The sequence below is a fragment of the Cellvibrio sp. BR genome (assembly GCF_000263355.1).
Classification (GTDB): domain Bacteria; phylum Pseudomonadota; class Gammaproteobacteria; order Pseudomonadales; family Cellvibrionaceae; genus Cellvibrio.
Genome location: NZ_JH668207.1, coordinates 1 through 57,671 on the forward strand (window position 1 = coordinate 1; position 57,671 = coordinate 57,671).

Annotated in this window: 49 protein-coding genes and 1 other RNA gene (1 of these 50 running past the window's edge); 32 read left to right on the forward strand and 18 right to left on the reverse strand. The window is 48.7% G+C overall.

Features of this window, described 5'->3' with window-relative positions:
* A partial coding sequence (locus tag O59_RS19070; RefSeq protein ID WP_157152654.1) for a transposase occupies positions 1–269 on the reverse strand: 269 nt, incomplete at its 3' end.
* 139 nt (positions 270–408) lie between these two features.
* On the opposite strand from O59_RS19070, the gene O59_RS21740 reads away from it, so the two are divergent.
* The 5 genes from O59_RS21740 (at position 409) to O59_RS19095 (ending at position 3,316) form a co-directional block, all read left to right on the forward strand.
* Entirely contained in the window at positions 409–1,101 is a 693-nt protein-coding gene (locus tag O59_RS21740) for a hypothetical protein (protein ID WP_007645669.1), read from the forward strand.
* A 109-nt stretch (positions 1,102–1,210) separates the two neighbouring features.
* Complete coding sequence (locus tag O59_RS19080; protein ID WP_040393586.1) at positions 1,211–1,615, forward strand: hypothetical protein; 405 nt, start codon at positions 1,211–1,213, stop codon at positions 1,613–1,615.
* A gap of 24 nt (positions 1,616–1,639) precedes the next feature.
* Entirely contained in the window at positions 1,640–2,086 is a 447-nt protein-coding gene (locus O59_RS19085) for a hypothetical protein (RefSeq protein ID WP_007645672.1), read from the forward strand.
* A gap of 63 nt (positions 2,087–2,149) precedes the next feature.
* Positions 2,150–2,680, forward strand: a complete 531-nt coding sequence (locus O59_RS19090; protein WP_007645674.1) for a nucleotidyltransferase family protein — start codon at positions 2,150–2,152, stop codon at positions 2,678–2,680.
* A 57-nt stretch (positions 2,681–2,737) separates the two neighbouring features.
* Positions 2,738–3,316, forward strand: coding sequence for an NAD(P)H-dependent oxidoreductase (locus tag O59_RS19095; protein WP_007645676.1), 579 nt, complete (start codon positions 2,738–2,740; stop codon positions 3,314–3,316).
* A 67-nt stretch (positions 3,317–3,383) separates the two neighbouring features.
* On the opposite strand, the gene O59_RS19100 is transcribed toward O59_RS19095, so the two are convergent.
* The 3 genes from O59_RS19100 to O59_RS19110 form a co-directional block, all read right to left on the reverse strand.
* Positions 3,384–4,490: an outer membrane beta-barrel protein gene (locus tag O59_RS19100; RefSeq protein ID WP_007645678.1), complete on the reverse strand. Its 1,107-nt coding sequence runs from the start codon at positions 4,488–4,490 to the stop codon at positions 3,384–3,386.
* 76 nt (positions 4,491–4,566) lie between these two features.
* Positions 4,567–6,858, reverse strand: a complete 2,292-nt coding sequence (locus O59_RS19105) for an Ig-like domain-containing protein (RefSeq protein ID WP_040393587.1) — start codon at positions 6,856–6,858, stop codon at positions 4,567–4,569.
* A 315-nt stretch (positions 6,859–7,173) separates the two neighbouring features.
* Positions 7,174–7,653, reverse strand: coding sequence for a heme-degrading domain-containing protein (locus O59_RS19110; RefSeq protein WP_040393644.1), 480 nt, complete (start codon positions 7,651–7,653; stop codon positions 7,174–7,176).
* 217 nt (positions 7,654–7,870) lie between these two features.
* Here O59_RS19110 and O59_RS19115 point away from each other — a divergent pair, with 217 nt between their 5' ends.
* Positions 7,871–9,022: an AraC family transcriptional regulator gene (locus tag O59_RS19115; RefSeq protein ID WP_007645688.1), complete on the forward strand. Its 1,152-nt coding sequence runs from the start codon at positions 7,871–7,873 to the stop codon at positions 9,020–9,022.
* Positions 9,023–9,142: 120 nt separating this feature from the next.
* On the opposite strand, the gene O59_RS19120 is transcribed toward O59_RS19115, so the two are convergent.
* On the reverse strand, positions 9,143–9,442 hold the full coding sequence (locus O59_RS19120) for a hypothetical protein (RefSeq protein ID WP_040393588.1): 300 nt from the start codon (positions 9,440–9,442) through the stop codon (positions 9,143–9,145).
* A gap of 210 nt (positions 9,443–9,652) precedes the next feature.
* Between O59_RS19120 and O59_RS19125 the strand changes: the two genes are divergently transcribed.
* Positions 9,653–11,635: an LTA synthase family protein gene (locus tag O59_RS19125; protein WP_007645691.1), complete on the forward strand. Its 1,983-nt coding sequence runs from the start codon at positions 9,653–9,655 to the stop codon at positions 11,633–11,635.
* 77 nt (positions 11,636–11,712) lie between these two features.
* Here the strand turns inward: O59_RS19125 and O59_RS19130 are convergent, their stop codons facing one another.
* From O59_RS19130 to O59_RS19145, 4 genes are all read right to left on the reverse strand, one after another.
* Positions 11,713–12,699 (reverse strand): DMT family transporter, encoded by a 987-nt coding sequence (locus O59_RS19130; protein ID WP_157152655.1) that lies wholly within the window; start codon positions 12,697–12,699, stop codon positions 11,713–11,715.
* Between the two features lie 94 nt (positions 12,700–12,793).
* On the reverse strand, positions 12,794–13,963 hold the full coding sequence (locus O59_RS19135; protein WP_040393589.1) for an NnrS family protein: 1,170 nt from the start codon (positions 13,961–13,963) through the stop codon (positions 12,794–12,796).
* Between the two features lie 19 nt (positions 13,964–13,982).
* Positions 13,983–14,642, reverse strand: coding sequence for a hemerythrin domain-containing protein (locus O59_RS19140; RefSeq protein ID WP_007645695.1), 660 nt, complete (start codon positions 14,640–14,642; stop codon positions 13,983–13,985).
* Between the two features lie 212 nt (positions 14,643–14,854).
* Entirely contained in the window at positions 14,855–17,233 is a 2,379-nt protein-coding gene (locus tag O59_RS19145; protein WP_007645697.1) for a TonB-dependent receptor, read from the reverse strand.
* 260 nt (positions 17,234–17,493) lie between these two features.
* On the opposite strand from O59_RS19145, the gene rnpB reads away from it, so the two are divergent.
* The 22 genes from rnpB (at position 17,494) to O59_RS19255 (ending at position 43,823) form a co-directional block, all read left to right on the forward strand.
* Positions 17,494–17,876: RNase P RNA component class A (rnpB, locus tag O59_RS21200), an RNA gene on the forward strand.
* A gap of 42 nt (positions 17,877–17,918) precedes the next feature.
* Positions 17,919–18,509: a hypothetical protein gene (locus O59_RS21745; protein ID WP_040393594.1), complete on the forward strand. Its 591-nt coding sequence runs from the start codon at positions 17,919–17,921 to the stop codon at positions 18,507–18,509.
* Positions 18,510–18,865: 356 nt separating this feature from the next.
* On the forward strand, positions 18,866–19,306 hold the full coding sequence (mraZ, locus tag O59_RS19160) for a division/cell wall cluster transcriptional repressor MraZ (RefSeq protein ID WP_007645701.1): 441 nt from the start codon (positions 18,866–18,868) through the stop codon (positions 19,304–19,306).
* Positions 19,307–19,314: 8 nt separating this feature from the next.
* Positions 19,315–20,244, forward strand: coding sequence for a 16S rRNA (cytosine(1402)-N(4))-methyltransferase RsmH (gene rsmH, locus O59_RS19165; protein WP_007645706.1), 930 nt, complete (start codon positions 19,315–19,317; stop codon positions 20,242–20,244).
* Between the two features lie 88 nt (positions 20,245–20,332).
* Positions 20,333–20,689 carry a cell division protein FtsL gene (ftsL, locus tag O59_RS19170; protein ID WP_007645708.1) on the forward strand — a complete coding sequence of 119 codons (357 nt, stop codon included), beginning with the start codon at positions 20,333–20,335 and terminating at the stop codon, positions 20,687–20,689.
* Positions 20,686–22,542 (forward strand): penicillin-binding protein 2, encoded by a 1,857-nt coding sequence (locus tag O59_RS19175; RefSeq protein ID WP_007645709.1) that lies wholly within the window; start codon positions 20,686–20,688, stop codon positions 22,540–22,542. Before ftsL ends, O59_RS19175 begins: the two co-directional genes overlap by 4 nt.
* Complete coding sequence (locus O59_RS19180; RefSeq protein ID WP_007645710.1) at positions 22,539–24,119, forward strand: UDP-N-acetylmuramoyl-L-alanyl-D-glutamate--2,6-diaminopimelate ligase; 1,581 nt, start codon at positions 22,539–22,541, stop codon at positions 24,117–24,119. The genes O59_RS19175 and O59_RS19180 overlap by 4 nt, the downstream gene beginning before the upstream one ends.
* Positions 24,116–25,507 (forward strand): UDP-N-acetylmuramoyl-tripeptide--D-alanyl-D-alanine ligase, encoded by a 1,392-nt coding sequence (gene murF / locus O59_RS19185; RefSeq protein ID WP_007645711.1) that lies wholly within the window; start codon positions 24,116–24,118, stop codon positions 25,505–25,507. Before O59_RS19180 ends, murF begins: the two co-directional genes overlap by 4 nt.
* Entirely contained in the window at positions 25,507–26,589 is a 1,083-nt protein-coding gene (gene mraY / locus O59_RS19190) for a phospho-N-acetylmuramoyl-pentapeptide-transferase (protein WP_007645712.1), read from the forward strand. Before murF ends, mraY begins: the two co-directional genes overlap by 1 nt.
* Positions 26,590–26,631: 42 nt before the next feature.
* On the forward strand, positions 26,632–27,972 hold the full coding sequence (murD, locus tag O59_RS19195; protein ID WP_007645714.1) for a UDP-N-acetylmuramoyl-L-alanine--D-glutamate ligase: 1,341 nt from the start codon (positions 26,632–26,634) through the stop codon (positions 27,970–27,972).
* Positions 27,972–29,168: a putative lipid II flippase FtsW gene (gene ftsW, locus O59_RS19200; RefSeq protein WP_157152665.1), complete on the forward strand. Its 1,197-nt coding sequence runs from the start codon at positions 27,972–27,974 to the stop codon at positions 29,166–29,168. The genes murD and ftsW overlap by 1 nt, the downstream gene beginning before the upstream one ends.
* Positions 29,165–30,268 carry an undecaprenyldiphospho-muramoylpentapeptide beta-N-acetylglucosaminyltransferase gene (murG, locus tag O59_RS19205; protein WP_007645723.1) on the forward strand — a complete coding sequence of 368 codons (1,104 nt, stop codon included), beginning with the start codon at positions 29,165–29,167 and terminating at the stop codon, positions 30,266–30,268. The genes ftsW and murG overlap by 4 nt, the downstream gene beginning before the upstream one ends.
* Before the next feature lie 40 nt (positions 30,269–30,308).
* On the forward strand, positions 30,309–31,697 hold the full coding sequence (gene murC / locus O59_RS19210; protein ID WP_007645725.1) for a UDP-N-acetylmuramate--L-alanine ligase: 1,389 nt from the start codon (positions 30,309–30,311) through the stop codon (positions 31,695–31,697).
* Positions 31,698–31,710: 13 nt separating this feature from the next.
* A complete protein-coding gene (locus O59_RS19215; RefSeq protein ID WP_007645728.1) occupies positions 31,711–32,682 on the forward strand; it encodes a D-alanine--D-alanine ligase in 972 nt (323 codons plus the stop codon).
* 4 nt (positions 32,683–32,686) lie between these two features.
* A complete protein-coding gene (locus tag O59_RS19220; protein ID WP_007645730.1) occupies positions 32,687–33,793 on the forward strand; it encodes a cell division protein FtsQ/DivIB in 1,107 nt (368 codons plus the stop codon).
* A 59-nt stretch (positions 33,794–33,852) separates the two neighbouring features.
* The gene (gene ftsA / locus O59_RS19225; RefSeq protein WP_007645732.1) at positions 33,853–35,091 is read left to right on the forward strand and encodes a cell division protein FtsA; all 1,239 of its coding nucleotides are present in this window, start codon (positions 33,853–33,855) and stop codon (positions 35,089–35,091) included.
* A gap of 64 nt (positions 35,092–35,155) precedes the next feature.
* On the forward strand, positions 35,156–36,331 hold the full coding sequence (gene ftsZ, locus O59_RS19230; protein WP_040393602.1) for a cell division protein FtsZ: 1,176 nt from the start codon (positions 35,156–35,158) through the stop codon (positions 36,329–36,331).
* A 150-nt stretch (positions 36,332–36,481) separates the two neighbouring features.
* Positions 36,482–37,393 (forward strand): UDP-3-O-acyl-N-acetylglucosamine deacetylase, encoded by a 912-nt coding sequence (gene lpxC, locus O59_RS19235; protein ID WP_007645736.1) that lies wholly within the window; start codon positions 36,482–36,484, stop codon positions 37,391–37,393.
* Between the two features lie 319 nt (positions 37,394–37,712).
* Entirely contained in the window at positions 37,713–38,642 is a 930-nt protein-coding gene (locus tag O59_RS19240) for a M23 family metallopeptidase (RefSeq protein ID WP_007645739.1), read from the forward strand.
* Between the two features lie 153 nt (positions 38,643–38,795).
* On the forward strand, positions 38,796–41,534 hold the full coding sequence (secA, locus tag O59_RS19245; RefSeq protein WP_040393665.1) for a preprotein translocase subunit SecA: 2,739 nt from the start codon (positions 38,796–38,798) through the stop codon (positions 41,532–41,534).
* A 71-nt stretch (positions 41,535–41,605) separates the two neighbouring features.
* Positions 41,606–42,826 carry a bifunctional glutamate N-acetyltransferase/amino-acid acetyltransferase ArgJ gene (argJ, locus tag O59_RS19250; RefSeq protein WP_007645747.1) on the forward strand — a complete coding sequence of 407 codons (1,221 nt, stop codon included), beginning with the start codon at positions 41,606–41,608 and terminating at the stop codon, positions 42,824–42,826.
* 40 nt (positions 42,827–42,866) lie between these two features.
* On the forward strand, positions 42,867–43,823 hold the full coding sequence (locus tag O59_RS19255) for a Nudix family hydrolase (protein WP_007645748.1): 957 nt from the start codon (positions 42,867–42,869) through the stop codon (positions 43,821–43,823).
* Between the two features lie 16 nt (positions 43,824–43,839).
* On the opposite strand, the gene yacG is transcribed toward O59_RS19255, so the two are convergent.
* The 5 genes from yacG to pilB are packed head-to-tail and all read right to left on the reverse strand — an operon-like array spanning position 43,840 to position 48,597.
* Positions 43,840–44,052 carry a DNA gyrase inhibitor YacG gene (yacG, locus tag O59_RS19260; RefSeq protein ID WP_007645751.1) on the reverse strand — a complete coding sequence of 71 codons (213 nt, stop codon included), beginning with the start codon at positions 44,050–44,052 and terminating at the stop codon, positions 43,840–43,842.
* Positions 44,053–44,060: 8 nt separating this feature from the next.
* On the reverse strand, positions 44,061–44,672 hold the full coding sequence (coaE, locus tag O59_RS19265; protein ID WP_007645753.1) for a dephospho-CoA kinase: 612 nt from the start codon (positions 44,670–44,672) through the stop codon (positions 44,061–44,063).
* 26 nt (positions 44,673–44,698) lie between these two features.
* The gene (locus tag O59_RS19270; RefSeq protein WP_040393605.1) at positions 44,699–45,595 is read right to left on the reverse strand and encodes a prepilin peptidase; all 897 of its coding nucleotides are present in this window, start codon (positions 45,593–45,595) and stop codon (positions 44,699–44,701) included.
* Positions 45,596–45,597: 2 nt separating this feature from the next.
* Positions 45,598–46,869, reverse strand: coding sequence for a type II secretion system F family protein (locus O59_RS19275; RefSeq protein WP_007645756.1), 1,272 nt, complete (start codon positions 46,867–46,869; stop codon positions 45,598–45,600).
* 3 nt (positions 46,870–46,872) lie between these two features.
* Positions 46,873–48,597, reverse strand: coding sequence for a type IV-A pilus assembly ATPase PilB (gene pilB / locus O59_RS19280; protein ID WP_007645758.1), 1,725 nt, complete (start codon positions 48,595–48,597; stop codon positions 46,873–46,875).
* Positions 48,598–48,914: 317 nt separating this feature from the next.
* Here pilB and O59_RS19285 point away from each other — a divergent pair, with 317 nt between their 5' ends.
* Both O59_RS19285 and tfpZ read left to right on the forward strand, forming a co-directional pair.
* A complete protein-coding gene (locus O59_RS19285) occupies positions 48,915–49,412 on the forward strand; it encodes a pilin (RefSeq protein ID WP_007645760.1) in 498 nt (165 codons plus the stop codon).
* An 81-nt stretch (positions 49,413–49,493) separates the two neighbouring features.
* Positions 49,494–50,261, forward strand: coding sequence for a TfpX/TfpZ family type IV pilin accessory protein (gene tfpZ, locus O59_RS19290; RefSeq protein WP_007645761.1), 768 nt, complete (start codon positions 49,494–49,496; stop codon positions 50,259–50,261).
* A 304-nt stretch (positions 50,262–50,565) separates the two neighbouring features.
* On the opposite strand, the gene O59_RS19295 is transcribed toward tfpZ, so the two are convergent.
* From O59_RS19295 to nadC, 3 genes are read right to left on the reverse strand one after another with little or no spacing between them, the layout of a single operon-like run.
* Positions 50,566–50,982 carry a DUF86 domain-containing protein gene (locus tag O59_RS19295; protein WP_007645763.1) on the reverse strand — a complete coding sequence of 139 codons (417 nt, stop codon included), beginning with the start codon at positions 50,980–50,982 and terminating at the stop codon, positions 50,566–50,568.
* Entirely contained in the window at positions 50,970–51,350 is a 381-nt protein-coding gene (locus tag O59_RS19300; RefSeq protein ID WP_007645764.1) for a nucleotidyltransferase domain-containing protein, read from the reverse strand. The genes O59_RS19295 and O59_RS19300 overlap by 13 nt, the downstream gene beginning before the upstream one ends.
* Complete coding sequence (nadC, locus tag O59_RS19305; protein WP_369728959.1) at positions 51,350–52,228, reverse strand: carboxylating nicotinate-nucleotide diphosphorylase; 879 nt, start codon at positions 52,226–52,228, stop codon at positions 51,350–51,352. Before nadC ends, O59_RS19300 begins: the two co-directional genes overlap by 1 nt.
* A 194-nt stretch (positions 52,229–52,422) precedes the next feature.
* Here nadC and O59_RS19310 point away from each other — a divergent pair, with 194 nt between their 5' ends.
* Complete coding sequence (locus tag O59_RS19310; protein WP_040393610.1) at positions 52,423–54,852, forward strand: DUF1631 domain-containing protein; 2,430 nt, start codon at positions 52,423–52,425, stop codon at positions 54,850–54,852.
* A gap of 129 nt (positions 54,853–54,981) precedes the next feature.
* Here O59_RS19310 and uca read toward each other — a convergent pair whose 3' ends face one another.
* On the reverse strand, positions 54,982–57,671 hold the 3' portion of the coding sequence (uca, locus tag O59_RS19315; RefSeq protein WP_007645768.1) for an urea carboxylase. 919 nt of this gene lie beyond the right edge of the window; only the last 2,690 of its 3,609 coding nucleotides appear in the window; its start codon lies off the right edge, out of view — the gene reads right to left on this strand; the stop codon is at positions 54,982–54,984.

The window sequence follows — 57,671 nt, forward strand, 5'->3', positions numbered from 1 at the left end:
TGGGTCGGCTGGACAATAATCACCGGCAATTCCTTTTCGGCGCAGACTTCCACCAAACCTCGTTCGTAACCACCGGTTGCCTCAACCAGGATGCGCGTAAGGTTGTAACGCGATAGCTTTTTGATTAATTCACGAATCCCTTCTGTGGTATTGGGATACTGCAAATAAACATCGAGCTCGAAAATGCAAACATCCAGTGTGCTTTTTCCAATGTCAATTCCTACATTTCTTTCACTGCGATCAATGTGTGCGGCGGTAGTTGTATTCATAACTCACCCTTGCTACATTCGGGCTCGGAGCCCATTCGACTGTTCGAGTTAAAAGTAGAATCAGCAAGGCGCCCACGCTTGTTAACGGACTCGATGATTCGGTTCCGGCGTTGCACCGGGCTACCTTGCTGAATACCTGTTGCTGCAGGTATGGGCTTCACCTTATCGCTTTAAGAATGATAAGAAAACTGGTGAAATCAATCATACAATGCGTTCCAGCACGCAAGCTACGCTTGCTGGACAGTTTGTAAGTAGCGCTTATGTGGTTTTGCTGCGCAAAAGTATTCCACAACGCACAACTTACAAACTGCCGTTGTGCTTAACGTTAAGCTATTGCGTAGCTGGTACAGCTTCAATAAGCAAAAAAAGTATAGGAGTTTATGTGTATCAAAAAGATGATTACAACAGCGAAGAGTTTAGAGCGGAGCTTAACAAGTGCACGCTTTTTCAACTGAAATATCCAAGAGGAGGGCATTATAACGATGGATATGAGTTGCTAGGAAAATTACTTTTTAACGACAGTAAAGCTCTAATGGAAGGGTTAAATTCTATAGGGGCCGAATATTTTTTGCATAAAGAAAAACCTGAATCTTGGACCCCTCCGCCCTTTTACTTAGAAGGGCATCAATATTGGATTGAGTATAATAGTTTTTTTGAATGTTTTGGGTATAAAACACACATCTGCATTGGAACAGGCACTTCTGATTTTTCAATCGAATTCAATTTAAGAACGACTAGTTGGTACGATGTACTACTGGAAGACGTAAAGCGTGTAGTTGCATTCGAAAAAGTTCTTATTTCTCGTGGTGTGTTGTCATCCATAAAGGCTTAACAAGCGACTGTGGTAAAAATATCTGCTGCGCAAAGGTGCCCCGCAAAACCACGAGTTAAATTCTGCCGTTTATTACGGTATTACAAAGTATCAACACAAGGAGAAATCTATGGAAGAAGTTGGAATAGTTCGAATTTACCTGTTAAGAGGCATGTATTTTCTTATCGCTTTGGGGCTTGGTCTCTCGGTCATTCCTCATGTTGTCACTGCATCCGGGAGCCCTGTCGATCCTCACACGGTAATCAATTCAATACTCATAGGCTTTTTCATCATGGCGCTATTGGGTATTCGATATCCACTCAAAATGTTGCCAATTCTTTTTCTGGAGTTCATCTGGAAATTATTTTGGCTACTGGTATTTGCACTGCCCATGTATTTAAACCATGAACTCGATCAATACGCCCGTGATGTGGCGTTTGCATGTGTTATGGGCGTTGTTCTTACACCATTAGTCATACCTTGGCGCTATGTTATAAAACATTATTTTGTGGCAAAGGGTAGTGCGTGGCGATAATTTTCAGGTCATTAAGGAGGATGTATGTACAAAGCCAACAATAAATTTTTAATCGCCGCAGCAATTTGCACTGCCTTTGCTGCACTGGCTCATGTCGGCTGCATTATTTTTGGTGCGGATTGGTATCGATTTTTTGGGGCAGGTGAACAAATGGCGCAGATGGCAGAGGCGGGGCATTCATATCCGGCGGTGGTGACTTCGGTGATCGTTATTTTTTTAGCGATCTGGTCCCTTTATGCGCTGTCCGGCGCGGGGGTTATTCGGCGTTTGCCCTTGTTGCGTTTGGCTTTGTGCCTTATCGCCAGTATCTTTTTAATTCGTGGTATTTCTTTTGTGATGTTAATGCCCATGTTTCCCGAAAATAGCCTGACGTTTTGGCTGGTGAGTTCAGGGATTTGTTTAATTATCGGTATTTTTTATGCGGTAGGAACCTATCAGCGGTGGGCGGAGTTGAGTGGTAAACACGCTTGAGTTTGGTGTCGCTAATGTGCGCCAATAGTTCATTTAAAGTTAATCACTTGAGAGCTGTTTATTGTGGCTACCATTACTGAATTGATAAAAGCAGATGCTATGCGAATGGAAATTCTTAATGTGGTGGAATCCTTAAAATTACCAGACTGTTTTGTTGCGGCGGGTTTTGTGAGAAACCTTGTATGGGACTATCTGCATGGAGTAGAAAACTCTTCGTTGAATGATGTCGATGTAATTTTTTTTGATCGGAATGGACGCATCTGCGAGGCTTCAATAGAACAAACATTGGTTTCGTTGTTGCCCAATGTTAATTGGCAGGTGAAAAATCAAGCCATTATGCATTTGCGTAATGGGGACATGCCTTATTCAAATAGCACTGATGCAATGGCTCACTGGCCAGAAAAAGAAACTGCTGTTGGGGTACGAATCAGTAATGATGGTCGATTGGAAATATCGGCACCATTTGGCGAGGAGATCTTGTTTCTTGGGACTATTACGCACAATCCCAAGCGAGAAGTATCTATATTTTTTAACAGAGTCGAATCCAAACGTTGGCTAAAAACCTGGCCTCAGCTCAAGGTTGTTACTTGCTAAACGTAAGTCTGAAAAATTACTAAAAACCACCTCGTAATATCATGCGGAAATTCAAAAATGAATAAACGTATTCTGGTTATTCTCGGTCATCCTAATGGCAATAGCTTTTGCGGTGCTATGGCAAATGCCTATGTGGAAGGGGCGAATGCTGCCGGGAGTGAGGTGCGGATGATTGCGGTGGGGGATTTGTCTTTTGATCCGGTGCTGCATAAAGGCTATAACGCCATTCAAGAGCTTGAGCCGGATTTGGTGGCGGCGCGGGAATCTATTATGTGGGCGGAGCACATTGTTTTTGTGTATCCCATTTGGTGGGGGGCGATGCCTGCTCTGCTTAAAGGTTTTATTGATCGCATTTTCCTGCCGGGTTTTGCGTTTAAATATCGTGAAGGTTCACAATTGTGGGATCGCCTGCTGGCTGGGCGCTCCGCGCATTTACTGGTCACTATGGATACGCCTGCGTGGTTTTATCGCTGGGTGTATCGCATGCCGGGACACAATCAAATGAAACGTACAGTCCTGGAATTCAGTGGCATAAAACCCGTTGCTATTACCAGCTTTGGCCCGATTCGCGGCAGCTCATTACAGAAGCGACAACGGTGGCTTGAGCAGGCGAAAAAATATGGCGGGCGCGATTGAGATCAAGATACAAAAATGGTAATCCGCGTTGCTTGTTAACAAGCAACGCGGTTACGGAGTGGCGCGGTTACTGATTTACTTCGCGCACAATTGTCATTTTTTCAATTTCTACGCGACGATTGGGGCTTAAGCAGCGAATTAAATCTGCTTTGCCTTGAGCGTCACACATCACCACCGGATCTGCTTCACCGCGGCCTTCTGCGCGCAGGCGGCTTGATTCTATGCCTTTGCTCATCAGGTAATTTTTTACGGCGATGGCGCGGCGTTCGGATAATTTCTGGTTGTAATCATCGGAGCCCAAACGGTCGGTGTAGCCGACGATAACAATTTCATCGGGCGAGCCATCACCTTTTAATGCGCTGGCGATTTCATCGAGTTTGGTTTGCGGTTGACGTACGGCAGAGCTGTCGAAGGTAAATAATTCGTTGGCCGACAAGGTATATTTTTCGGTACGTGGTGGAGGCGGCGGTGGTGCAACCGGTGCGGGCGCAGGTTCTGGTGGTTGTACCACGGCGACCGGCGCTGATGTTGCGCCGAAGCGATACAGCAATCCAACCGATACCATATCAATATCGCCTTTGTTGCCGACGGCGTCGTTAATACGATAGCGTTCCGTTTCTACGCGCATCGCCAATGCATCGGTAAAGGCGTATTGCACCCCGGCACCGAGTTTTAAATTGGTATCGCGTTCTTCCGCGCGTGGGCTAAGCACGTTGACCGCGCCTGTTCCACTAAAGCGATCTTTGGCTTCGGCGTAGTTAACACCGACGCGACCAAAGGCTGAAAATTTTTCACTGAAGGGAATAAAACCCAACAGATCCAGATTAAAACCTCGGAGTTTCATCTCGCCGTCCAGGGTGCCCGCAGGCATGGTGGTGGCTCGATAACTGAATTCACCCAAATCGAAATAACCGGCTTCCAACGCGAAGTTCCGATTGAATTGATAACCACTAAACAGCTTGTAGCCGGTATCGCGGTCGTCGCTATCAATCATGATTTCGGAGAAGCCGCCGTCTAACAAATTTTCGGTGATGCGATCATTGTCGATGTCAGCGTTGGACTGGCCGATATTGCCGCCCAAGTACCAACCCGCATCGTCTGCATTAACAACAGAGCTGGCGGCAGCTGCAAGTGCCATCAGACCAAACATCCCTGACGCTTTAATAAATTTCATAGGTTATTCCTCAGCAATTTTATGACTCCAGTCGCGTCGGCAGTGCAGGGCACGGGCCGACGTCGATGACTGGTGATTATGGGGTGGGTACGTTAATGACGGTGTTAACCATGGTCACGGCGGCGTTGAGGGAAATTACCCTGCCGTTGATGGTGACTACCGCCACATTGCCGTCGGTAGAAATCTCCGCGCCAGCCTGTGAAATAACGGTACCTACCATGGTTCCACCGCCTGCGGCGTTAATGGTCGCTGCGGTGCCCACTTGCCAGAACACGTTCTTCGCTTGCGCGCCATTAACCAGCAGGATGCTCTGCGGTGCGGCGGCGCCAGGGCCACCGACTCTGAGGGTGCTTGCCATCTGGAATACCCAGGTCGCGTTGGTATCACCTTGGGCGTCGAGCGTTAAGTCACCGCCTTCCACCATAAATGAACCCGCAGCAGCGGTATAAACGCCTGGCACTAACACGAGGTTGGCGAGGTTACCCGCACCTTGGTCCGGGCCACCCGGTTGGGCAACAAGGGCGTTATAGGCGATGAGTGCATCGGCGCGCGCTTCGGCGGCGATTGCTGCGGTGTCGGCAGTGCCTTCCGTTGGGCAGGCAACTGTAGGCGATGGTGGTGAGGTGTAGATTTTGCCGTTAACTGTACCGATGTTCAGCGGGGTTTCGGTGTAGATACAACCCACGCCGTTATCGTGAAAACCGGTTACGGCGGTGGACACGGCAGTGGTGCCGATATCGCCATTAATGATGGTCAGAATGCCTTGGTTGGTCGTACCCGCTGAGCCACCGAAGGTGCCGAAGGTGGCTACTGAACCGAGCGGGATCAATACCGGCGGCGTGGTTGAGCAATCCACCGCGGTGAAGTCCCAGCTGTAGTCGGTCGTCATGGCATTGGCGGGGATGGCTGAATCCTTCACGCCGTTTGCACCACCTTTCAGGGTGGCGGTGTAAGTAACACCGGGGACAAGGTCATTGAGTGGATCAAAACTGGCAATGCGACCGGTTGCCGCATCAAGCACTACGGCAGCGGCTATTACTGGTGTCGCGGCAGTCGTTGCTTCAACAATAGTAAAGGTCGATGAGTTAACGCTAATGGGGTTCATACGCACGCCGGATGGCACCATAAAGGTGGCATTAATTGATGCGTCCGGGCAAACATTCCCTGCATTATCGGCAGGAATAGTCGTGGTGACGGAGATATTGCCACCGGCAGTTGCCTCGGCTCTGGTGGTGAACATCCACACATAATCGCTCGCGGCCGGTAAGGCGGCTTGATTGCCTGCCAGCGCATTTTCGGCGATGTCAGTTGCTGCGCTGGTGATTCGCGCGGTGTAAGTGGTGTCTGCCATGAGTGCGGCGGTTGGCGTAAACAACAGGGTTTGGGTGCCCACCGCGTAACTCACATTGCCCGCAGGGTTCACACACGGCGCTGCACAGGTAAGGCTAAAGCTGGTGGACGAAATGCTGGCGGGCGCCATGTTTTCGGAGAACACCGCACTCACCGCCATATTGGTCGGCACACCGGTGGTTGGGCCCGATGAGGTAGTGGCTGGCACAGTAAAGGTTACACGCGGACGGGTCGTGTCAGCCGTGTTGCCGGTAGTAAAGGTCCATACAAACGGGGCGACCAAGGCCGCACCTGTCACCAGGCTGCGAACATCGCTCACGGTGGCGGTATAGGCCGTCATCGGCTCAAGCTGGGTTCCCGGGGTAAGCGTAAAGGTTGCAACGCGATTGGTTGGATCGCGGGTCACCGAACCGGTTGGGCTGGTGCAAGGCGCAGCGCAGGTGAGGGTAAAACTCGCCGGGTCCGTGATAGGTGCGATTGTTTCGTTAAAGTCGGCACTGACAATAGTGTTGTTAAGCGATACCCCTGTGCTGTTCACACCGGGTGCCACCGCCGTAACGGTAACGGCAGTCGACGCCGCACCAGTAGTGAAATTCCAGGTGTAAGGGCTGGGCAGTGTAAGACCTGTCGCCAGGCTTTTAGCGCCGGTGATGGTCACAGTGTATTGGGTCATGGCCATTAAATCGCTGGCGGGCGTGAAGGTGGCGATACGGTTAGTGCTATCCACACTCACTGTGCCTTCCGGATTGGTACAGGGCGACAGACAAGTCACCGCGACACTCGCGCCATTGCCGACAACCGTTACCGCTTCGTTAAACGTAGCGCTAATCATCGGGTCGTAAACGAGTACGTTGCTGGCATCTCTGGCGGGCGTTATGTTGGTGACCGAGGGAGCCAGTGCCGCATCGGCGCTGGAGCCCAGTACGTCATCTTTGCCGCCGCAAGCGGTCATCAGGGTAATAGCGCATACCGGGATGATCCATTTAAGTCGCGAAGAGTAGTTGTGTAATTTATTCATGGTTGGCCGTCCTGGTTATGATTTTGATGCTGAACCGATTCGCGCGCGCTTATACAAAACACTCGCGCAGAAATTGTTGGTGGATCAATGGCGCGTAAGAAAACAAAAAGCCTGCGCGCTAAAAAATTAGCCGCGCAGCAATTGAAGGGAATGCTACAGAAGGAGGGGGTTTATCTCTGTTCGCCTGCGCACTTAGCGTGGGGCTGGCGCGGGATAGTTTATTGGCAGGCTTATCGGCACTTTTGCCTTGTGTGTGCTTGGGGCAAATGCCTTGTTGTGCGCTGGGGGCAAACGCCCGGGTAAATAATCACTGGTTTATTTTTCTTGCGCCTGCACCGCGATAATTTTGCGCAGGGCATCGATTACCATTTGATGATCCACTTCTTGCGCCAAGCCCGACACAGTTACAGCGCCAATCAAGCCGCTATTTTTAATGCGCAGTGGAAAAGAACCACCGTGTGCGCAATATTGTTTTGGGTCCAAATGGGGGATGGTTTCAAAGTCGCGATTTTTGGCGGCATTGTATTGGCCGGTGTAATAAGAGCTGTGACTAAAACGCATCACCGATTGGCGTTTGCGGTTGATCCAGTCTTGATTATCTTTATTGGTGCCGGGCATGAAATAGCTAAATAACACCTGCTCAAAGGCATAGATTTCTATCGCGATGGGCGCGGCATGTTGGTCGGCAGCACTTTTAATTAAAGTGCCCAATTCCCACGCCGTTTGGTTATTGAAATAACGCAGTTGCAGTTCGTCTTCCTGGGCTAATAATTTTTTTAAAATGTCGTTGTTCATTGTCAATGCTTCGTTGGCTGTTGGGTGCCCGGTATTTTGGCGGGGCAGGGCCGGGCTTTCAAGCGGCGATTGCTTGACTGCTATGTGCGCCTTAATTTCACTGGTGCTATTGTGCGCCGCGCAGTACTCTTGAGTGTGCGTGGTGTTAGACGCCTTGCGCTGGGTGTTTTTGAATAATAAATTGTCGCCCCTTTGACTAGCCAATGATCCCCCTACCATGCTGGAATTTTATAAAAAAGCGCTGTTGGGTTTAGCCTGTTTGCTGGTACTCAGCGTGCTTGTTGGATACCTGTGTGTGCAGCGCACGTTTTTGCATCTGTCACTTTTGCCTGCACCGCAGAGTGAATTGCCCTGGGCGACTGAAACCGGAGGCGACGCTTATTGGGGCGGACTTTCATCGGTAAAGATTAACGATGCCAACTACAGCCTCGATGTGGATATGAAAGTGTCCAACAAGGTTGACCATCCCTTTGCGTCGGTATCACTGCGCTTTAGCGATGCGCAGGGCAAGCCGCGGTTAGTTGATTTATCCTCGTTTCAAACCATTTCCTTTAGTGCCAAATGCGCACCGGCCAATGTCTTGTCCTTTAGTTTGAGTGCGGTGGATGAAAAGGTAACCGATCCAAACGACCCGCTAAGTTATCGCTCGCCCTCGGCGTTTTTTTCCTGCGATGAAAATTGGAGTCAGGTCGAGCTGGATTTGACCCGGCTGGAAACGGCGCAGTGGTGGCTGGAGCGGTTTCATCTCAAATTGTCGATGAAGGAGTACCAGCTCAATCAGGTGGCCCGCTTGATATTTGGTAGCAGCCCGCAAAGCCCGGCAGAGGTGAATGCGCGCATCCAACTGAATGAAATCAGTTTGCATGGTCGCGATTGGTATTATCTGTACCTGTTCGGGGTGTTTATGCTGCTGGCATGGGGTGGCTGTGGCGCGTGGTTTTTTCGCCAGCACACCCGTGCCCTGATTGCCGAGTTGCGCCATCGCCAGCAAAAAGACCGGCCTCTGGTGGCCTACCAACAGCTTTCGGTAGAGCCGCAGCGCGATAAGGATACCGATGCAATTTTGCGTTTTCTGGCAACCGAATACGCCAATGCCGAGTTGAGCCTGGATGTGATGGTGAACCGCATTGGGGTGAGCCGCACCAAAATTAATGACATCCTCAAGGCGGAGTTGGGTTATACCTTTACCGGTTATTTAAACAAATTGCGCCTCACCGAAGCGGCGCGTCTGCTCGCGGAGAAAGAGGAGGTGAATATCGCCGAGATTGCTTATCTGGTGGGTTATAACAACGTATCCTATTTCAATAAGTTGTTTAAAGAGGAATACGGTTGCACACCCAAGACCTTCAAGAGCCTGTGCAATAAGTAATCATTGCTGTCTGTCCGCTAGCTAATTTGTCAGCTAAAACTTCAATAAAAACGAAAAAAACTTCAACTTTTGACAATTTGAAGGCTTTTTCGGAAAAGCGTTACTGATATCTCCTTGTTTTTAATAGGCTTGTTCACACACGCAGACACCTTGGTCGGCAGTGACCATCGGCTGTGAACCCCTACTAAAAATAAGCATCGAGATATAGGTCATGAGAGTAATAAACGTGTTCGCCATGTTGGCAAGGATGTCACCGTCGTCTGCCTGTGGCAGCGGCTCATCCTCAGCGCACCCAACCTCCAGTACCAATACCCTTGCCTTCGCACTCGCCCTGTCCTTTGCCCAACCCAGATCGGTTGCGCTGAGTTCCAGCCTTGCCAGTTGATTGATGGTTGCGCAGTAACCACCCCCGGCGCTCATATCGCGTAAGTCCGGTAACTTTTTAGCCCTCTTTGCCAGTGTCCATTTCGTGCGTGGACACTGGCTTTTTTATTTATCTCCCCTCCGTTTTGTTCTCCCTATTCTTCGCGCCCTGTTCAGGGGGCAATTTTAAGTTTGTCTTAAGTTTACTTGGCTAAATTCGCTCGGATCAGTTGTGTCAAAACGAGTTTGCATAAGTAGATGAATAAGATGAATAAAAAGCATTGGCTGTCGTTTGGGTGTGTTACTGGCCCCTATGTGTATCTGTTCCGCATGGCTTTCCTTGGATTGGTTCTGCTCAGCGTGAGCCGCATGCTGTTAGCCTTGTGGCAAAGCGAGCGGGTAATGGCGACTGGTCTGCTGGCTGACATTCTGCTTCAAGGTGTACGTGCCGATATTATTTTACTTTCCCTCTGGTGTGTTCCTGCCGTGCTGTTGCTGCCGTTCTTATCCTATTGGCGCCGGCTGTGGTTCCCGTTCACTTTTTATTGGGCCTGGCTCGGGCTGGCGCTGATAGTGTTTATCGAGTTGGCCACACCGGCGTTTTTATTGCAGTTTGATGCGCGCCCCAATCGTTTATTTATTGAATATCTCCGCTACCCCAAAGAAGTTTTTTTAACCTTATTATTTGGTTTTACTACGGCATTTATTGCGGGCACCTCGCTAACGGTTTTGCTCGGTGCGCTGCTGTATAAAGTATTGCGTGTGCGTGAATCCCACGTAGCGCTTTGGTCGCTGCGTAAAAATATAGTTGTGTGGCCATTGGTGGTGCTGGCGTTATTGATGGGGGTGCGTTCCACCACCGATCATCGCCCGGCAAACCCGGCTTTTTTTGCGATTACGGGCGATGCCATGGTGAATTCGCTGGTGATTAATTCCGGCTATTCGGTGCTCTATGCCATTTACAATATGAAGCACGAAGCGCGCTCCAGTGAAATGTATGGCAAGTTATCAACTGCCGACATGTTGTCGCGCAGTTTGGATTGGCCCTGGTTAAAAAATTATGAATTTACCGACAAACAATATCCGACCTTTCATTACCAGCGCGCGTTAAATTCACCTGCCAAACCACTCAATGTGGTCATTGTGTTGCAGGAGAGCATGGGCGCAACCTTTGTGGGGGCGCTCGGCGGTGTGGGGGTGACTCCCGAGTTGGATAAATTGGCCGATGAAGGTATTTGGTTTGAGCGGCTTTATGCCACCGGCACCCGTTCGGTGCGCGGCATAGAAGCAGTAGTGGCAGGTTATCCGCCCACACCCGCGCAGAGTGTGGTGAAACTTTCCAAAAGCCAGCGTAATTTCACCACGCTTGCCTCGGTGCTGAAAGCCGCCGGTTATACCACGCAATTCATTTATGGCGGTGAAGCGCACTTCGATAATATGCGCAGCTTTTTTACCGGCAATGGTTTTAGTCAGATTGTGGATCTACACCAAATTAATGATCCGGTGTTTGTGGGTAGCTGGGGCGCCAGCGATGAAGATTTATTCACTACCGCCCATCAACAATTAACCCGGTTACATCAAACCGGGCAACCATTTTTCTCGCTGATTTTTACCTCCAGCAATCACGAACCGTTTGAATTTCCCGACGGTCGAATCGCCTTGCACGAAGAGCCCAAGGCTGTGGTGAATAATGCGGTGAAGTATGCCGACTGGGCCATGGGGCAATTTTTTGCCAAGGCCAAACAAAGTGAATACTGGCAAGACACAGTATTTCTTATTGTTGCGGATCACGATAACCGGGTGTACGGCAATAATTTAATTCCGGTGGAAAAATTCCATATTCCCGGGCTAATTTTGGGGGGCAGTGTTAAGCCAAAACGTATTAGCGAACTGGCGAGTCAAATCGATTTGGCGCCCACGCTGTTATCGCTTATGGGCGTATCCAGTTGTCACACCATGATTGGGCGGGATTTTATTGCCGACCCCAACAGCCCCGGTCGCGCACTCCTGCAGTTTGACGATTATTTTGCGTTAATGGAGCCAGAAAAAATCACTCTGTTAAAACCGGATTCCAGTGCCGTCATCGCCCAGTACAACGAAACAAACGAGACACTGACGCTGCTGCGCCCCGCGCAAGCGGAAGAACAATACAAAGCGCTGGCGCAGGTGCAATTGCCTTCCTATTTATACCGCGAACAAAAATATGGACAGGGTCAGCGCTGTGCCCCCATGGCGGCTAAGGCGGATTAATTATTTCACATTGACTACGCGCACCTCATCGCCACTGCGAATGGCTGCCTTTGTCAGGAAGCGCCTATGCAGAGGGGCTAGAGCTGATCAGATTCTGGTTTGGCGGGGGCGGCCTTGGTGAAGTGGGATTTAAACGCGATGATCAAACCGGAAATCGCCACTATGAACATGCCAATCAGGCTGGTGCCGTCGGGGATGGTACCGAAAATCAGCCAACCCATTAGCCCCGCCCAGAGTAGTTGCAGATAGGTCATAGGTGCCAGCACCGAGGCGGGTGCATGGCGATAGGCGAGGGTGAAGAGATAGTGGCCCAAGCCGCCGGTTAGCCCCATGCTGAGCAAGAGAACCAGTTCCATAGTGCTGGGCGTTTTGTCCTCCCAGTACCAGGGCAGGGCGAGGCCGAAAATGATGGAGCCAATCAATGCAGTGTAAAACAGCAGGGCGATGGCTTTTTCGGTGCTGGCGAGTAGGCGTGACAGCAACTGATAGGTCGCGTTGGAGCAGGCGGCCATCAGCGCAAAAAATACCCCCAGTGCATCCAATCCGCCGCCCGGGCGGGCAATCAGTAATACCCCGACAAACCCGGTCACTATCGCCGCCCAGCCCCAGCCGCCAATCCGTTCGCTCAGCAGTGAGCCTGCCAATAACGCAACCAAGGTGGGGGCGAGGAAGTTGATCGCCGTGGTTTCAGCCAAGGGCATACGCTGCAGCGCCATGCCCATGCACAGCGATGAAAGTGTGAGCGCCAGGCCGCGCAAAATCACCAACCCGGTGCGCTGGGTTTTAACCAGTTGGGTGGAGTGGCGCGGTGCGAGAATAATCAGCATCACCGAGCAATGCACCAGGTAGCGCATGGCCACCACAAAGGGCACGTTGTAATGGCTGGTCAGGTATTTGGTGATGCTGTCCATGCAGGTGAAGAGAAAGAGTGCGGCGGCGGCGAGCAGGAAGCCCTTGAGGATGTTGTGCGGCAAGTGTGAATGTTGTGGCTGCGTAGCGGTCGTCCGGGTTGCCTCCAGTGTGGACGGAGACGTCGGAGACTGTCCGTTAGGGGAATCGCTCATTGCTCGTTATCCAATCGCCGCACAAAAATAAGTCGGATTAATAATAGCAGCAATGGCGGTGACCCGGCAGGGGCTGCCGGGTAAAAATCCCGCTTCAGCCGATGCGGGGGCGGGTGAGAATAGGCCAATACAACAGCAGAAACAGGGCAAATGCGAGCGTCCAGCCACTCGCGGCGAGCATCAGGCCAAAGGAGTAATTGATCCACCCCAGCGCGGCCAGAACGCGACTCAAGGCGGCAATACTGATGGCGAGATAAATAATCACCCCAAAGGTGGGCAGGGTTAATGCCCTGCCGGTATGGCCGAGAGCGACGCGGGTCATCACCCCGAGAATCAGGGTGCCCATGGCGCCAACTCCCAGTGCGTGCTGCCAGACGGAGGGCGCTACCAGGTTGAGTGCAGCCATGCCTTTGAGCATTAGGCCCGCAATAATCCAGGCGTAACCCAGGTGCAGAATCCACAGCAGTGGCTCGGCGCGCGTTAACCAGCCAGACCAACTCCAGAGGCGCCAGGCGTTGGCGGCCGCGGCCGCGAGAATCACCAATGCGGCTACTGTCCCTGAACCCAGCCAGACATCAACCGGAATAACCGCTGCGCTGAGTATCAGGGTGATGGCGTCGGTGCGGTTGGAGGATTTCACCGCGCCCTCATTGCCGCCGCGCTGGCGCAGCCAATTGCGGCTGAAGGCGGGAATAATGCGCCCACCAATCACAATCATTATCAGGGTGATAAGCCCAAACGCCAGTTGCTCCCCCTGCACCAGCCATGCGGTTTTGCCGGTCAAAAAGCCCCAGTGCATGGCCAGGTTGCCCATGCCGAGCAGGAGCAATATCGCCACCAATACGAGGTTGCGTTGGTTGCCGTGGCGCAGCAAAAGTTGCAGTAAATAAAGCGCCAGAATGGGCAGGAACAAGCCATCAATCAGCATCGTGGTGCCTGCCGGTAACCAGCTTGCATTCCATAGGCTAAGGCGCCCGGCGAGCCAGAGCCCGACCAGTGCCAGCAACTTGTCACCCTTGAGTGGTGGTGCCCCCGTCCAGTTGCATACGGCGGTGAGGATGAACCCGGCAATCGCGGCGCTGGTGAATCCATAGAGCATTTCGTGGCTGTGCCAGTGTAGCGATGTCCAGCCCAGCGGCAGGGGAATGCCGCCAAACAAGTAGCTCATCCAGGCGATAACAACGGCAATGCCATAGAGCGCGGTAGCGAGGAAAAACACCCGGAAAGGATAGGAAAATGTGGCCGAAACAGAACTATTAGTCAAAGTGGTTATCCGCAGTTATTTAATCAATGATGAAAAGCAGGTTGTTTTCCAGCGCTATGTGCAGGCGCAGTTGCATGGTGAAGTTTTGCAGTTCCGTGATGAAGAGAGTCAGTGCCTGATCGGAATTTTCCTCCAGCAACTCCTGGCAGAGGTTGTCCATCGCCTGCAGCAGGGATGCCTGACTGTCGTGATTGTGATGCAGGATTGCCAGCGAGCAAAAACTGTCGAAATCTACCGGTTTAAGCAGTGCGGGGAAAATACGCTGCTCCTCGTGTTGCATATGCGGGAATAAATCCTCTTGTAGTTGTTGTATGAGTAATTGCAGTTGTTCCAGTTGGCGGGACTGGGCTGAGCCTTGCAACTGCTGCACGCACGCCAGCAGCAAGGGTAATTGCGCAAAATGTGCCTGGTGGAACTCGCGGCAAATATAGTGAATCAACTGCGATTTGGGGCGCTGTTGCCAGTCGTCAAGGTAGCGCTGGTTGGCCAAACTCTGCAGCGTATCTTGCAGGCGCAACCGGTAGCTGCGCGATGGGTTGTGAACGGCGCCGTGCAGTGCAAGATCGCACAAGTGGAAGCCTGCCGTCTCCGGTTGCAGCAAGCCGGCCGGACGCAGCAGTGCCGCCGTAGCCTCTACTTTTTTGGCCCAGTCGGTAAAACTCCAGGAGTACATATTCATAGGCCACCTCTGCGCAAGGTTGGGGTCGGGTGGGCAATCTACTGCAGACTATCGATTTATAAGCAGTTTGCTGAGCAAACCAAGGCGTTGAATACCCAGTCTAGGTAAATGCGCCGGGGTGATATTGATTTGCATCAAGCTGATGCAGCGCAATCGCGAGAAAGTAAAAGGGGCGCAAGTGCGCCCCCTGTTGGCAGATCCTGATGTGAAGTTTAGAAGCGAATCGTGCCTTGAATGGCCACACTCTTCGGACGTTCATAGAAGGCGTAATAACCTGAACCAGTACCGCGGGTCACGGTGGAGGCCACGGGCAAACCATTGGCATAGGGCACAATAGACTCATCCGTCAGGTTCTTGCCTATCAATGCCAGTTCCCAATTGTCCGAGTCGCCACTGAGTGCAATACGGGCATTGATCTTGGTATAGGCGTCCTGCTGGAAGCGCGGGTCAAGTGATGGTGTGGTCAGGTATTCATCGCTGTAAATCAGGTCGAGCGTATTGACCAGTTTCAAGCCATTGCTGAAGTTGATGGTGTAATCCGCACCGATATTGCCTTGGTATTCTGGCGTGAATTCACGGCGCTGTCCTGTCGCATCACAGGCTCCGTCACCGATTGGTGCAATGTTATCTGCCTGACCAAAGTAGCACTGGGAATTGGGGAAGTCAGTGTATTCAAAGTCGATATAAGCCATACCGCCGCGCAGCATCAGGTTATCGATTATCGCCCAGCGTCCGTCAGCTTCAAGGCCTTGCACCACCGCCTGGCCGGCGTTGGTCACGTTGAAACTCAGGCTGCCATCAAACTGGCTGGTTTGCATGTCTTCAAATTCGGAGCGGAACGCGGCAAGGTTTAGCTCTGCTGCGCCATCAGCCAATACAAACTTGGCGCCAACTTCAAAGTTTTCGACCTTTTCCTCATCAAATTCCCAAGTACCTTCAATGGCCGGATAAATGCCATCCAGTTCATTAGGCGCGGCGTTAGCGCGCACATCGAAACCACCCGATTTAAAGCCAGTGGTGTAGCTCGCGTACACCATATCGGAGCCCCAAAAATCATGCTGCAAGGTAATAAGCGGGGTGAAACCGGACTCGTCGCGCTCGCCACTAACGGAGTGAGGGTCGATTTTGAACTGGCTCCAGATAATGTTGTAAGTATCGCTCGGGCTGCCCTGGGGTAACACGGCGCCACTGTTGCTGACGTGATACTGGGTGCGGCTCGCCTCTTTGGTTTCTTCGGTGTAGCGCGCGCCCACTATCACCCGCGACAGATCGGTGAAGTTCCAGGTAGCTTGCGCAAAAATGGCGGCTAAATCTGTGTCTTGTTCAAACGAGCGGTTGGATGAAGCACCGCGCAATAAATTGGCCGCACCTGCACCCAAAATGGGGGTAAATGCAGTGGCGATAAAACTGTCGGTAGGAACCCGTACGGCGTCATTAAATTCCATCGAGCTGCTTTGGAAAAACAAGCCGCCGATGTAGCTGATGGTCTCATCCTCAGGTGAGGTGATGCGAATTTCCTGGCTGATCTGGCTGTAGTCCTCGTTGGATAAAATATTGAAGCCCGAGGCGCCGGTAAAGTCGCAGTCGCAGAGCTCATCGTAGGTGTAAGCGTTGTAGCCAGTAATCGCCGTCAGGGTGTGTTCACCCAATTCGCGTTCAATCGAAAGGGTGACGTTTTCGGTATCGTTGTAACTGAAATCACCGTTGGATTGGCGTTTCCAATCGTGGGTGGTATCCAGCAAATACTGGCCTTGGGTAAAGAATTGCAGAGCATTGGCGTAGGGCGTAGCGACCCCGGTCAGTGGCGAAGGAATTTCAACCGGTTTGACTACTTCGATATTGCGGCCATTGCTGTCAAAGGAGCCGTCCTCCAGCTTTAGCACAATGTCCCACTGATCGCTGGGTTGCCATTGCAGTGTGGCGCGAATAACACGGTTTTCATCGCCGGATTCGTCGCGCCCGAGGGTGGTGTTTTCCATAAAGCCATCGATGCGGCTATCCAATATCGCCAAGCGGCCGCCGACCGTGTCGCTAATTGGGCCGGAGAGCACCAGGCGAATATCCTGCTCGCCATGTTCTGGTTCGTAAAGCGCGGTGAGTTTGGCTTCGTGTACATCGCCCGGTTTGGCGGTGGTGATACTGATGGCACCCGCTGTCGAGTTTTTGCCAAATAGAATACTTTGCGGGCCGCGCAGAATTTCTACTCGTTCCAGGTCAAGAAATGGCGCCCGCGACAGTTGCGAGCGGCCAAAGTGAATACCGTCTACAAATTGCGCGGCGGACTGCTCAAAACCGGGGTTAACCCCGGAGCTAATACCGCGGATGGCGATGTTGGTGCCGATACCGGTTTGTGTCATGTTGAAGCTGGGGATGTAGTCGGCCACCCGTTCAATACTGGTGATCCCGGCATCTTCCAGCTTTTTGCTGGAAAGTGCATTTACCGAAATTGGCACATCGCGCAGGCTCTGCGGACGCTTTTGGGCGGTCACCATCACCTCTTCCAGAGCGAGGTCATTTTCTTGAGCAATGACAGGCAATGCGAGTTGGGTTGCAATGGCCATGGCAAGAAGGTTGTATTGATAAGCTTTCACTAGAAGTTCTCCTGCGCTTTTATTGTGAGATCCGATTCAGGGGGAGATAAGCCGTAATAACCGGTAATTGAATTACGTTAATTAATAGCCTAAGGCGGCCAAAATACCAGTTAAAAGCCTCATTTGGCGATATTTGGTCATAAGCAGGATGATATAGGTGAACTTGTTGGCAAAAGTGAGTGAAAAGGCGACAGAAAAACTGGGTGTTGCACAATCGTCGAACTTGCACTTGTTGCCGCGGGCAGTTAATGTGCCGCCTCGGAGTCGGCCCGACAGTCGCTCCGGTGTTAACTGCATAGCTCTCTTGAGTGCTGTGTGGTGCATCGGGGAGGAAAGTCCGGGCTCCATAGAGCAGAGCGCCAGGTAACGCCTGGGAGGCGTGAGCCTACGGAAAGTGCAACAGAGAGCAGACCGCCTAAGTGCTCGCAAGAGCAACGGTAAGGGTGAAAGGGTGCGGTAAGAGCGCACCGCGCAACTGGCAACAGGCTGCGGCATGGTAAACCCCGCTCGGAGCAAGACCAAATAGGCCCTCAATGATGCGGCTCGTATCGAGGGCGGGTAGGTTGCTTGAGGCTAAGGGTGACCTTAGTCCCAGATGAATGACTGTCCACGACAGAACCCGGCTTATCGGCTGACTCCGACTTATCTTGTGCAATCAAAAATTATTCTTACGGAAGCTTTTACTATGAAACGGAACCTGTTTTTGCTGACCTTGGTGTTATTTTCATTCCATGCCAGCGCTGCTCTTATTGCATATGACGTCAAATACTCTATGTACTCTTCCCCCAATTTGCAGAGCGCGGGGGTTGGAATGCTTGTTGCTAACACTAACCTAGATGCAGTGGTTGCATTTAGCTTGGTCTCTACGAATGGATATGGTTTTGATTTGAAATGGAGAGGGTTGGCGCCCATCGAACATTATGATGACTTTTTGGGAGACGCATTATTAAGAGTTGATTTCTACAATGCCATCAACCATGAAAATGGAGGTATTTGGAATATAAGAAATTATTTTTGGCTCGGTAAAACATCAGGCCCATTGTTTGCTGATCAGTTGAATAAGCATATACCCTACGAGGATTATTCGATGTTTCAAAGCGACAAAATTTCATTTTTTACTAACCTTAGCTTTAGCAACAAGAGAGAGATTTACGAAATCCCGTCAGTCTTTTTTGTATCTGAGTCCGCCTCAGTGGTTCTTGCTTTCATCGGTCTTGTGGCTCTATTTCTCCGCAGAAAAATGACGTTATTTCGTAACTTTACCTCTGGTAATTAACGTCTCTCCCCATAATTACCTACATTGATGCTTTTTTAAGGTCGATATAGACCGAATCCTTCTAAAGATCCCTGCTTATTACCGCGAAATAATCGCAAACTTAATGTTTTACATTAGGTTTGTGCGCTATCGCTTTGTTTTATCTGTTTATGTTGGTTTTTGTAGCGTTGCTTTTATGTCTTTTCCCTTCTTGTTCGCCGATTTTTCCTGATTTTTCCTGTGAAATTACCCATGTTTTCGCGCCAGCTCGCTTGACTTTGACCTGCTCCGATTTATAGTGAGCACCGTGGGGAAAAGTGGGTATTTGTGGTTTTTTGTGGCTTTTTGTGAAAAGCAATCCCGTCAAGTGGTGAAAAGTGGCTACAGGCAGTTATTCCATCAGCATGGACCCCAAGGGTCGCATGGCGATACCAGCGCGCATTCGCGACTCGCTGCTATCGACTGGCGCCGGGAGTTTATGGGTGACTGCGCATATGTATGAGCGCTGCCTGCTGGTTTACTCCGAATCCGAATGGGAACCCGTACTCGCCAAAATTCAGGCCCTGCCTTCGGGTAATGAGCAAGTCCGCAAGATTCAACGTCGCTTTATGGGGCAGGCGGTGAACTTGGAAATGGATGCAAATGGCCGGATTTTGGTTCCCCCCACCCTGCGCGACTTTGCGCATCTGGATAAAAAACTGATGTTGGTCTGCCTGGGCAACAAGTTTGAGCTGTGGAACGAAGACAGCTGGAACGCGCTCATGGATCAATCCATCGATGGCGAAATGCCAGCCGAATTACAAAATCTTTCTTTCTAGGTATCTACGTGTCTGACGCTCAACACATCACCGTGCTCCTGAACGAGGCGGTAGAGGCACTGGTTACCGATACCTCCGGTTTTTACGTGGATGGCACCTTCGGGCGCGGTGGTCACAGTGGTTTGATCCTGCAGCAGCTGGCGCTTGATGGTCGCCTGTTGGGCATTGATAAAGACCTCGCGGCGATTGCCACCGCCAATGCCCGTTTTGGCAGCGACGCGCGTTTTGCCATCGCCCATGGTTCGTTTGCCGAGTTGGCGGCGCTAATCGATGAGCGCGGTATGACCGGCAAGGTGACCGGGGTGTTGTTGGATTTGGGGGTGTCATCGCCCCAGCTGGATGAAGCCGAGCGCGGTTTTAGCTTCATGCAGGACGGCCCGCTCGATATGCGTATGGATCAAACCCGCGGCCAGAGTGCGGCGGAGTGGGTCAACAGCGCCGGTGAAGATGAAATTACCTGGGTGCTGAAAGAGTTTGGTGAGGAGCGGTTCGCCAAGCGCATGGCACGCGCGATTATCGTCGAGCGCCAAAAGCAGCCGTTTACGCGCACCAAACATTTGGCGGAAGTGATTAAAGAAGCCAATCCGGCGTGGGAAAAGGGTAAGCACCCTGCCACGCGCGCGTTTCAGGCGATTCGCATTCAGGTCAACAACGAGCTGGGCGATCTGGAATCGGTATTGGATCAGGCCCTGACAGTACTGGCTCCCGGCGGGCGTTTGGTGGTGATCAGTTTTCACTCGTTGGAAGATCGTGTGGTGAAGCGCTTTATTCGCCGCCAAGAGTTGGGTGACCCGGTTCCCAAAGGGTTGCCGATTCGCGATGACCAGTTAAATAAACGCATGCGCTCGCTCGGCAAGGCAATCAAGGCGAGCGATGCAGAGGTAAACGCCAATGTTCGGTCGCGCAGTGCGGTGATGCGTGTAGCCGAGAAATTGTAAATCCCGATTGTTCGTCGATTGAATCAAAACAAAAGCAGCTATCAGTCAGTTACACAGAACCTTCACCACAATAATTGCCAGGGATTCCATGAACAGAAACCTCCAATCACAAAAACCACCTGCGACCGGCGTTTTGCTGGTGGTGGCGGTATTGTGGCTGGCAACGGTGGTTTCTGCGCTCGGTGTAGTGGCGACGACACAACTGGTGCGCCGCGATGTAAACAGCTTGGAAACCCTGCGGCGTGAGGCTGCACAGTTGCAGGTACAGTGGGGTCAGTATTTGCTGGAGCAGAGCACCTGGGCGGCCTATGGTCGCGTTGAGAATGCCGCAATCTCCGAGCTGAATATGATGGCTCCCACACCGGAAGAGATTGTAATGATCTCTGGTGATCGCATTATCGATGGTCGCGGTCAGGTGCAGGCACCTGCGGCAGGTGGACAATGAGCCGCTCTTCGGCATTTGAGCCGCGCCGTGCGCGTCCGCTCGCCAAACCTGATCACAAGCCGCTCAAGGTGGCACGCTGGCGTTTCTACAGCGTCGGATTGGTATTGGCGATTCTGGTGGCGGTATTGATAGTGCATGTTGCCAGCTTGCAAGTGCTGCCCAACGCCGATAAAGGTTATGAATTCCTGCAGGATCAAGGCGAGTCGCGCACCCTGCGCACGGAAATTATTCCGGCCTACCGTGGTGTAATCACTGATCGCAACGGCTCGCCACTGGCGGTGAGTACTCCCGTCTCCACGCTGTGGGCCAACCCCAAAGTTTTATCCCAGGCGCCTCATCGCATTGCCGACTTGGCGCAGGCACTCAAAGCTAACAAGGCGGAATTGGAGTCGCGTCTGGCGCGTTACGCCAATAAAGAATTTATGTATCTGCAGCGTCAAATGTCACCCGAAGCCGCGCAAGCGGTTTTGTCGTTGGATGTGCCCGGGGTTTACGAGCAAATTGAGTATCACCGTTATTACCCCGCTGCTGATGTGGCTGCTCATTTGGTGGGCATGACCGATGTGGATGATCGCGGTCAGGAAGGTATGGAGCTCGCTTACGACGCTTGGCTCACGGGTGAAAATGGCGCCAAAGAAGTATTGAAAGATTTGCGCGGGCGCACGGTAAAAGAATTGCGCTTGGTGAAAGCGGCGCGCCCCGGTCAAAACCTGACGCTCAGTATTGATTTACGCCTGCAATATCTTGCGCATCGCGAATTAAAAAAAGCGGTTGAGGCCAGCAGTGCAGTTGCCGGCTCAATTGTCATTCTCGATGTGCTCACCGGTGAAGTGCTCGCGATTTCTAATTTGCCCAGCTTTAACCCCAATGATCGCAGCCGCGCCCGTGGCGACGGCTTGCGCAATCGCGCCATTACCGATTTGTACGAGCCAGGTTCAACCGTAAAACCCTGGGTGGTACTCGCGGCGCTCGATAGTGGCAAATTCAAACCGGAAGATATTATCGATACCAACCCCGGTTACTTTATGGTGGGCAGCAAGCCCATTAAAGATCACCGCAATTACGGCGCGATGGATTTGGCTATGGCGATTGCCAAATCCAGCAACATCGCCATGACCAAAATTTCCTTTGCATTGGATACCAATACCGTGCGCGATATGTTTGCGCGTTTGGGGGCATCGCAACCTGTGGGTACCGGTTTCCCCGGTGAAGGTACAGGCAATGTGCCCGTGCTTAAACCGCTGCAGCGAATTGAGCGCGCCAACATTTCTTACGGCTACGCCATGACCATGACGCCGCTGCAAGTAGTACAGGCTTATGGAGTAATTGCTTCCGGCGGTGTGAAGCGACCGGTATCGTTACTGCGTGTGGATAATGCGCCGCAAGGCGAACGAGTGATCGATAAAAAATATACCGATCAGGTTACACAAATGCTCAAGCGCGTGGTGACGGCTGAGGGCACAGGCTCACGCGCAAAAGCAATTTCCTATTCGGTCGCCGGAAAAACCGGAACTGCATACAAGGCAATTAATGGTCGCTACTCGGACAAACAAATTGCTTCGTTTATTGGTATGGCACCGGCTGATAATCCGCGCATTGTTGCCATGGTGATCGTCGATGAACCGCAAGGCTCAGGTATTTACACCAACGGTGGCTGGGTTGCTGCACCTGCGTTTTCAAAAGTGGCGGAAGATGCGCTGCGTATGTTGCAAGTGCCGCCCGATAATATTTATCAGCATGACAACAAAGAGATAGTTGATAAAGCCGCTAGTAAAACTGTACCGGCGAAAACGGTGGAAAGTGAAAAACCCGCGGTAAAAGCTGCGCCTATGAATGAGAGGTCAGCCACATGATGACCTCTCATTATTCCCGCCGCCCAGTAGCGCTGTGCGATTTATTACCGAATCTTGCGCTGGAAAAAGCCGCAACGATTACTGTGGGTAATTTGTGCCTGGATACTCGCCAATTAAAAACTGGCGATGCGTTTATTGCATTGGTTGGTAATAAAGTGGATGGCCGCGATTTTATTGCCAAAGCGATTGAGTTGGGTGCCAGTGTAATTTTGGTAGAGGCTGATAAAAATTGGCAGGGCATTGATTGGTTGGGCAGCGTTCCGGTTATCGCCGTAGAACAGCTCGCGTCGCAAGTCAGTGCTATTGCGGCGCGCTTTTTTGATGAGCCCAGTAAAAAAGTTCAGTTGTTGGGTATCACCGGCACTAACGGCAAAACCACCTGCAGTTTATTAGCGGCGCAATTGTTGGCGAGATTGCAGCGCAAGTCGGCAGTAGTTGGCACGCTGGGGTATGGCGTGCTTGATGCAACGGCCTTGGCGCCCATGGCGCAGCAAGTCAGCGCATTACATTCAACCGGATTAACTACGCCGGATCCAATCGCCTTGCAGCGTATTTTGGCCGAATTGGTACATGACGGCGCTACCGCTATTGCGATAGAAGTGTCATCGCACAGCTTGCAACAAAAGCGTGTTGCCAGCGTGAGTATTCACACGGCTATTTTTACCAATCTCACGCAAGATCATTTGGATTATCACGGCGATTTAACCAGCTACGGCAATGCCAAAGCGCAATTATTGAATGCCCAAGGTTTGCAAACTGCAGTTGTTAATCTTGATGACGCATGGGCAAAAAGTTTGGTTAACAAAGTGCCGGCCGGCGTCACTGCGCTTACCTATTCAACCCAAACCGTTGCTGATATTTACGCTCAAAATATTGAGCTGCACGCCTTTGGTGTCAGCGCAAATATAGTTACCCCGTGGGGCACTGCAAAAATCAACTCGCCGCTTTTAGGCGAATTTAATCTCAGTAATTTACTGGCAGTCATTGGCGCGGTTGCCCTGCAAGGGTTTCCTCTCGATGCAATTGTTGCGCACATACCGGAATTATTGCCAGCCCCGGGCCGCATGCAGCAAGTGGTGGTTGATCAACAGGCTCAGCAAGTTCAAGTAATTGTGGATTACGCCCACACCCCCGATGCACTGGAAAATACTTTGAATGCAATTCAGCAGCACAAGGCGGGCAACATCTGGACAGTGTTTGGCTGCGGTGGTGATCGCGATAAAACCAAGCGCCCGCAAATGGGCACCATTGCCGAGCGGTTAAGTGATTATGTGATTGTCACTAATGATAACCCTCGCTCGGAAGATCCTTCTGCTATTGCCGGTGAAATTCTGCGCGGTATGAATCGGCCTAGCGGTTGCTTGGTTATTGCCGATCGTGCACAGGCAATTGATTTTGCCGTGCAGCAGGCCAGGGCGGGCGACATAGTGTTAATCGCAGGCAAGGGGCATGAGGATTATCAAATCTTCGCCAAGCAAACCCTGCCTTTTAGCGATACCAAACAGGCGCGTATTGCATTGCAAAAACGCATTGCCAAATTTGAAAATGACGAAACGTCACAAGGGGCTACACCATGATCAAGCCTCTAACTTTAAAATGGGTTGAGGAATTTATTGCAGCGCGTAAACCTTTGCGTGCTGTCACTGCAAAATGCCATCAGGGCGATGCAGAATTTACTGCGGTCAGTATTGATTCGCGCACCTTGAATGCAGGTGAATTGTTTGTCGCATTGCGCGGTGAGCGTTTTGATGCACACGATTTTATTGCCGACGCTGTTGCCAAAAAACCTTGTGCACTTGTGGTAGAACGTTTTTTCCCCGAGATTAAATTGCCGCAACTCGTAGTGAGTGATTCACTGTTGGCGCTCGGGCAAATTGCTGCACTCAACCGCAGCTTATTTGCTCGTCCAGTTATTGCCATTACCGGCAGCAGCGGAAAAACCACAGTAAAAACCCTGCTCGCCGGCATTCTCGCTGAGTGTGGGCCAGCCCATGCCACCAAGGGGAATTTTAATAACCACATTGGTGTGCCATTAACATTGCTGCAGCTCGAAGCGCATCATGAGTTTGCTGTAATTGAAATGGGTGCGAGCGGCCCTGGCGAAATTGAATACCTATGCTCACTTGCTGTGCCACAAATCACCATGGTCAACAATGTGATGGCCGCGCACATTCAAGGGTTTGGTTCACTGCAAGGTGTTGCGCGCGCCAAAGGTGAAATTTACGCCGCACTTCCAGCGACCGGTGTCGCCGTAGTGAATATGGATGATCGCTTCGCACCTGACTGGTTGGCCGCCTTAACTAATCGTCGCGTGCTTCGTGTGTCATTTAAAGATACCGGTGCCGATTGTTTTGCGCAGGATATTCAAACCAGCGCCAATAGTTTGGAATTTGCCATCAACCTGAATGGCCAAGCCATGCAAGTGAGCCTCAATGCGCAGGGCGAACACAATGTTCGCAATGCCTTAATGGCCGCTGCTTGTGCCTCTGCCGTGGGTGCAGATTTGCAAAAAATTAAACAAGGGCTTGCTAACTTTGCGCCAGTTGCTGGCCGCATGAGTCGTCATATCGGTATTAATGATGTGGCAATTATTGATGATAGCTACAACGCTAACCCTGGTTCAGTGCGCGCGGCTATCGATGTGCTTGCACAAAAAAAGAATAGCATTTTGGTATTAGGCGATTTGGGTGAGCTGGGGCCAGAAGCGCCGCAGTTACACACAGAGCTGGGTGAATATGCGCGCGCCAAAAAACTGAGCCATTTATTTACGGTTGGCAAACTCAGTGAAAATGCGAGCCAGGCATTTGGAGCTGGGGCGGAACACTTTGCGGACAAAACCGCTTTGGTTGCGCACTTAAAAGCTATCGCCAATAAAAAAACCACCATTCTTATTAAAGGTTCCCGCAGCGCAGCAATGGATACCGTTGTGCGTGAACTCTGTGTTTCGGCAGGAGAAAATCACTAATGCTTTACTGGCTAGCAGAATACTTACAAGAATACCTGCGCAGTTTTGCAGTGTTTCAATATTTAACGGTGCGCGCCATTTTAGGCGTGCTCACCGCATTAGGTATTTCGTTGTTACTTGGGCCTTGGTTCATTCGTCGCTTAACAGAATTGCGTATTGGTCAATCTATTCGTAACGACGGCCCTCAATCGCACTTGAGTAAATCCGGCACACCCACCATGGGTGGCGCATTGATTTTGTCGGCAATTTTTATCAGCACCTTGCTCTGGGCCAATTTGTCTAATCGCTATGTGTGGGTCGTGCTGATTGTCACCGCAATTTTTGGTGCAGTAGGCTGGGTGGATGATTACCGCAAAGTAGCCAAGCGCGATTCCCGTGGATTACCTGCGCGTTGGAAATATTTTTGGCAGTCAGTGGCTGGCTTTGGCGCGGCGGTATTTCTGTATTACACCGCACAAACTCCTGCAGAGACTCAATTGTTTATTCCCTTCTTTAAAAATGTCGCGCTCGATCTGGGCATTTTTTACATAGTGTTTACCTATTTTGTGATTGTAGGAACCAGTAATGCGGTAAACCTGACCGACGGGTTGGATGGCTTGGCAATTATGCCGAGTGTAATGGTGGCGGGAGCATTAGCGGTCATTGCTTATTTGGCAGGGCATTCACAATTTTCCCAATATTTAAACATTGCTTATATCCCCGGTGCTGGTGAATTGGTTGTGTTTTGTTGTGCGCTGGTGGGGGCTGGCCTTGGTTTCCTCTGGTTCAACACTTATCCCGCACAAGTATTTATGGGTGATGTGGGCGCTTTGGCATTAGGTGCGGCGCTTGGTTTAATCGCCGTTATAGTTCGTCACGAAATTGTACTGTTTATTATGGGCGGTATTTTTGTACTCGAAACTGTCTCGGTTATTTTGCAAGTGGCTTCATTTAAATTAACCGGTCGGCGCATTTTCCGCATGGCGCCAATTCATCATCATTTTGAATTAAAAGGTTGGCCTGAGCCGCGCGTGATTGTGCGTTTTTGGATTATCACCCTGGTATTGGTATTGATTGGTTTGGCGACGTTAAAAATTCGTTAATGATTGTTTTATATAAAGTTGGAGTGTGTGTCTGTGTCTCAAATGATTGCCACCAGTAAAGTAAAAGCGATTATCGGTACCGGTATTACCGGGCTATCGGTTGCGCGCTTTTTGGCGGCACAACAACAGGCGTTCGTTCTGCTCGATACACGTTTATCGCCACCCAATTTGCAGCAAATCAAAACGGAATTTCCCCATGTCAGTATTGAGTGTGGTGAATTGAATCCACACACCTTATTGGCTTGCGACGAAATAATTATCAGTCCCGGAGTCGCGATTGCAACGCCGGCAATTGAGCAAGCGAGAGCAGCTGGTATTCCGGTTGTTGGCGACATCGAAATTTTTGTGCGTTACGCCAAGGCGCCGATTGTGGCAATTACCGGCTCAAATGCAAAAAGCACGGTTACCACTCTGGTTGGCGAAATGGCCAAGGCGGCTGGAATTAATGTTGCTGTGGGTGGCAATCTCGGTACTCCCGCGTTGGAATTATTAAACGATAGTGTCGAGTTGTATGTGATGGAATTGTCCAGTTTCCAATTGGAAACTGTGACCAAGCTTAACGCCAAAGTCGCAACTATTTTGAATATCAGTGCTGATCATCTCGATCGTTACGAGAATATGCGCGCTTATATTCTCGCCAAGTTGCGGGTTTATTTTGGTGCGGAACATATTGTTGTTAACCGTAATGACGTGCTGACTCATCCCCCATTGGCTGCAGGCGTCAAACCTATTTACTTTGGTGGCCGTGCCGATTTTGGCAGCTTTGGGTTATTGACTCGCGATGGCATTGAATATTTGGCTAAAAATCTCACGCCATTAATGGCCGCGAGTGAATTAAAAGTTCGTGGTCGCCACAACATAGACAATGCCCTTGCTGCGCTCGCGTTGGGTGACGCCGCCGGTATTCCGCTCGATGCCATGCTTGGCACGTTAAAAACCTTTTCCGGTTTGCGTCATCGCTGCGAATTTGTCGCTGAAAAAAATGCGGTGGAGTTTTATAACGACTCTAAAGGTACCAACATCGGCGCAACCCTCGCGGCGATTTCGGGTTTGGCGCGTGACCCCCAGCAATTAATTGTGATTTTAGGTGGTGAAGGCAAGGGGCAAGACTTTACAGAATTAACCCCTGCCTTGCGTGCCATTAATAGCTGCCTGGTGCTCATCGGCCGCGACGCCACTGTTATTGAACAGGCTGTAGCCGATGCGGCACCAATAATTCATGCAGGTTCAATGCAGGATGCAGTTAACAAAGCCTTTGCATTAGCGCAGCCGGGCGATGCGGTGTTGCTGTCGCCTGCCTGCGCTAGCTTTGACATGTTCAAAAATTACGAAGATCGCGGCGAGAAGTTTTGTCAGGCTGTGCAGGAGTTGTGCTCATCATGATGGCCTCTGCTACTTTAACGAAATCAATGCCTTTAAGTCAGCGTATCGATTGGCCATTGCTGTGCCTTTGGTTTGCACTTATGTCTATTGGTTTGATTATGGTGGCCTCTGCTTCTGTTTCATTTGCGGCATTAACTTATAACGATGCCTGGTTTTTTGCGAAGCGACACGCGATCTACATGGTGATGGGGGTTTGCTTGGCCGCCTTTGTTGTCTGTGTTCCGATGAGCGTGTGGCAAAAATATTCGGGTCATTTTTTGCTGCTCACTATTTTTCTGTTGGTAATAGTACTTATTCCCGGCATTGGCAAAAAAGTAAACGGAAGTCAGCGCTGGTTCAGTCTGGGTGTTATATCCATTCAGGTATCAGAAATCGCCAAATTTTGTGCGGTAGTTTTTTTCGCCAGTTTTTTTGCGCGTCGCTATCAAGAATTACATTTCGGTTGGCAGGGGTTCCTTAAACCTTTAATGGTTGTTGGCGTATTTGTTGGTTTGCTCTTGCTTGAGCCTGACTTTGGTAGCTCGGTGGTATTAAGTGCAACTGTATTTGCGATGATGTTTATTGCGGGTGTGCGCATGCTGCACTTTTTATTGTTAATTGTGATTGGTGTCGGCGGGCTGGCAGCGGTTGCCGTCTTGTCGCCCTACCGTATGCAGCGGTTGATTACCTTTCTCGATCCATGGGCGGATCAATTTAATACTGGTTATCAGTTAACTCAATCGCTAATCGGTTTTGGGCGCGGAGAATGGTTCGGCTTGGGCCTGGGTAATAGTTTGCAAAAATTATTCTTTTTGCCGGAAGCCCACACTGATTTTATTTTCGCCATTATTGCAGAAGAGTTTGGTTTGATTGGTGCAGTGTTATTACTCGGTTTATTTGCTGCCTTGATCCTGCGAATTTTTAATGTTGCCAAACAAAACCTTGCTGCCGGAAAAATGTTTGCCGCCTTGGCGACATTTGGCATCGCGATTTTGTTTTCATTCCAGGTATTCATCAACATGGGGGTCTCCTCCGGATTATTACCCACAAAAGGTTTAACTCTGCCTTTTATCAGCTATGGCGGTAGTAGCCTGTTAATTTGCTGCGTGCTTATGGCATTTGTGATGCGCGTGCAGTGGGAGTTGGCTGGTTATGTTCCTGAAGTGCCGGAGCCGGCAAAAGTGCCGCGCACTCGCCTGATGGAGGCCAGTGTATGACACAGAAAACGCTACAGGTTTTGGTAATGGCAGGTGGCACTGGCGGGCATGTATTTCCGGCGCTGGCAGTTGCAGATGAGTTGCGTGCACGTGGTGCGCTGATTAATTGGCTGGGTACAGCGCGCGGTATAGAAACGCGTTTGGTTCCTGCTGCCAATATTCCTCTGCACTTTATTAGTGTTGAAGGTGTGCGTGGCCGTGGAGTGGCAGGTTTACTGAAAGCGCCTTTTTTAATTATTTATGCTGTGTTGCAGTCGTTGCAAATTATGCGACGCATCAAACCGGATGTAGTTATTGGTTTTGGTGGCTTTGCATCTGGCCCCGGTGGTTTGGCGGCAGTGCTCAGCGGTATTCCTTTAGTAATCCATGAACAAAATGCGGTCGCGGGTACCACTAACCGTTTATTGGCAAAAATTGCGCGGCGCATATTGGCCGCATTTCCGGATGCATTTATCGGGCGTAGCGAACCGGATGTTCAGGTAGTGGGTAATCCCGTTCGTCAACAAATTCAACAACTGGCATCGCCATCAGTTCGTTACCAGGCGCGTATTGATCAGCAATTACCGCTGCGACTTTTAGTGGTCGGTGGCAGTTTGGGCGCTAAAGCGATTAATGAATTGGTACCGGAAGCGGTCTCGCATCTACCACTCAATGTGCGCCCACAAATTTGGCATCAAACGGGAAAAATTCACGCTGAGGCAACTACTGCCCTGTATATGAAACATCAGGTTAATGCCAAGGTGGATGCCTTTATTGATGATATGGCAGCAGCCTATGCGTGGGCGGATTTGGTGATCTGTCGCGCCGGCGCGCTTACTGTTTCAGAATTAATGATGACAGGTGTGGCCTCGATTCTGATTCCATTGCCTTCAGCAATTGATGATCACCAGACATTTAATGCCAAAAATTTAACTGACGTGGGTGCAGGTATTGCACTGGTGCAGAAAGATTTAACCGCAGCAAAACTCGCTGCATTACTGTTAACCGAATTAGCTGACCGCAATCACTTAAAGTCGATGGCGGAAAAAGCGCAGCAATTGGCTAAGCCCAATTCCGCATGCGATGTTGCTAATGTTTGTGAGGAGGTCGCCCGTGGATAATTCTGCGCAGAAGTCCATAGGTCAATTTTGTGTACCGGAAATGCGCCGTATTCGTCGTATTCATTTTGTCGGAATTGGTGGCGCCGGTATGAGTGGCATTGCCGAGGTGTTGCTCAATCAAGGATATGAAATTTCCGGTTCGGATATCAAAGCATCAAATGTTACTGAACGGTTAGCGTCCAAGGGCGCCACTATTTATATCGGTCATGCTGCGCAAAATGTTCAGGGCGCTGATGTAGTGGTGAATTCCAGTGCGGTGAATGCCCAAAACCCGGAGATTCAAGGCGCGCGTGAACTGCGTATCCCGATTGTACGCCGTGCGGAAATGTTGGCTGAATTAATGCGTTATCGCCACGGTATTGCCGTCGCGGGTACCCACGGAAAAACTACCACCACCAGTTTGTTGGCGTCGGTGCTGGCGGCAGCAAAATTGGATCCGACGTTTATTATTGGCGGTTTGGTGAATAGCACCGGTACCAATGCGCAGCTGGGAGCCAGTCGGTATTTGGTTGCCGAAGCGGACGAGAGCGACGCATCATTTTTACACCTGCAACCAATGGTGGCGATTGTTACCAATATCGATGCCGATCATATGGAAACCTATGGCGGTGACTTTTCCAAGTTGAAAAAAACCTTTATCGAGTTTTTGCACAACTTGCCTTTTTATGGACTTGCAGTGCTGTGCGGTGATGATCCGGTTGTGCGCGACATTATTCCTGAAGTGGCGCGCCCGATTCTCACTTACGGCTTTGATGAAAATAGTGACTTCCGTGCAATCAATATTCGTCAGGACAAAATGCATTCCGAGTTTGATGTTGTTCGTCCCGGTCATGAAAAAGCATTGCATATTCGCATCAATATTCCTGGTATCCACAATGTCTTGAATGCAACTGCAGTAATTGCTGTCGCTACCGATGAGGGCATTAGCGATGAGGCTATTCAATTTGGTTTGGAAAACTTCCAAGGTGTTGGTCGACGCTTCCAGGTTTATGGCAATTTCCCTGTAGGTGAAGGCGATGCCATGTTGGTGGATGACTATGGTCATCACCCACGCGAAGTGGCTGCCGTGATTAGGGCGGTACGTGATGGCTGGCCGGATCGCCGTTTAGTAATGATTTATCAGCCGCACCGCTACACGCGCACGCGCGATCTCTATGAAGATTTTGTGGAAGTGCTGTCCACGGTTGATGCATTAATTATGTTGGAAGTGTACAGCGCAGGTGAGGACGCAATTCCTGGCGCTGATAGTCGCCACCTGTGTCGTAGTGTACGTGCACGCGGTGTAATTGAACCCATTTTTGTTGAAACAGTGGATGGTGTTCCTGCAATCGTAAAAGACATAGTGCGCGCTGGCGATATAGTAATTACTCAAGGTGCGGGTAATGTGGGTGTGCTTTCCCCTGAATTAGCAAAACGACAATTGCGTTAGAGGTTATAGAGTCATGCAAGCAGTCAAGTTGCCCATTAGTGAGGCGCTAAAAAAACAAATTGGCCGTGTTGGTGTGTTATACGGCGGCCTTTCCGCTGAGCGCGAAATCTCGCTGCAAAGCGGCGCCGCCGTTTTGGCTGCATTGGTTGAGGCAGGAATTGAGCACGTGGCTATCGATGTTGGTCACAACGTTATTGCGGATATCCAGGCTGCAAAAATTGATCGCGCATTTTTAATATTACATGGGCCGGGTGGCGAAGACGGGCGAATTCAAGCGCTGCTGGAGTTTTTAAATATTCCTTACACCGGGAGCGATGTGCAGTCCTCCGCCTTGGCGATGGATAAGTTGCGCACCAAACAACTATGGCGTGGTGTGGACATTAATGGCAAGCAAGGTTTGCCAACGCCGGAATTTGCGGTGCTGAACGAAAACTCTAATTTTGCGCAGGTGCTGGCCAGTTTGGGTGGCGATGTAATGGTGAAGCCGGCCAATGAAGGTTCAAGTATTGGAATGTCGCGCGTCAATACCGCCGCAGATTTGGAGTCCGCGTTTAATAAAGCGGCGCAATATCAGGGCAGTGTGTTGGTAGAGCGATTGATTGTCGGTGGCGAATATACCGTTGCCATTCTCGATGGTGATGCGCTACCACCGATCAAGCTGGAAACTGATCATAGCTTTTACGACTTTAATGCCAAGTATATTGCTGAGGATACTCGCTATCTTTGCCCTTGTGGTTTATCGGCAGAAAAAGAACAGGAATTAAAAGCGCTTGCGCTCAATGCATTTAAAACTGTCGGATGCCGTGGCTGGGGTCGTGTGGATGTAATGGCAGATCATCAGCAAAATTTTTATTTGTTGGAAGTGAATACCGCGCCGGGCATGACCAGCCACAGTTTGGTTCCTATGGCAGCGAAAGCAATTGGTTTGTCATTTGCGGAATTAGTGCTGACAATTTTGCGTGCAAGCGTAAAGGGCAAAGCGTAAATCTATGCGCGATTTTAAGGGTGTTGGTGAACGCATTGAGCCGCGGATTGGCCGTGGTCAACTGGAGGGCGATGCGCCTCCAGTGCGCTCCCGGCGTCCAGCAGTTGAGCGACATGAGGCGCCGAGCGCGGCAGAACCAACGACACCAGCCGCGCGAATCATCCGCGATGTGTTGTTGGACTCGCCTGAACCAACAAGTGCGCAGAGTGATTTTGCGCGTAGATCAAGCGCACGAGTGGTCCAACGTGAGCGGGGCTATGCAAAAGCATCGCCCCAGGGGGGAAATAAAACACGTCGCCCGGCTGCGCAACAGCCTAAGTGGAAATGGAATTTCTCCTGGTTGAATCGGAAATTTGCGGTGGTTGTATTTGTATTGGCCTTGGCGATTGGCTTGTATTTAGTGAGCGAACCCTTGGTTAAAGTTTTTGAGCGGCCAATTAAAAGTGTTGTTGTTGAAGGGGAATTCAATTTAATCACCAAAGCACGTGCAACCGAGTTAATTGGCGGTGAGATTGATGGAGATTTTTTGCAATTAAACCTGATGCGTCTCAAGGAGGCATTGTTAACCGATCCTTGGGTAGAAAAGGTCACGCTTAACCGACGTTGGCCCGACACTTTAGTGGTAAAAATTACCGAGCAAAAACCGATTGCGCGTTGGGGCGATGGGTTCTTGAATCAGCGCGGCGAAATTGTCCGTGTTGAAGATGCGACCAAACTTTCTGGCCTGCCTTGGCTGCAAGGAAACGAAGCGGATGCGATTGAAATTTTGCAGCAGTATCAGGATTTATCCCAGATTTTGCGTTCGCGTGGATTGGAAGTTTTGGCATTAAAGTGTGATAACAAAAAATCCTGGCGATTAACGATAAAAAATCATGTAGAAATCGCACTTGGACGCGATCAAGTGATGGAAAAAATACGTAGATTTGTTACTGTATACGACACAAAACTAAATAGTGTATGGACGGACGTAAAAGCGATTGATCTAAGGTATAGCAACGGTGTTGCAGTGCGTTGGGTTGCTGATTCAGAGATGGCAAAAAAATATATTAAAAGTCAGTCTCAAGTTGGCGTTGCTGTTCCGGCAACAAAGGTTTTACCGCAGATTAATTGATTATGAATATCGCCAGTTGTATTGAAATTGGCTTACTACTGGCAAACGAGGTTCACTGAATGGCACATGTTAGCGACAACAAAATGATTGTAGGCCTGGACATAGGCACGTCCAAGGTTGTAGCTATCGTTGGTGCTATTACCCCCGAAGGTCAATTGGAAATTGTTGGAATAGGTTCTCATCGCTCAACCGGTTTGAAAAAAGGCGTGGTGGTAAATATTGAATCGACAGTCTTGTCTATTCAGCGCGCTATTGAAGAAGCGGAGTTGATGGCCGGCTGTCAGATCCATTCTGTGTATGCCGGTATTGCCGGGAGCCATATTCGCAGCTTGAACTCGCACGGTATTGTGGCGATTCGCGATCGCGAAGTATTTTCCCAGGATCTGGAGCGAGTCATTGATGCAGCTCAAGCGGTTGCAATACCTGCAGATCAAAAAATTCTGCACATTTTGCCGCAAGAATTTTTGATCGATGATCAAGATGGTGTGAAAGAGCCGCTGGGCATGTCTGGCGTGCGCTTGGAAGCTAAAGTGCATTTGGTTACTTGCGCCGTGAATGCCGCACAAAATATTGAAAAATGCATTCGTCGCTGCGGTCTTGAAGTGGAAGACATCATTCTGGAGCAATTGGCTTCTAGTTATTCCGTATTAACTGACGATGAAAAAGAATTAGGTGTCTGTGTTGTTGATATTGGTGGCGGCACCACTGACATAGCGATTTTTAAAGAAGGCGCTATTCGCCACACGGGTGTTATCCCGATTGCGGGTGATCAAGTGACTAATGACATTGCAATGGCATTGCGCACGCCAACACCGAATGCTGAAGAGATCAAAATTAAATATGCCTGCGCATTGGCAAAACTGACCAGTCCGGATGAAACCATCAAAGTGCCAAGTGTGGGCGATCGTCAACCGCGGGATTTGTCGCGTCAGGCACTGGCAGAAGTTGTTGAGCCTCGCTACGACGAATTATTTACTTTGGTGCAAGCTGAATTGCGTCGCAGTGGTTATGAGGATTTATTGGCCGCAGGCATTGTACTGACTGGCGGCACCTCAAAAATGGAAGGTGTTATTGAGTTGGCAGAGGAGATTTTCCACATGCCGGTGCGCTTGGGTGCACCGCAGAACATTCGTGGATTATCCGACATAGTCAACAATCCAATTTATTCCACCGGTGTAGGTCTGTTGATTTACGCCATGAAGCAGCAGCACAACCTGGGGCGTTCTTCGCCTGCTGCCAAAGAGTCGCAAGGTTCGCTGCTCAGCAAGATCAAGAAAATTTTCCAAAGCAATTTTTAATGAGTTGTGCATAAACCAAATTATTTTTCACAGATTGAGTCAAGGGAAACAAAGGGGTGTGGCCATGTTTGAATTAGTTGATAACTTGCATCAAAACGCGGTAATCAAAGTGATCGGTGTTGGTGGTGGCGGCGGCAACGCAGTCAAACACATGATTGCAAGCAAAATAGAAGGCGTTGAATTTATTTGCGCCAATACCGATTCGCAAGCATTGAAAGACATTGATGCGCGCACGGTACTGCAACTCGGTAATTCCATGACTAAGGGTCTGGGGGCTGGTGCAAATCCGGAAATTGGTCGTCAGGCAGCGATGGAAGATCGTGAACGTATCGCCGAAGTGCTGCGCGGTGCTGATATGGTATTTATTGCTGCCGGTATGGGTGGTGGCACTGGCACTGGTGCTGCTCCAGTGGTGGCCGAAGTTGCACGTGACTTGGGTATTCTGACTGTCGCTGTAGTGACTAAGCCTTTTCCATTCGAAGGTCGCAAGCGTATGGTGATCGCTGATGCTGGTATTAAAGAGTTGAGTGAGCGTGTTGACTCCTTAATCACCATCCCCAATGAGAAATTGTTGTCGGTGTTGGGTAAATCTACCAGCTTGCTCGATGCGTTTAAGGCTGCCAACAACGTATTACTTGGCGCTGTTCAGGGTATCGCTGACCTGATTATTCGCCCTGGTATGATCAACGTTGACTTTGCAGACGTACGTACTGTGATGTCCGAAATGGGCATGGCAATGATGGGTACGGGTCGTGCAACTGGCGAAAATCGTGCGCGTGAAGCTGCTGAGGCCGCTATTCGTAGTCCTCTGTTGGAAGATGTAAACCTGCAGGGGGCTCGTGGTATTTTGGTAAATATCACCGCTGGTATTGACCTGTCTTTGGGGGAGTACTCAGAAGTTGGCAGCATTATCGAAGAATTTGCGTCGGGTGATGCGACTGTGGTTGTGGGTACAGTAATCGATCCTGAACTCACCAACGAACTGCGCGTTACTGTGGTTGCAACCGGTTTGGGCGTCGCTGTGACAGCGCAGACCAAAGAGGTTAAACCAGCACCAACCAAGGTGGTAGATAACACCCGTCGCGCTGCTCCACCTGCCGATTATGCTGCCTTGGATCGCCCTGCACATCTGCGCGCTAACGCTCATTCATCAAATGCGGCGGCCTTGGCTGCACCATTGGGTGATAAAGAATTGGAATATTTGGATATTCCGGCATTCTTACGTCGGCAGGCAGACTAACTAAGGCTTTTACTATAGGGGGTATTGCCAGCTTTAACTGGTTGATATTCCCTTGGGTTGGTAGCATATGTAGCGTTAACAAAAGGTGCATTACTGCCTTTGGTGTCACCTTAACGCAAATTGGAAACTGACCTGGTAGAGGCACGACCGATGATCAAACAGCGAACGCTTAAAAATTCGATCCGCACAACCGGTGTTGGGCTGCATACAGGCGACAAGATTCACCTGACGTTGCTACCCGCGCCTGTTGATAACGGTATTGTATTTCGTCGGGTGGATCTGAATCCGCCTGTCGAGATTAAAGCGACAGCCAAAAACGTTGGAGAGACAACACTTTCTACCTGCCTAATTAAAGATGATGTCAGGGTTTCTACTGTGGAACACTTGATGTCAGCGATGGCGGGCATGGGAATTGATAACGCGATTGTCGAATTAACGGGGCCCGAAATTCCTATCATGGACGGCAGCGCCGGTCCCTTTGTGTTCCTGATTCAATCTGCCGGCGTCCAGGAACAGAATGCCCCGAAAAAATTCGTGCGTATAAAGAAAGAGCTGACGTTGAAGGATGGCGACAAATTTGCCACATTTATGCCTTTCGATGGCTTCAAAGTGTCCTTTTCCATCGAGTTTGATCATCCAGTCTTCAAAGATCGCAGGCCGCAAACGGAGTTGGACTTTTCCAGCTCCAGTTTTGTGCAGGATATAAGCCGGGCGCGTACTTTCGGTTTTATGCATGAAATCGAATATTTACGATCTAAAGGTCTGGCGCGTGGCGGTAGTATGGATAACGCGATTGTTGTTGATCAGTACCGTATCCTTAATGAAGAGGGATTGCGATTTGAAGATGAGTTCGTAAAACATAAAGTTCTGGATGCGATTGGCGATCTGTACATGCTGGGTAACAGTTTGATTTGTGAATACAAGGCGCATAAGTCTGGTCATTCACTCAATAATCGCGCATTGCGGCTGCTCTTGGATAATCCAGATGCGTGGGAAATTGTGACCTTCGATGAGAATCAGGTGGTCCCAATCACTTATATAGAGCCGATTGTTGCTGCCTAGGTATTTTTTACGTCATGTTCAAAATGTGAACATGGCCTAACTTTATGCTTGTTAAATCCTTCCTTTCTGTGCGATATTCCTGTTGCGCGTTGTTTTACGCGCACTGCAGGGAGTCTCCGCACCTTTTAATCTCCTCCGTGATTTAAGTGCAGTCCTTTGTTTTGTAAGGATATTTTTATTCAAACAAAACTATGTTAAGCAGGATGCATTGGGTGGCTAATATTTAGATAGTCACCACTTCAGATCATACAAAACTTTTAAGAGTCTGGTGGCTCTGAACGCTGCCTAGCATTTATTATTAATAAAAATTGATTTACAGATGAAGATTATTATCGTCAATAAAAACCACGCGCAAGCTCGCAGCTTCACCCTCGGTGGGTGGACTCGCGCGTTTTTGTCTGTGTGTTTATTGGGGATTCCTACTTTTGTAGGCGCCTGGGGCTATAGTTGGTTGGTGTCGGGCGATAACGAGGGCTTTTTTACCGCGGACTCTAAAGCCTGGACGGATATCTTATCGGCGCATGAAAGTGAAATCGAACAAGAACGTGCTGCATCTGAGGCGCAAATCGCCGCCTTAACAAGCAAGATGGCTGAGCTGCAAGCGCGCCTGATGCGTTTGGATGCTCTGGGTGAAAAGCTTACTTCTGCCGCTAATCTTGAGCAGGGTGAATTCGATTTTAGTCAAATTCCCGCTGTAGGTGGCCCCTCTAAAGTAACTCCTAATCAGCTTTATCAAACCCCTGATTTCTTTGCGGCGATAGATCAATTATCTAGCCAGGTTGATAGTCGTGAGCAGCAGCTCAATACCATTGAATCCTTGCTGGCGAATCGTAGCTTACTGGAAGAGACCCTGTTATCGGGAGCTCCTGTCGCCAACGCATGGATGACCTCTCGCTTTGGTTATCGAAAAGATCCATTTACCGGGAAAACTGAATTTCATTCAGGTCTCGATTTTGCCGCGCCCACAGGCAGTAAAGTTAGCAGTGTTGCCGCAGGTATTGTCAATTGGGCTGGTCGCCATCCCGAATATGGCAATATGGTAGAGGTTAAGCATGGTGATGGTTTAGTTACTCGTTATGCTCATAACAAATCCAATCTGGTGAAAGCCGGTGATGTAGTTAAAAAAGGGCAGATTATTGCTCTATCAGGTTCCACTGGTCGATCAACCGCGCCTCATGTTCATTTTGAGGTGTACAAAAACGGACGTGTTGTTGATCCTGCTTCTTATATTCGTCATACCACTCGTTAGTTATTTCCCTCTAGTCGATAGCTGATTCGCTCTTGCTTTAGTCGACGCCTTCCTATTTACTTGCCAGCATTTTCGGGTGTGTCCCGAGCTATTAATAGCGCTAATGTGCTGCGCATTTTTTATTCAGTTTTTCGTTTTATTACGGTATTTATCATGATCGGTAAGTTAATAAAGGCAGTTTTTGGTTCAAAAAATGAGCGCGAATTGAAGCGCATGAATAAAACTGTGGCGCGTATTAATGCCTTTGAACCTGAAATGCAAAAGCTCAGCGATGAGCAATTAAAGGCAAAAACCATTGAGTTTCGTGAGCGTTACAGCAAGGGCGAAACTCTGGATGATTTGTTGCCAGAAGCGTTTGCCACTGTGCGCGAAGCGAGTAAACGTGCATTGGGCATGCGCCATTTCGATGTGCAAATGATTGGTGGCATGACTCTGCACGAAGGACGCATTGCGGAGATGCGTACCGGCGAAGGTAAAACCCTAGTGTCAACACTCCCAAGTTACTTGCATGCATTGGCGGGTAAAGGTGTTCACATTGTTACAGTGAATGATTATCTGGCAAGCCGTGACGCAAACTGGATGATGCCTTTATATGAGTTTCTCGGCATGACCGTTGGTGTTATCCAATCCATGCAGCCTGCGGCAGTTAAACGTGCTGCTTATGCTGCAGACGTTACCTACGGTACTAATAATGAATATGGTTTTGATTATTTACGCGACAATATGGCGCTTAGTAAGCGCGATAAAGTTCAGCGCCCATTAAATTTTGCAGTAATCGACGAAGTTGACTCGATTCTTATCGATGAGGCGCGTACACCACTCATTATTTCTGGCGCTGCAGAAAATAGTTCAGAACTTTACAAGCGCATGAATCAATTGGTAATGAAACTCAAGCGCCAAATTGATAACGGTGAAGACGGTGAGCGTCGTGTTATCTCTGAGCCAGGCGATTTTACGGTTGATGAGAAATCGCGTCAGGTTGAACTGACGGAAGACGGTCACCAGCGCGTAGAGGATTTGTTGATCCAAGCTGGTTTGTTGCAGCCAGATCAAAATCTTTATGCAGCCAATAATTTAGCATTGTTACATCATGTGAATTCGGCGTTGCGCGCCCATGCATTATTTCATTTGGATGTTGAATACATCGTACAGGAAGGTCAGGTTGTCTTAATCGATGAACACACTGGCCGCACTATGCCTGGTCGTCGGTTATCTGAAGGCTTGCATCAGGCAATTGAAGCCAAAGAAGGTGTTGCGATTCAAAGCGAGAGCCAAACATTGGCATCCACAACCTTCCAAAATTATTTCCGTTTATATCCAACCCTTTCTGGTATGACCGGAACTGCCGATACCGAGGCTTATGAATTTCGTGAAATTTATGGTTTGGATGTAGTTGTTATTCCTACCAATCGTGCAGTACAGCGCTTGGACATGAATGACAAAGTTTTCTTATCGCTGGAAGAAAAATATCTGGCAATCGTGGAGGATATTAAAGCGTTTCAATCGAAAAATGCGCCCATTCTGGTGGGAACTGCATCTATTGAAACCTCCGAAGAAATGTCGCGCCGTTTGACCAAAGCAGGTATTAAGCATCAAGTGCTCAATGCCAAGTTTCACGCACAGGAAGCTGAAATTATTGCGCAAGCTGGGCGTCCGGGTGCTGTCACTATTGCAACTAACATGGCTGGCCGCGGTACAGATATTGTGTTGGGCGGTCGCTGGGAATCTGACATTGCCAAGCTGGAGAACCCTAGTCAAGAACAAATCGATGCTATAAAAACCGATTGGAAGCAGCGCCATGAAACAGTGTTGGCTGCCGGTGGTTTGCATATTATTGGAACTGAGCGCCACGAATCGCGCCGTATCGATAATCAGTTGCGTGGACGTGCCGGTCGTCAGGGTGACCCGGGTTTGACGCGCTTTTATTTATCGCTTGAAGATAATTTGATGCGTATTTTTGCCTCCGAGCGTGTGCGTAACTTTATGCAGGCGCTGGGCATGGAAAAAGGCGAAGCTATTGAGCATCGCATGGTTAACAATGCGATTGAAAAAGCCCAGCGTAAAGTTGAAGGCCGCAACTTTGATATTCGTAAACAGCTGCTGGAATTTGATGATGTAGCAAATGACCAGCGGCAGATAATTTATCATCAGCGCAACGAATTATTAGATGCAGAATCTATTCGCGAAACCATTACGGCGATTCGTGAAGAAGTTGTTGAAGATGTGATTAACGGTTTTATTCCGCCTCAATCTATTGAGGACCAGTGGGATGTTGCTGGTTTGGAAAAACAAATTGAAATGGACTTTGGTTTGCATCTCACGATTGCCAAATGGTTAGAAGAGGATACGCGCTTACATGAAGAAACTTTGCGCAAGAAAATTCTCGCCGAAATTCAGGGAGCCTATGATGCTAAGTGCGAGCGCGTTGGCGACATTATGCTGGAAATTGAAAAACAGGTAATGTTGCAGGTGTTGGACAATGCTTGGAAGGATCACTTGGCAACTATGGATCACCTCCGTCAGGGAATTAATTTGCGCTCCTATGCACAAAAAAATCCGAAGCAAGAATATAAACGCGAATCCTTTGAGTTATTCCAAAGTTTGCTGATGACAGTAAAGCGTGAAACTATTTACTTAATGGCACGTGTTGAACCGATCTCTCGCGAACAAATGGAAGAAATGGAAAATCAGCGTCGCGAAGAGTTAGCTCGTCAAAAAATGCAGCTTCGTCACGATGAACTTTCGGCATTGGCTGAACCTGAGCCTCAGCCAACAGCTGTACCGCGCACGCCCTCTCCTGTAGTGCGGGAAGGCCGTAAAGTAGGTCGCAATGATCCTTGTCCATGTGGGTCAGGCAAGAAATTCAAAAGCTGTCATGGTGCCCTTGAGTAAAATCCTTGGGTGTGATGCTCTGTTATATGAATTTTTTTTGAGTAAAAACAATTTTTTGTCGAGTGAAAGTTATGGCTGTTGGTGATTATCCGTTTCCTCAAATGCACCCTGTTCAAGGTGTAAAACTAACTGCAGTGAGTGCCGGCATTAAAAAAGTTGGGCGTCGCGATGTTGTGCTACTGGAGTTGGCAGAGGGCAGTAGTGTTGCGGGGGTCTTCACTAAAAATGCTTTTTGCGCGGCCCCTGTCACTGTCTGTAAGGAGCACTTAGCCAAAGCACCTATTCGGTTTTTGGTTATCAACTCTGGCAATGCAAATGCTTGTACTGGTGAACAAGGCTTAATGGACGCGAAAGCAACTTGCGCTGCCATTGCAGAATTAACGGGTGTTACTCCAGAGCAAGTACTGCCATTTTCTACCGGTGTAATCGGCGAACCTTTACCTGTCCAAAAAATTACAGCGGTAATTCCTGAAGCGCTACAAAAAGTAAATATCAACGGTTGGGATGATGCCGGTGCAGGCATTATGACTACCGATACCCGGCCGAAAGGATTTAGTCAGCAGTTTGAATATCAAGGTAAAACAATTACTGTGAATGGTATTTCCAAAGGTGCTGGCATGATCAAACCCAACATGGCAACCATGCTGGGTTACATCGCAACTGATGCAAAAATTGCACAACCACTATTGCAGACACTTGCACGTGAAGCTGCCGATAAATCATTCAATCGCATTACTATCGATGGCGATACTTCCACTAACGATTCTTGCATTTTAATCGCAACCGGCCAGGTGGATGTTCCGGAAGTGACCGAAGCAACGGGTGAGCTCTATGAAAAGCTGCACGACGTTATTCTGGCCGCGCACATTCATCTCGCTAAAAGTATTGTGAGTGATGGTGAGGGCGCTACCAAGTTTGTCACTGTTGCCGTGAGTGGTGGTGCAAATCGCGATGAGTGCCTGGACGTTGCTTACGCGGTTGCTCACTCACCACTGATTAAAACTGCATTGTTTGCCTCGGATCCCAACTGGGGGCGTATTGTGGCGGCTATTGGTTATGCCGGTGTGCCGGATTTGGATGCAACAAAAGTTCGTGTCCATTTGAATGATACGCTGATTGTTGAGCACGGTGGTCGTGCTAAAAGTTATACAGAGGCGCAAGGGCAGGCAGTGATGAGCCAAGCTGAGATTGCTATTAACATTAATCTGGGGCGTGGTGAAGTTGCAGAAACTGTCTGGACTACTGACTTGTCTTACGAGTATGTGCGCATTAATGCTGATTATCGCTCGTAATGGCAGTTCTAATTCTTGGCTCAACGAATTGTAAATATTGATGGTGAGTAAATTGGTACATGTTGCCGTCGGTGTTATCTGCGATGGTAAGGGTAAGATTCTTATCGCCAAGCGCCCTGATAGTGCGCATCAAGGCGGGCTCTGGGAGTTTCCCGGCGGTAAGGTTGATGCTGGCGAAACTATAGAGCAAGCGCTGGTGCGCGAGTTGCTCGAAGAATTAAATATTGGTGTGCTTGGCAGCGAACCACTGATCCAAATTCGGCATCATTACCCTGACAAGTCTGTACTTTTGGATGTGCATCGCATTACTCGTTTTTCTGGCGTTGCTCGTGGTAACGAGGGGCAGCCAATTGAATGGGTGGATGTTAAGCAACTGAATCAGTTTGAGTTTCCCGCTGCAAATCGCCCCATTATTTCTGCAATCAATCTGCCCTCGACCTACGCGATTACTGGCCCTCTTATCGATGAGCATGGTTTTATTGAGAGAGTGACGGAAGTTCTGGAGACTGGGGTTGGTGTTTTACAGCTACGCATTCCCGGTTTTTCTCTCACTCACCACCAAGATGTATTGAGTGTTGTTGCCGACTTGACCGCCTTATACAAAGTACAGCTGCAAATAAATGTACCTGTTGATATTTTTAAGCAAATGCAGGATTTGTTTCCGCATATAAAAGCAGGCCTGCATTTAAATCGTCATGAGGCTGCTCAACTAACCAAGCGCCCGATAGAGGATAACCTATTAATGGGTGTGTCTTGTCATAACGCGCAGGAAATTGAACAGGCTCAAACTATCGGTGCAGATTATTTACTGGTATCGCCTGTAAAAAACACTGCATCCCACCCAGATGTCACGCCACTAGGTTGGGCGCAGTTTTCACGATTGGTAGAGTTGGCAAATGTGCCGGTTTATGCACTGGGTGGTGTTTCTGATAAAGATATTCGTGAAGCTCGCGCTAATGGCGCACAGGGAATAGCGAGTATTAGTGCCTGGTGGTGAGTAGTTAAAATTCACCTTAGTGTTGTGATTCATCTTCTGAATTAATATCCAGATTGTCTCCTGCAATCCGATGGCTTTCACTGGCCCATTCCCCCAAATCAATCAGGCGGCAGCGATCGCTGCAGAAAGGGCGGTGGGGAAATTCATCATTCCAAATCACTGTTTTTTTACAGGTAGGGCAGGTAAGTTTCAAACTGCTCAAGTCAGTTTTTTGATCGATAGTCGACATAAATACAATTACTGCGCTGAAGTGGTTTCGAGTTGAGCGAGCTCTGAATACAGCTCGTGTAGTTTATCCACTTGCTGATTAAGTTCATCAATGCTCCCATGATTCTGAATAATATCATGCGCGCGCGCGCAGCGTTCCTGGCGGCTGAACTGCGTCTCCATAATCGCTTTTATTTGTTGCGCATCGCTGTTATCACGCAAGCTGGCTCGCTCTATTTGTACCATCTCACTGACATCAACAACCAATATGCGATCCACCATTTCATATTGTTTGGTTTCAAGTAAGAGCGGTGATTCAAGTATGGTGTAAAGGCTGGTTGATGCATTTAGCTGGCGACGGATTTCGGAATTTATTAGTGGATGTAACAAGGCTTCGAGCCATTGCTTTTCGGTGGGAGTTTTAAAAATAATATCGCGTAGTTTGCGTCGATTTAAGTTGCCGTCGGTTTCTATAACCTGATTGCCAAAATGCTGGGCAATTGATTGCAGCGCAGGGCTCCCAGGCACTACTACTTCGCGAGCAACGATATCTGCATTAACAACAGTGATCCGGTGCATTGCAAAGCGTTTACTTGCTTGCGATTTGCCGCTGCCAATACCGCCAGTAAGCCCAACAATCATTTTACTGAGCCCCTTGATACCGTTTCTTAGTTAGTGACAAATAACTTCAAATAAGTTTGATTGATGGTGTCTCCCCATATGAATGCAATCCAGCCTGCAATAGCAAGGTAGGGGCCAAAGGGAATTGGAATATTTTTATCGCGTCCACGCATTATTATCATCGCGATGCCAATTACTGCACCTACCAACGATGACAGTAAAATAATTTGCGGCAGCATTTGCCAGCCCATCCATGCGCCCAGTGCAGCCAGCAATTTGAAATCCCCGAAACCCATTCCTTCCTTTCCGGTCACCAGCTTGAAGGTCTGGTATACCAGCCACAGAGACATATAACCTGCAATTGCCCCCCACAATGCGTTGGGTAAATCGGTAAATACACCAAAGCTATTAACAATCAAGCCCAGCCACAGCAATGGCAAGGTTATATCGTCGGGCAACAAATAGGTGTCTATATCAATCATGGTCAACGCGATGAGTGACCAAGTGAGTATTAGCGCGGCTAGCCCATTCCAGTTAATACCAAAATAGCCAATAGCAAATACCGAGAGAACACCGGTAATAATTTCAATAATTGGGTAGCGAATAGAAATCGCCGTTTTGCAGCTGGAACACTTACCGCCAAGGCATAAATAACTAATAACTGGAATATTTTCCCATGCGCGAATTTTATGCCCGCAGCCAGGGCAGCGCGATGCAGGAACCATTAAATTGAATGGTTCCTGCTTTTCGTCTTGTGAGGGAAGTGCAGCTATATTGCTATCACTGGCGAGAAAATCTTTACATTGGTTTTGCCAGTCGCGCTCCATCATTTTTGGTAGGCGATAAATAACAACATTTAGAAAACTACCAACTAGTAAACCTAGGACTAAGGCGCAAGCCATGCCCAAAATTGGGTAGGCATGCAGAGCAGAAAATAGAGTCACGTTTATACAACCGCACCGAGTTGGAAGATTGGGAGATACATGGCGATCATCAAACCGCCAACTAGTACACCTAGAACCGACATAATTATTGGCTCTAATAATGAGGTTAAACTGTCCACCATATTATCTACGGCTTCTTCGTAATAAACGGCGACTTTATCCAGCATCGCATCAAGAGCGCCCGATTCTTCACCAATTGCAGACATTTGAATTAAAAGGGTTGGAAATATGGCGCGTGCTTTTAATGCTGTGTTTAATTGTATCCCCGTTGATACATCCTCTCTGACCCTAATAATTCCTTCACTGTAAATCCTATTTCCTGCTGCACCTGCTACGGAAGTTAGTGCGTCAATAAGCGGAACACCGGCAGCAAAAGTTGTTGCCAGTGTACGTGCAAACCGTGCCATTACTGATAAGTAAATAATTTGCCCAATAATCGGAAGTTTCAGAATATATTTATCTACAGCGTAGGCCAGTGCAGGAGACCGCTCTACAGCAAGTTTAAAACCAAAAACACTAGCAATCATTGCGACTAAAATAATGAACCAATAGGCTTGGGCCAATTCGGAAAGGTGCAGTACAAATAATGTAAATGCGGGTAAGTCTGCGCCGAAGCTGCTAAATGTTTCGGCAAATTGCGGTACAACTTTTACAAGCAGTATTCCGGTAACAATAATGGCTACCACTACTACCGCAATGGGGTAGGTTAAAGCTTTCTTTATTTTTGCTTTTAATGCTTCTGTTTTTTCTTTGTATGTTGCGATTCTGTCGAGCATTGTTTCTAATGCACCTGACTGCTCGCCTGCATCCACAAGGTTACAAAATAGGTCGTCAAAATATTTGGGGTGCTCTCGTAGAGAATTTGCAAAACCACTACCTGCCGCTACGCTGTCTCTAATCTGTAGTACCAGCTTTTTTAAGTTTGGGTTTTCCAATCCGTCCGCAACTATGTCAAATGCCTGCACAAGTGGAACACCTGCCTTCATCATAGTAGCCATTTGGCGAGAAAAAACGGCAATATCTGCAGGTTTTATTGCTTTACCGCTAGAACCAAACAATGGTTTGGCTTTTTTGGAAACTGATTTGGCAGTAATTCCCTGCTTGGCGAGCAGTGTTCTCACGATAGTAGGGCTGCCGCCATTCATTTCGCCCTGGATTTTATTGCCTTTTTTATCAATACCTTTATAGATATAGGTATTGGTAGTGGCTATCTGTTTAGGTCTGGCAGCTACTTTGCTTTTGCTTGCCGATTTTGTTGTCGTAGTTAGTGCCATGGATTAATCCTTGGTGACTCGGTTGGCCTCTTCGAGGCTGGTTAGTCCCATTGCAACTTTGCGCAATGCAGATACCCGTAAATTATTAAAACCCGCTTCTTTGGCGGCGCGTGCAATTTGCAATGAATTGCCGCCCTCCATTATAAGGTTGGCAATTGTTGGGGTGATGCGAACCACTTCATATACCCCCACGCGTCCTTTATAGCCGTTATTGCACTTCTCGCAGCCGCCGGGGTGAAACAATTGAAATTCCGCCCGCGGAATCCCAATTTCATCAAAACCTTCTTGGGTAAGTATGTCGGCAGGAATATCGATTGCTGGTTTTTTACAGGCACTACACAGTCTACGCGCCAAACGCTGGGCAATAATCAAACTCACGCTTGTTGCAACGTTAAATGCTGGTACCCCCATATTTAACAAACGAGTCAGCGTTTCCGGCGCAGAGTTGGTGTGCAAAGTAGATAAAACCAAGTGACCTGTTTGTGATGCTTTTATTGCAATTTCGGCGGTTTCAAGGTCGCGAATTTCCCCCACCATAATCACGTCAGGGTCTTGGCGCAAGAAGGAGCGCAGTGCTTCAGCGAAGGTAAGACCAACACGTGAGTTCATTTGAACCTGATTAATACCTTCAAGGTTAATCTCCACCGGGTCTTCCGCGGTAGAAATATTTACTTCGCTAGTATTTAAAATATTTAAACCGGTATAGAGCGACACGGTTTTACCGCTGCCCGTTGGGCCAGTTACCAGAATCATCCCCTGCGACTGTGCCAGAGCATCCATATAGAGTTTTTTCTGCTCGTCTTCATAACCTAATGCATCAATCCCCAATTTGGCGGAGCTGGGATCGAGAATACGCAATACAATTTTCTCGCCGAACAAGGTGGGCAGGGTATTTACCCGGAAGTCGATAGCGCGAGTTTTGGAAACTTTTAATTTTATGCGGCCATCTTGTGGCAAACGACGTTCAGAAATATCCATTTGCGACATGACTTTCAAACGCGCCGCCATACGAAATGCAAGGTTTACCGGAGGACGAGACACCTCGTGTAAAACACCATCGGTACGGAAGCGAATGCGGTAACTTTTTTCATAAGGTTCAAAGTGGACATCGGACGCGCCACCTTTGATTGCATCCAGTAAAACTTTATTAATGTATTTAACAATAGGGGCTTCATCGGCTTCACTGGTGTCATCATGTGTTGCTGTGTCGCTGACCGCCTGAACATCCAGTTCGTCCATATCGTCATCAAGACCACCTAGTGCGTCGCCCAATGACTCCTCTTGCGCGTTCAAATACTTATCTATCGCGACTTGAAGTTTGTCTGCTTCAACTAATACGGCCTCAGTATTAATGCCGGTGTTGAATTTAATTTCGTCCAGTGCGTGTAAATCGGTAGGGTCGGTAACAGCAAGGAACAGGCGATTACCGCGGCGAGCAATAGGCAGTGTGTGGTGTTTACGAATCAGCTTATCGTCCACCAGCTTTTGCGGAATCATGTCCTTATTAAGCGCATTCAAATCAAAAACAGGAGAGCCAAATTCTTCGGAAGCGATCAACGCCAGGGTGCGCGCATCCACAATGCCCTTGGCAACCAGATGTTGTGCAAAGGGTATTTTATCCTTCTTTGCTTGAATGACCGCTTTGGTTGCGAGCTCTACTTCTATGATGCTATCCGCGACGAGTCTGCGGGCTAGTCCATTTAATGACACAGGTGTTGGATTATTCATCTGGTATGCCGTGAGTTACGAGTGTTATAAGTGAAACGATTATATGCGCCAAGACTATCCCAACTCTAGCAGCTAACAGCGGGTAGAGCCTAACCCTGCCTGCCAAATTAACCAATGATTGCTGGGGAGTGACAAAAAATGTCAGTTAGTGTCTGTTTGGGGAGATTGTCTTTTTCTCGTTGCTGCAAAGAAAGTCGGATTTTGTGATGCGCATCTCGCATTGGTCGGGTTTTTGAAGGGGGGTTCTTGTTGGCATAGCAGTTGCTCTACTCCAATTGTGTGTTGTTTTAAATTCAATAATCCTTTGGAGTTTCATTATGAAAAAAACTATTCAACAAGGCTTTACCCTGATCGAACTGATGATCGTAGTTGCAATTATCGGTATTTTGGCCGCCGTTGCTTTGCCTGCTTATCAGGATTACACAATCCGTACCAAAGTTTCCGAAGGTTTGGTGTTGGCAAGTGCATTAAAGACTGCAATCGTTGAAACTCATCAGTCCCGTGGTCCTGCTACCAAAGCCTGTACCGATGCTGCTACTTGTGCGACGCTAGGTGCTACGCCAATGGATGCAGCTCAGGCAGCTATGGTTGCTAACCGCAATGTTGCCTCCGTCACTAGTGATGCTGCTGGTGTAATTACAATTAACTATAAACCTGCAGTGGTCCCTGCAGGTAATAATTTGATTACGATAACTCCAACGCCAGCTGATTTATCTGCTGCTGCTAGCGCTGGTGCTAATATTACTTGGGATTGTGCAACTCCAGGCCCAACACCTGTAGAGCAAAAATATCGTCCTTCAGCTTGCCGTCAATAATTTAGTAAGAGCTGATTGCTCAGAAAACGTAGTTAAAAGGCGGAATAATTCTATTCCGCCTTTTTTATTTGGGTCGTAGAGATGTTATTGGATCTAAAAATTAAAGTGCAGGCATTTGTAGTTCACCTTGGGTTGAGTTTGGCTCTGGGTATTGTGGCTGCCTTGTTGGTATTTGGTTTATGGTTTCCTTTCCCTTACCGTGAAGTTGCAGGAGGTTGGGATTTATTTATTTTGGTAATGGTTGTGGATGTCTGTTGTGGACCGTTACTTACGTTTGTTGTTTTTAGCAAGAAAAAGCCTAAAGCAGAGCTGGTGCGAGACTTGGGTTTTATAGCGTTTATTCAGTTAGCTGCTCTTTGCTATGGGGTCTATGCGGTATCAGTCTCAAGGCCCGTTTTTTTGGTTTTTGAAGTGGATCGTTTTAGGGTTGTATCAGTTGCTGACATTGAGGTTGCTGATCTGCATCAAGCACCTAAAGAGTTGCAAGGTTTAAGTATGACAGGCCCCAAAATCATTTCTGCCCGTGTACCCAAGTCAGGTGATAAAGACTTTGTTCGTGCAGTGGAGCTTGCGATGAGCGGTGTTGAGGTTTCGTTTCAGCCGAAATATTGGCTTCCTTATTTAGATAAGCGAGAGGAGGTTTTACAAAAAGTAAAATCCATAGCGGAACTGAAACAAAAAAATCCAAATAAAAATCAGATCATTGTTGATGCGCTGGCAAAAACTGCGCTATCAGAAGTTGACCTCGGTTATCTTCCGCTCCAAGGTCGAGTGCACTCTGATTGGGTTGTATTTGTTGAGCTAAGAAGTTTGGGCGTGGTTGGGTTTGCTAATGTGGATGGGTTTTAAGCATTTGTTATGTTTTTTATGCAACGTTTGGTGTCCAAAACGTAAACTATACCGCCCAGTGTTTTTCTGAACCTGTAACAACCGCATCAGATTCCATCACAAACCCCCATCGACAAATCCACCTCCTTACAATGCTTAGTCAACCCACTAATCGAAATAAAGTCCACTCCGGTTGCGGCGGTGGGTACCTCGGTTTGTTCGTTGATGTTGCCTTATGCTTCCAGTTTCGATCTTCCTGCATTAATGGCGACGGTTTTTGTCATGTTATTTAGCATTGCTCATTTGGTTGTCATCAATGATTTTTCTACGAGTTTGTTATGGCGCTTATATTTTTGGCAAACTCTTTAAAGTCCTCCAAATGTTTTGATGCAACAGCAAATACAATATCCCAGTTCAAATCATGATAATTATGTACCGCTAAATTGCGAAAGCCGACGGATTTTTTTAAACGGTCAGCGAGGTGGGAGCTAATCAGGTTCTGTTCTGCAAGGCGCTGAAATGTTTCACTCATGGTGTTTGGTACTGGCTGGCTGGAGTTTGTTAGTGAGTGTGCGGCTATATCTACACACAATTGCACGGCGCGGCTGAGGTTAAGCACAATAACGTCTTGCAGATCAATATTAGTTTTAAGTTCGCTCGCATTCGCCGGACATTTGTCTTCAATCCGTTTAATGCAGCGATAAAGTGAATCCAGTTTTTTATTGATAATTATTTTGTCCATTGTGCTCTTCTCTCTGTAAGCATTCGTTCTACATAAGGTAAAAAGTCTGCGCTTTCGAACAGGTGGCGTTTAATGAGTTCGGCGTGGTCTGCATCGCTGCCTAAAAGCCTTTGGCCTTGCAGAATTTCTCCTAATAAAGGTACGCCAGTTGTTTTTAGATCGATAAGGTCAATAGCGCGTCCACTTGCAATCGCAAGGTCCTCAACCAATGCGATGTATTGCTCGGTGGTAAGGGGTTTACTGTCTTGAACTGCAATATCCAGGTCGCTATCTGGTCTGGCCGTACCTTTGGCTACTGAGCCGAAGATATAAGCTATGTTTATTTCGGGATGCTTTTCTAGCGCTGCAATAATTTTTTGCTCTTCCATCACAAAACCCTCATCGACAAATCTACCGCCCTGCAATGTTTTGTTAGTCCACCAATCGAAATAAAATCCACTCCGGTTTCTGCTGTCGGCACCAAAGTTTGTTCGTTGATATTGCCCGATGCTTCCAATTTCGCTCTTCCTGCATTAATGGCAACGGCTTTTTTCATGTCTTCGATGCTGAAGTTGTCGAGCATGATGATGTCTGCACCTGCCTCTAGGGCTTGATCCAATTCTGCAAAGGTTTCTACTTCTACCTCAACCGGTTTGCCGGGGGCGATTTGATGTGCGTTGGCAATCGCCTTTGCTATGCCGCCACAGGCAGCAATATGGTTTTCTTTGATAAGGAAGGCATCGTAAAGACCGATGCGGTGATTGTGGCAGCCACCGCAGGCGACAGCGTATTTCTGGGCTGTGCGCAAACCGGGAATGGTTTTGCGGGTATCGAGCAATTTGACTTGGGTGTGGGCCACTTGTTGGGCGTAATGGTGGCTAATGGTCGCTGTGCCTGAGAGTGTTTGTACAAAATTCAGTGCAGTGCGTTCACCGGTTAACAGGCTGCGGGCGCTCCCGTGTAGGGTAAAAAGTGTGCTGTTGGCTGGCGCGGCTTGTCCGTCGTCTACATACCACTCAATAGTGACCTGTGGGTCGAGCTGTTTGAAAACCTCGGTCACCCAAGCCCTGCCGCAAAAAATACAGTCTTCTCTGGTTATTACCCGGGCATTAGCTTGTTGTTCAGTGGGTATTAGTTGGGCAGTAATGTCGCCGCTGCCAATGTCCTCTGCTAAGGCAAAAGTGACCGATTGAGTAATGTCGGAGGTCAGAGTGTGCAGATTTATCTTGTGATTGATGATCATAGTGGTTGTCGAATTAATGTGCATAAATGTGGCAATAAACGACCAGTTTGGCGTCTTTCTCTTTGTCTAATTCCAAAAGGAACTTTAAAAGGGGTAAGCCAACGGTATGGTTATAGCCATTTGTGATATGTCTCTCGATCTTATCATTTGCCTGCTTGATGTGTCTTTGCCTTCGTTATACTCCCTTTATGCAAGTTTTCTTTCAATGGTAATTCACCATGAGTGAACAGATGAAGTCAGACACTAATAGGGTGGTTCAGCTAGTCACTGAGCGTCCCGCCCCCGTCACTCAGCCCGTTGTGCTGGCGCGCTTACCTGCCCCCATGCACTCCTTGCGTGATAAGGCTCGTCAGCAATTGCAGCTTTATCTGCGCGAGCTGTTTGATCGCATTGACGATGCCATGTTTGAACTGGCGGATAAGGCGAACAACAATCAGGATCAGAACATTTTCTTTGATTCCATGCGCGAAGTGCGTATCCGCCGCCGCGCTATAGAGAATTCTTTTTTCCGTACTATTGATATCAGTTTTGCGCGTCTGTTAGACCCCAGTGCTTACAAAGATGAAAAGCGTTCAGCGGAAAAGGCTGTTTCGCTGGATGAGTTGTCGATTGTAAAAAATGATGAATTGGAGGAAATGGTTGCTGTAGAGGGGATGGTGAATAAAGCGAATGAGCAGTTTGCCGAACTTATCCAGCACCTGACTTTGCGCATTGACCACTTGGTTCCAACCAAGGTTTATCAAAAAAATAATCCTTTGGGTGTGGATGTTATTTGCAGCGCATTTACTGATGCGGCGGAATCTTTGAGCATAGATCTCAAAGCCAAGCTGGTCATGTACAAAATTTTTGACAATGTGATGATGAGTAAGTTGGGCAAGTTATTTGAGGTGCTCAACCAGACTTTAATTGATGCCAATATTTTGCCATCGCTCAAATCTGAGCTGCGCCCCGTGAAGCGTCCTGACACCTCGTCTAGTCATACTGCTGACAATTTTGGACAGGGGTTGACGGCGGAGTTGAGTGGTGGGATGAATCATTACGATGATCAAACCCGACAAGTATTAAACCAACTTCGTAATTTATTAGGCCCGAATAGAAGTGCGCCGCGCAATCAAGTTCCTGGTGATGAGATCAATACTCAGGACTTGATTAAAATGTTGTCGCTCGCGCAGCAGCAAAATACCTTGGCCGTAAACAGCGCTGGCCCGGCCAATTTGCGCAGTTTTCTAACTGATTTATTACACAGTGAAACGCAAACGACCGCGGCAATCAATCAGATTGATGATGATGTTATTAATCTGGTTAGCATGATGTTTGAGTTTATTCTGGATGACCGCAATTTGGCGGCGCCCATGAAAGTGTTGATTGGTCGCTTGCAAATTCCAATGGTAAAAGTCGCCATTGCGGACAAGACTTTCTTTAGTAAAGGTGGGCACCCAGCACGCCGCTTATTAAATGAAATGGCGATGGCCTGTTTAGGTTGGCAAGAACCGACCGATGAGAATCAACGCAAGGATACCCTGTTTGCAAAAATGGAAGAAATGGTGCAGACCATCCTTGCCGAGTTTGATACCGATATTGGTATTTTCGAACGTTTGCTGGTGGATTTCCGCTCGTATCTGGATAAAGAAAAGCGTCGTGCACAAATTCTTGAACAGCGCACCATTGATGCTGAAGACGGTAAAGCCAAATCCGAGCGCGCGCGCGCGCAAGTGGATGCAGAATTAAATCGTATTACCGTTGGCCGCGACTTGCCCTTGGCTGTGACTAAGTTATTGCGTGAGGCTTGGGCCAATGTGATGTTTATTACCTCGCTCAAACAAGGTGTTGAAAGTGAAGAGTGGCGTCGTTGTACACTCACTGCCCAGCAATTGGTCTGGAGCGTTGTGGCGCCGATGGATAAAGACAACCGTCAAAAATTATTGAAATTGGTTCCCGAGTTGTTACAGAAGTTGCGTGCGGGCTTAGAGAGTATTTCGTTCAGTCCATTTGAGACGGGCAATTTATTTAAACAATTGGAAATTGTTCACTTGGCGCGTTTGCGTGGCGACACCAAACCTATCGCACCTGCGGCACCGGTGGCTCCTACCATGGATCTTGCCGCTAAAACGCAAGAGATGGTCGCCAAAGCAGCAAGCATGAAAGCGGCAATGGCTGATGCCCAAGCAAGATCACAAACAGCGCCTGCTGCTGTATCGCCAGTTGAGGTAGAGGAGTCTGTGGCGGTTGCTCCTGTTGCTCCGGTAATGGCAGAAATTGTGGAATCTGTAGTGGCAGTCGCTCCGGCTTCTGAATCAGAAGCTACTTCCGAGTTGGTTCAGGAGCATGTGGCAGAGCCTGTCATACAAGAAGTAATTGCTGACCCACAACATCTGGCGTTGGTAAACAATATTACCCAAGGTACCTGGTTTGAAATGCAGGGTGAAGCTGGAGAAAAATACCGTTGCCGTTTAGCGGCAATTATTCGCTCGGTAGGAAAATATATTTTTGTTAACCGCTCCGGAATGAAAGTCGCCGAAGAAAGTCGTGAAAGTTTGGCGATTGCATTACAAACCAAACGTTTAACTATTTTGGATGATGGCATGTTGTTTGATCGTGCACTGGAAGCGGTGATTGGTAGTTTGCGTGATCAGCGTACCTTGAGTTAATCGACGAATTGTTGTGCGTAAAATAAAAACGCCTCCCATTAACAAAGGGAGGCGTTTTTATTTCCCCTTTTAAAAAAGGGGAGCTAGGGTGTTAGGAGGTGTCTTTAAATCCCTGCCAATCTCCCTTTGTCAAAGGGAGGGAGCCAGCACCACCAATGTTTGCCCTGCTTGCACGCGTGCGCCATCGGTTTTTAACAGATGAGTGACTTTGCCGGAGCAACTGGCGGTGATGTTAATTTCCATTTTCATCGATTCCAATATCAATAACACATCCCCCGCGTTCACCTCTTGCCCGACGGTTACTTGTGTTTGCCATACGCTGCCCGACACTGAACTGTCGATGCGAATGGCGTCTTCGGGAAATTCGGTTTCGCTATGCTCTTCTATTATTTCTTCCTGTTCATAATTGAATTGGCCGTTGGCATGCCAGCGCGCTAGTTCTTCATCAAATGCTTGTTCCCGCTGTTGGGTAAACTGATTGATCGATGGCTCATTCTGCTCGATAAATTGCTGGTATTCGCTTAGGCTAAAATGGCTTTCTTCAATTTTTAGTGGGTAGCGCCCTTGTGGAAAGTTTTTGCGAATCGTTTGTAATTCTTCAGCGCTGACTTCATAAAAACGAATTTGGTCAAAAAAGTTTAGCAACCAGGGTTGTTTAAATTCTTTCGTTTGGCGATAGCGGTTCCACATTTGCAATGTGCGCCCGACAAACTGATATCCACCTGGGCCTTCCATACCGTATACACATAAATAAGAACCTCCTATCCCGACAGAGTTTTCTGCCGTCCAGGTGCGGGCGGGGTTGTATTTTGTGGTGACTAAACGGTGGCGCGGGTCTACAGGCGTTGCGACTGGCGCGCCCAAATACACATCGCCCAAGCCCATGACTAAATAGGAGGCGCTAAATAAAATGTTCTTAACGTCGGCGATGGAGTCCAGGCCATTAATGCGGCGAATAAACTCCAGATTGCTTGGGCACCAGGGCGCATTGGCACGTACTGACTGAATATATTTTTGAATGGCCAATTGGCACGCTTCGTCATCCCAGCTGAGCGGCAAGTGCACAATGCGCGAGGGCACACTTAATTGGGCGAGTTGTGTTTTTAACGCGCGTTCGCCCACTTCAAGGTGTGCTAATAATTGTGCGAGGGATAATTGCTGGCTGTCGTAGTGAATTTGTAGTGAGCGAATGCCCGGTGTTAATTCACGTAAACCAGCGAGTGTATTTTGCTCTAACCATTGCATTAACGCGTGAGCGCGAAAGCGCAGTTTTATATCCAACTCAAGCACGCCGTATTCAACCAATAAAAAATGATCACCCGCCGCGCGGTAAACAATATCTTCACCAAATTCAGTGGCGGCGAGAGTTTTTACAATTGGTGAGGAGGGAATGGTGATGCGCCAACTACAATTGACGGATGCCAATGTTTGCAGCGATTCGTTTTGCGTTTTTTCAATAACAACTGCATCCGCAATGGTGACAGGTACAAAACGAATTTTATCGCCTGCACGCACTTGTCCGAGTTTCCATAAATCGGCACTGATTACCGTGGCGGGACAGACAAAACCGCCAAGTGAGGGACCATCCGGCCCGAGAATAACGGGCATATCACCAGTAAAATCCACCGTGCCAAAGGCATAAGCATTATCGTGAATATTAGAGGGGTGCATACCCGCCTCACCGCCGGAGCTGCGTGCCCACTCTGGTTTTGGACCAATTAAGCGCACACCGGTGCGGCTGGAGTTGTAGTGCACTTCCCAGTCAGTAGCAAAAAACGTGTTGATGTCTTTTTCTGTAAAAAAATCCGGCGCGCCGTGGGGGCCATAGATAACGCGTAGCTGCCAGGTGTTGTTAATTTCTGTCTTCAGCTGGTCGTTAAATTTAGGAGTTGTAATCTTGGGGTTACAATTTTTTTCGTCGAGTGATAGCACATCGCCCGCACGCAACGCACGGCCATTGTGGCCGCCAAATTGGCCGAGTGTAAAAGTGGATTTTGCGCCGAGGTAATCGGGGCATTGAATGCCGCCCGCCACGGCTAAATAACTGCGCGCGCCTTTATCGCTGATTCGCCCAAGCTGTAATTGTTGCCCGGCTTTTATCTCAATCACTTCGTACAGCGGAATTATTTGACCATCGAGTTTTGCATCAATTTCCGCACCCGTTAATACAATTTTAGTGTCGCAACCAAATTTTAATCCGGGGCCTTGCAGGGTGATTTCCAAACCAGCAGCCGTTTCGCAATTGTTTAACAAGCGATTCGCCAAACGAAACGAGTAGCTATCAAAAGGGCCGGAGGTGGGAACACCCACATGCCAATAACCGGTGCGACCGGGGAAATCCTGAATAGTGGTTTGCGTGCCGCCCTGAATTACATCGATACGCGCCGGTTTAAATACAAAATTATTTAAGTAACGCGTGGTCATGCGACCTTGTAGAAGTGTTTCGTCTTTTAACAAGCTGCGTAAATAACCAAGGTTGGTTTCTATGCCGTAGAGGTAAGTGTTATCCAGCGCCTTGGTTAAGTTTTCCAGAGCCTGCTCGCGGTTGTCACCTGTAACAATAATTTTGGCAAGCATCGGATCAAAATACGCGGGGACTTCTATGCCGCTTTCAATCCAATGATCGATACGCAGATAATTTTGTGGCTCAGGGAACGACACTTTGCTGAGCAAGCCCGCGCAGGGTTGAAAATTCAGTGCGGGATCTTCCGCGTATACGCGCACTTGAATAGCGTGGCCTGAGGGGGTTAGTTGTTGACGCAGGGATTTTAGCTCACCTAATTCTCCAGCGGCTTGGCGCAACATCCACTCGACTAAAT

Excerpts from the sequence above, each read along its gene's own strand:
- O59_RS19100 (WP_007645678.1), bottom strand. The coding sequence starts at position 4,490 with ATGAAATTTATTAAAGCGTCAGGGATGTTTGGTCTGATGGCACTTGCA.
- pilB (WP_007645758.1), bottom strand. The coding sequence starts at position 48,597 with ATGAATAATCCAACACCTGTGTCATTAAATGGACTAGCCCGCAGACTC.
- O59_RS19130 (WP_157152655.1), bottom strand. The coding sequence starts at position 12,699 with ATGAGCGATTCCCCTAACGGACAGTCTCCGACGTCTCCGTCCACACTG.
- ftsL (WP_007645708.1), top strand. The coding sequence starts at position 20,333 with ATGAACAGAAACCTCCAATCACAAAAACCACCTGCGACCGGCGTTTTG.
- O59_RS19220 (WP_007645730.1), top strand. The coding sequence starts at position 32,687 with ATGCGCGATTTTAAGGGTGTTGGTGAACGCATTGAGCCGCGGATTGGC.
- O59_RS19120 (WP_040393588.1), bottom strand. The coding sequence starts at position 9,442 with ATGAGCGCCGGGGGTGGTTACTGCGCAACCATCAATCAACTGGCAAGG.
- O59_RS19105 (WP_040393587.1), bottom strand. The coding sequence starts at position 6,858 with ATGAATAAATTACACAACTACTCTTCGCGACTTAAATGGATCATCCCG.
- O59_RS19175 (WP_007645709.1), top strand. The coding sequence starts at position 20,686 with ATGAGCCGCTCTTCGGCATTTGAGCCGCGCCGTGCGCGTCCGCTCGCC.
- lpxC (WP_007645736.1), top strand. The coding sequence starts at position 36,482 with ATGATCAAACAGCGAACGCTTAAAAATTCGATCCGCACAACCGGTGTT.
- O59_RS19300 (WP_007645764.1), bottom strand. The coding sequence starts at position 51,350 with ATGGAAGAGCAAAAAATTATTGCAGCGCTAGAAAAGCATCCCGAAATA.
- tfpZ (WP_007645761.1), top strand. The coding sequence starts at position 49,494 with ATGTTATTGGATCTAAAAATTAAAGTGCAGGCATTTGTAGTTCACCTT.
- O59_RS19215 (WP_007645728.1), top strand. The coding sequence starts at position 31,711 with ATGCAAGCAGTCAAGTTGCCCATTAGTGAGGCGCTAAAAAAACAAATT.
- O59_RS19310 (WP_040393610.1), top strand. The coding sequence starts at position 52,423 with ATGAGTGAACAGATGAAGTCAGACACTAATAGGGTGGTTCAGCTAGTC.
- murC (WP_007645725.1), top strand. The coding sequence starts at position 30,309 with ATGCGCCGTATTCGTCGTATTCATTTTGTCGGAATTGGTGGCGCCGGT.
- O59_RS19285 (WP_007645760.1), top strand. The coding sequence starts at position 48,915 with ATGAAAAAAACTATTCAACAAGGCTTTACCCTGATCGAACTGATGATC.
- mraY (WP_007645712.1), top strand. The coding sequence starts at position 25,507 with ATGCTTTACTGGCTAGCAGAATACTTACAAGAATACCTGCGCAGTTTT.
- nadC (WP_369728959.1), bottom strand. The coding sequence starts at position 52,228 with ATGCACATTAATTCGACAACCACTATGATCATCAATCACAAGATAAAT.
- murG (WP_007645723.1), top strand. The coding sequence starts at position 29,165 with ATGACACAGAAAACGCTACAGGTTTTGGTAATGGCAGGTGGCACTGGC.
- yacG (WP_007645751.1), bottom strand. The coding sequence starts at position 44,052 with ATGTCGACTATCGATCAAAAAACTGACTTGAGCAGTTTGAAACTTACC.
- O59_RS19255 (WP_007645748.1), top strand. The coding sequence starts at position 42,867 with ATGGTGAGTAAATTGGTACATGTTGCCGTCGGTGTTATCTGCGATGGT.
- O59_RS19295 (WP_007645763.1), bottom strand. The coding sequence starts at position 50,982 with ATGGACAAAATAATTATCAATAAAAAACTGGATTCACTTTATCGCTGC.
- O59_RS19275 (WP_007645756.1), bottom strand. The coding sequence starts at position 46,869 with ATGGCACTAACTACGACAACAAAATCGGCAAGCAAAAGCAAAGTAGCT.
- O59_RS19110 (WP_040393644.1), bottom strand. The coding sequence starts at position 7,653 with ATGAACAACGACATTTTAAAAAAATTATTAGCCCAGGAAGACGAACTG.
- ftsA (WP_007645732.1), top strand. The coding sequence starts at position 33,853 with ATGGCACATGTTAGCGACAACAAAATGATTGTAGGCCTGGACATAGGC.
- coaE (WP_007645753.1), bottom strand. The coding sequence starts at position 44,672 with ATGATTGTTGGGCTTACTGGCGGTATTGGCAGCGGCAAATCGCAAGCA.
- O59_RS19140 (WP_007645695.1), bottom strand. The coding sequence starts at position 14,642 with ATGAATATGTACTCCTGGAGTTTTACCGACTGGGCCAAAAAAGTAGAG.
- O59_RS19180 (WP_007645710.1), top strand. The coding sequence starts at position 22,539 with ATGATGACCTCTCATTATTCCCGCCGCCCAGTAGCGCTGTGCGATTTA.
- secA (WP_040393665.1), top strand. The coding sequence starts at position 38,796 with ATGATCGGTAAGTTAATAAAGGCAGTTTTTGGTTCAAAAAATGAGCGC.
- O59_RS19080 (WP_040393586.1), top strand. The coding sequence starts at position 1,211 with ATGGAAGAAGTTGGAATAGTTCGAATTTACCTGTTAAGAGGCATGTAT.
- O59_RS19115 (WP_007645688.1), top strand. The coding sequence starts at position 7,871 with ATGCTGGAATTTTATAAAAAAGCGCTGTTGGGTTTAGCCTGTTTGCTG.
- murF (WP_007645711.1), top strand. The coding sequence starts at position 24,116 with ATGATCAAGCCTCTAACTTTAAAATGGGTTGAGGAATTTATTGCAGCG.
- ftsW (WP_157152665.1), top strand. The coding sequence starts at position 27,972 with ATGGCCTCTGCTACTTTAACGAAATCAATGCCTTTAAGTCAGCGTATC.
- O59_RS19240 (WP_007645739.1), top strand. The coding sequence starts at position 37,713 with ATGAAGATTATTATCGTCAATAAAAACCACGCGCAAGCTCGCAGCTTC.
- O59_RS19125 (WP_007645691.1), top strand. The coding sequence starts at position 9,653 with ATGAATAAAAAGCATTGGCTGTCGTTTGGGTGTGTTACTGGCCCCTAT.
- O59_RS21745 (WP_040393594.1), top strand. The coding sequence starts at position 17,919 with ATGAAACGGAACCTGTTTTTGCTGACCTTGGTGTTATTTTCATTCCAT.
- O59_RS19085 (WP_007645672.1), top strand. The coding sequence starts at position 1,640 with ATGTACAAAGCCAACAATAAATTTTTAATCGCCGCAGCAATTTGCACT.
- ftsZ (WP_040393602.1), top strand. The coding sequence starts at position 35,156 with ATGTTTGAATTAGTTGATAACTTGCATCAAAACGCGGTAATCAAAGTG.
- murD (WP_007645714.1), top strand. The coding sequence starts at position 26,632 with ATGATTGCCACCAGTAAAGTAAAAGCGATTATCGGTACCGGTATTACC.
- O59_RS19095 (WP_007645676.1), top strand. The coding sequence starts at position 2,738 with ATGAATAAACGTATTCTGGTTATTCTCGGTCATCCTAATGGCAATAGC.
- argJ (WP_007645747.1), top strand. The coding sequence starts at position 41,606 with ATGGCTGTTGGTGATTATCCGTTTCCTCAAATGCACCCTGTTCAAGGT.